Source organism: Pseudomonas fluorescens, from assembly GCF_005938625.1.
GTDB classification, from domain to species: Bacteria; Pseudomonadota; Gammaproteobacteria; order Pseudomonadales; family Pseudomonadaceae; genus Aquipseudomonas; species Aquipseudomonas fluorescens_BD.
The window spans coordinates 1-43126 of record NZ_VCNJ01000094.1 but is presented as its reverse complement, the minus strand read 5'-3'; the positions used below and the strand labels follow the sequence as shown (position 1 = coordinate 43126).

Below are 43126 nucleotides of genomic sequence, written 5' to 3'. Positions count from 1 at the left end.
GTCCCGTCCGCTGCGCCATATCTGCTCCAAGGACCACTGAACGCCTTGAAGCACCGAAAACAGCCATTGGTTGATTCGGAATCGATAGCAAAGACCCTGGTCGAAAGACCGGGGTTTTTTGTGTCCGAAATTTGGCTTTTCCGCTTTTTTCTTCTATCCCCTCCATCCTGTGCCCTACACAAATCCCTGTGGGAGCGAGCTTGCTCGCGAAGGCGTCGGCATATTCAAAATTTGCATCGGCTGGCACAACGCTTTCGCGAGCAAGCTCGCTCCCACATGGGCATGCCCAGTTATCTCTGCGGTCTAGATGCGTTACCACGTCGCATTGATTTTTTGATTCTTTAGTCAAATTTTTGTAACTGGTTGTTTGCTGCGAGCGCAGAAACCTTTAAAGTTAACCTTTCGGTCAGCTTTGAACTGTCAACACGCCCTTTTGTTTAGCCAAGAAGGGCTTCTGCAAGACTCGAGATTCCCCAGTAGATAACCAGAAGGGCGGACACATAACCGCCCAGAGGATGATCCATGTCCAACCGTGAAATATCCCGGCGCTCGTTCCTCCAGGGCGGGCTGGTGGCGGGTGTGAGCGTCACGCTCACGCCGCTCAGCAGTCAGGCGCTGGCTGCCTTGATGGAAAACACTGTCACCGTGCCGTCCGAGAAGTGGCTCGGCAACAACGGCAAGGCGCGTCAGCGTAACGACGCACTCTCCAAGGTCTGCGGCAGCAAAGTCTTCGCCCGCGACATCCGCTCCAAGGACATGCCGGGCTGGCCTGAACAGCAAGGCCACGCCATGTTGCTGAAAACCATCAAGGCTGACCGCATCTACGCCGGTTACGACCTGTCGTGGCTCGGTGCCGATTTGCAGCCGGACCGCATCGTCACCGCCGCGGATCTGGACAAGGACGGCATCGTCTTCCCGGAAGAGCACGCCCCGGATCCACTGCTGCCGGAAGGCAAGGTGCCGATGTTCATCGGTCACCCGGTGGCGATCCTGATCTGGAACGACTTCGAGCGTTTCCGTCAGGCGAAGAACAAACTCAAATTCAATGACAAAGCGATTCGTTACGGTGCCAAAGTGCCGTTCTACGAAGGCGACCCCTACGGCAGCTTCCGCTACGTGCGCGTCGGCGGCGCGACCTCGGCCGACGAAGACGAATTCGCCAGCCTCAAGGACTCGATCCTGTTCCCGATGCTGAAGAACCGTCGTCCGGTATGGAATTCCCAGCCGAACTTGCACGGCAACCTCACCGAGCGTGGCCTGTTCTACGCCGACCGCATGAAGAAAGAGATCGATACCCCGCCGGACAACTGGCTGGTGTTCGACGAGCGCTACAAAACCCCGTCGATCGAACCGGCCGCCATGGAACCGGATAACGGCAACGGCTGGTACGACCCGAAAACCAAGACCCTGCACTTCGTGGTAGCCACCCAGTGCCCACTGGAAGCTGCGACCGAGACCGCAAAAATGATCTCGCCGTCGCGCTTCGGCCTGGCCAACCTCAACATGCATCCGGGTTACACCGTGGGTTACGGTTCCAAAGACCACAACATCTTCGTCTACTACGCAGCCCTCGCCGCGTTGTACGGCGCCGGTGTGCCAGTGCGTTTGGCCAACGACCGCTACGAGCAGTTCCAGAGCGGCATCAAGCGTCACCCGTTCGACATTCGCTACCAACTGGCCGTGGACAAGAACGACTACAGCTTCAAGATTTTCCGCGCCGAAATGAGCGTCGACGGTGGTGGCCGCATCAACTACAGCCCGTCCGTAGCGGCAGTTGGCGCCACGGCGGCGCAGTCGATCTACTACATGCCGCAGAACGACCTGCAAGTCACCGCTTACCACTCGCGTGGTGTTGAGGCGGGTTCGATGCGCGGTTACGGCACCCTGCAAAGCATGGCGGCGACCGAGATGATGGTCGACGAAATCGCCAATCGCCTCGGTGTCGATGCCATCGACCTGCGCCGCAAGAACGCCCTGCGTTCGGGCATGAAAAATACCCAGGGCGCGATCCCGGCCGGTGCTTTGCGCCTGCATGAAATTCTCGACAAGGCCTCGGTACACGAAGTCTGGAAAAACCGCGACGCGATCAAAAAACAGCGCGAAGCCGCCGACCCGGACAACTGGTACGGCGTCGGTTTTGCCATCTGCCAGAAAGACTTCGGCACCGGTTCTGAAGCGCCGATGGCCAGCATCGAATTCACCGCTGACGGTCGCATTACTCTGCGCCACATCGGTATCGAAATCGGCACCGGCATGTCCACCTCGCAAGCCCTGGTGGTGGCCGATTTCCTCGGCAGCCCGGCGCACGAAGTGAAGACCGGCGAAACCGAATGGAAGGAAATGCAGCTGATCACCAGCGGCAACCCTTACATCATGAGCCAGGCCGAGCAGGACAACCTGCTGCGCAACCCACGTTGGGTTGGCAAACTGGCTTCGGCTTCGTCGGCGACCAACTCTGCCTACTATTTCAGCCACGCCACCCGTGAAGCGGCACGCGTGCTGTTCAACAACGGTTTGTGGCCGGCGGCCATGGAAATCTGGCGTCAGGGTCCTTACGGCGGTCAAGCCAACCCTTACGTTGTACGTCGCGAAGATGCGCACTGGGTTGACGGCAAACTCACCGCCAACGGCATGCAGCCGCTGAGCTTCGAAGAGCTGGCCAAACACGCTCACGAGCGTGGTCTGGTGACCGGTGCCACCGTTCACGCATTCAACCGCTGGAGCTGGGCTGAAGCTGAATACAGCATCGACGGTGTGCGCGAGCGTCTGCCGCTCGATGGTCTCGCCGTGAAATACGGTGACGGCGCGCCGAAAGCGAAGAAAGCGTTGATGACCACGTCTGGTTTCCACCTGTTGGATCGCCAGAACATCAATTACCCGGTTGTCCAGCTCAACAACGCCGCTGTGACTTACTACAGCCCGGTCGCCACGCTGGTCGAGCTGAAGGTCAACAAGGGGTCTGCCGAAGTCGAAGTGCTCAACCACCATTCGTGGGTGGAGTGCGGCCGCGTATTGGTCGAAGAATTGGTCAAGGGCCAGCTCGAAGGCGGTATCGCCATGGGCATCGGCCACGCCTTGATGGAAGAAATGCCGCTGTATGAAGGTGGACCGGGAGAGGGTGACTGGAACTTCAACCGTTACCGTCTGCCGATGGCGCGCCACGTTGCCGTGTGGAAGCAGACGTCGGAGATTCTCCCGGCACTGTCGCCAAGTGATCCGTCCAAAGGCATCGCCGAAGTGGTGATGATCCCGATTGTCGGTGCCATCGGTAACGCCGTGGCGCACGCCATCGGTAAACGTGTTCGCGATCTGCCTATCACTGCTACGCGCATCAAGGAGGCCCTCAATGGCTAACCGTCCGCTTCAACTGACCCTCAACGGTCAATCCGTCGGCCCGGTGGACATCCCTGATGACCTGCCGATGATCGACTACCTGCACGAATACAAAAACCTCACCGGCTCTCGTCTGGGCTGCGGTCAGGGTATCTGCCACGCCTGCGTGGTGATCGTCGATAACCCGGACGGCACCAGCGAAGAAGTGCGCACCTGCATCACTGGCGCGCATTACTTCGAAGGCAAGAAAGTCCGCACCATCGAAAGCCACGCCACGCGTGACGAAAACGGCCAGGTCACTGAGCTGAACCCGATCCAGCAGCGCTTCGTCGACGAGTTCGCTTTCCAGTGCAGCTACTGCGCCCCGGGTTTCGTTAATGCTGCGACCGTGCTGGTTGAAAAACTGCAGCGCCAGCCGACCGTGCAGAGCAAGCTCGAACAAGTCATCGAGGACAGCCTCGGCCACCACGTCTGCCGTTGCACCGGGTACGTGCGTTATTACAACGCCACCCGCAACGTGCTGACCGATCTCGGCCTGGTCAAGGAGGGTTAAGCATGAAGCTTTTTCTGACCCGCCTGACCCTGGCGGCCGGCCTCGCTGCGCCGATGGTGTTTGCCCACGCCGATGATCAGGTCAAGCGCGGCGAGTATCTCGCTCGCGCCGCTGACTGCATGGCCTGCCACACCGCACCGGGAGGCGCGCCGTTTGCTGGCGGCCTGCCGATCGTCTCGCCGTTCGGCACGATCTACGGCACTAACATCACGCCGAGCAAAGAGCACGGCATCGGTTTGTACAACGATGACGAGTTCTTCGCTGCGCTGACCGAGGGCAAGCGTCGTGATGGCGCGAGCCTCTATCCGGCGATGCCGTACACCTCGTATCACCTGATGCCGCGTGAAGATTCGGATGCGATCCATGCGTACCTGAAAACCATCGAGCCGATCGAGCGCGCAGCACCGGTCACCAGTCTGAGCTTCCCTTTCAACGTTCGTCCGGGCCTGATCGGCTGGAACATGATGTACGGCAAAGCGCTGAAACTGGAGCCGGCCGAAGGCAAAAGTGAAGCCTGGAAGCGCGGCCAGTACATGGTCGAAGTGCTTGGTCACTGCGGTGAATGCCACACGCCACGTGGTCTGCCGGGTGCGATGCAGTTGGATAAACGCCTCACCGGCGGCATCCTCAATGGTTATCTGGCGCCGAGCCTGCTGGCCACTGATCTGGCGGCTCGCGGCTGGAACGAGCAGGATCTGGGCACCTTCCTCAAGCACGGTATGAGTGCGCAGGGGACGATGTTCAACGAGATGTTCCCGGTGTTCCATAACAGCACCCAAGGCCTGAACGATAGCGATCTGGCAGCGATGGCGACGTTCCTGCTCGGCGACAAACCGCCAGCCGCCAAAGCCCTTGTCGAAGTGCCAGTAGAGAAACTCAGCGCCAGCGCCCAGCGCGGTCAGCAGGAATACCTGAACGTCTGCGCCGGTTGCCATGCGGTCGGTGGCGAGGGCAAGCCGCATATTGCGGTGGCCATGCGCGGCAACACCACGTTGCGTCTGGAAGACCCACGCAACCTGTTGCGGGTGATCGAGGATGGTATCGGCGAGCAGAAGTTCTCCGGTTTCGAGCACATGCAACCGATGCCGGGTTTCGCCGACAAGCTCAAGCCTGAGCAACTGACCGACCTGCTCAACTACTTGCGTCAAGGTTGGGGCGGTCAGTCGGCTGAACTGGCAGTGAGCGACGTACAGAAACTGCAAGCCGACGCACCGTCCATCGAGCACAAGGTGCACTGACATGCAGCATCTCGATCTACAAGTGGTTCGTCGGGCGCTGGAGTGGTCGGTGGCCGGGCAGCGCATCTGGCTCTGCACCGTGCTGACGACCTACGGTTCGGCACCGCGTGCGCCGGGTTCGCTGCTGGCAGTGAATGACAGCGGACAGTGGATCGGCTCGCTGTCGGGTGGCTGCGTCGAGGAGGATTTCCTTGAGCGCGTCGCCGAAGGTGCGTTTATCGATGCGGTCAACGTCGTGCGTTACGGCGAGGGCGATGATCCGCGCTCGCGGGTCAGTCTGCCCTGTGGCGGCATTCTCGATGTGCTGGTTGAGAAATTTGACGCTGACTGCGAGGTGCACGCGCATCTGCGTGAATTGGAGTCGGCGCTGCTCGGTCAGCGCCGCTTGATTCGCGAGGTCGATCTGGCCAGCGGTGCGCGTAGCCTGTTCGCTGATCGCGAGCAGGGTGCGCGGATCGAGCGTGAGATTGATAGGGTGCGCATTCGTGTCGGCGCGGCCCAGCGTTTGTTGCTCGCCGGGTATTCCAGTGTGGCGCAGGCATGTGCCGAGTTTGCCGTTGGATTGGGTTTTGAGGTGATTCTCTGCGATCCGCGTGACGAGGTGCTTGAAGGTGTGGTGCTGGATGGCGTGGAAATTCGTCGGCAATTGCCGTCGGTGTTCATTGCTGACGGTGGCTGTCATCGTGATACGGCGGTGGTGGCGCTGACGCATGATCCGCGCATCGATGATCTGGCGATGATGGAAGCGGTGCGTACCGAGGCGTTCTACATCGGCGTGATGGGCTCGCAGCAGACTTCGCAGAAGCGCTTTGAGCGGTTACGTCGGATTGGCGGCTTGGGCGAGGCTGAGTTGGCGCGGATTCATGCGCCGATCGGTCTTAACCTCGGCAGCAAGACGCCGGCGGAAATTGCCTTGGCAGTGTTGGCAGATATCTTGCGCATCCGCAGTGGGATTGCTCGGGATCAGCTCTGAGTTCTATGTTCAATAAAAAGGGCCGCATCAGCGGCCCTTTTTTACATCCCGAATTTATCGCGTAGCCCGTAATACCATGCGCCCAGTGCGGCAAACGGCGTGCGCAACAGTTGCCCGCCAGGGAACGGGTAGTGCGGCAAGTCGGCAAACGCATCGAAGCGCTCAGCCTGACCGCGCAATGCCTCAGCCAACACCTTGCCGGCCAGATGCGTGTAAGTCACACCATGGCCGCTGCAACCTTGCGAGTAATAGATGTTGTCGCCCAGGCGTCCGACCTGTGGCAGGCGCGACAGGGTCAGCAGGAAATTTCCGGTCCAGGCGTAGTCAATCTTTACATCCTTGAGCTGCGGGAATGCCTTGAGCATTTTCGGGCGGATGATCGCTTCAATGTTCGCCGGATCGCGTGCGCCATACACCACGCCACCGCCGAAGATCAGGCGCTTGTCGCCGGTCAGTCGGTAATAGTCGAGCAAGTAATTGCAGTCTTCAACGCAGTAATCCTGTGGCAGCAACGTTTTCGCCAGCTCATCACCCAGCGGCTCGGTGGTGATCACCTGCGTACCGCACGGCATTGATTTCGCTGCCAGCTCCGGCACCAGGTTGCCGAGGTAGGCATTGCCGGCGACGATAATGAACTTGGCCCTGACCTTGCCTTGCGGCGTATGCACCACCGGGTTGGCGCCGCGTTCGATGCGCACGGCGGGTGACTGTTCATAGATAGTACCGCCGAGGGATTCAATCGCAGCCGCTTCGCCGAGCGCGAGGTTCAGCGGATGGATGTGGCCGCCGCTCATGTCGAGCATGCCACCAATATACTGATCGCAGGCAACCACTTCGCGAATACGGCGTTGATCGAGCAATTCGAGTTGTGTATGGCCGAAGCGCTCCCAGAGGCGCTTCTGCGATTCCAGGTGGCCCATCTGCTTGGAGGTAAGGGCTGCGAACACGCCGCCGTCCTTCAGGTCGCACTGGATGTTGTACTTGGCCACACGCTCGCGAATGATCCGGCCGCCCTCGAACGCCATATGTCCGAGTAGATGCGCTTGCTTGGGGCCAACGCTGCGCTCGATCACGTCGATGTCGCGGCTATAACTGTTAACGATCTGTCCGCCATTGCGCCCTGAGGCGCCGAAACCAACCTTGGCCGCTTCCAGCACGGTGACGCGAAAACCGTTTTCCAGCAGAAACAGGGCAGAGGACAATCCGGTATACCCGGCGCCGATCACACAGACGTCCGTCTCCACATCATCCTGCAAGACAGGGCGGGGCGGTACGGCGTTGGCCGACGCAGCGTAATAAGACTCTGGGTAAAGGGTGTTCGCCATCCTGCAGCCTCTGTTTAATATATTTTACGAGTGCGTCGATCCTACCCGAGTTGAAAAACCTCCGCCAGCCGCCGGAAAATCTTCGTCGGAGCCCCGAAATTAAATATTTTGCATATTCATAGGGTTAGGTGAAAAAAAGGTGTTGACACCCCTCCGGAATTCCGTAGAATGCCGCCTCACAGCAGGCACGTAGCTCAGTTGGTTAGAGCACCACCTTGACATGGTGGGGGTCGTTGGTTCGAGTCCAATCGCGCCTACCAAACAAAATCCGCTCTGCTGGGCGGTCTAGAAGGGCTCACCGAAAGGTGGGCCCTTTTTTGTTGTCTGTCGTTTGGGCAAACTTTGGGAATACTTTGGGCAAACGACCACCGATCACACCTTCAGATCGGCGCTCACCCGCATGTACACCACGGCGTCATCGCCATGACCCGCCTGGTAGTGTTCAGTCATCTTGACGTCCGCGTGGCCCAGCAGCGCCTGGATGTATTCCTGCGGGAAGTTCTGCTGCTCATATTGCGATGCTGATATTGCGGGGGGGACTTTCCCCAAAGTGCGCAATTCACGCAATACGCACACGAATAACTGAGCCCGGCCAACGCCAGTTTTTTTTGCAAGAAGGGGCGGGGCTGGCAAAAAGTTGTGCTAGAACTAATAGCTCCCTGTGCGTGAGGTGTAGCTGATGAAAAAGGATGAGTCGGTAAAAAGCGGTGATACGGAAAAGCCAAAACCGCAACCCAAACCTAACTATCACAGTGACCCGTCTCAAGGTGGTGGTGCTGGCCCTTTTCCTCCGATAGAGCCTGCTCCTAACCCAGGCCAAGGGCGTCCGCCTGGAACCCGGTAATCTTCTGTAAATCGGAAAGCCGCGAGTAAACCAGAAAAAATACATATTAAGCAGCCCGACATTGATCGGGCTTTTCCGTATCTACCAAGGGAGTGAAGATATGGTTCGCGACAAAAACTTTGCGAAGAGCATTCTGCAGTTCGTTGAAATGCACGACCAGAGTCGTGGGGTGAATACAGATATGGCAAAGCTTGCCCTGATCAATTACCCCGCAATGGGAGATTCCTTCAACTATCATCTTGACCTTCTTGTCGGTGGCGGATATTTGAGACGTGAGTTCACTGCTGATCACGCGCAGAGCTTTCTTCTTCTGACTTGGACTGGACACGACCTGCTCGAAACTCTTTGACCTGATCGATCTGAAAGGCCTTTGAAGAGCGATCTTTTTGTTTTGAGGCCTCGCCATTGTGCGGGGCTTTTTTGCCTCGAATTTACCTGTAGCCAGGACAGCCCTTGATAAGGCCTGCGCATCGATAGCCGAGTAGTGCGACATGCGGAATCGACGCCGGCAGCCCGTGCACCCTGAGTTTCAATTCGTAGTACTAAGATGCTTCACGCTCAGCTCGCCAGCTTTGATTATGAAAGGTGATGCTATTATGATGGCCGTCATTCAAATCAGCGTTTTAGAGGGATCTTATGCAGTCGTTTTTGTCGAAGACTTTTGGCGGGCTGACAACCAGCTACTACATCCGTCAGCTTGTTTTTGGGTCGCTATTTGCGATTATGATTTTGTCGCTCGCTGCGCATAGCCCGACCGGACTGATGGCTAAGCCGGGGCTGATTTTTATGTCGATTGTCTGTACGCTGCTTTACCCCTATTCTCGATTTGTATACGAGAGTGCTGTGGGTTACGTGATGGGTGAGAATGTGTTCTTCGTGAACGCCATCCTTATGCTCATGGTGAAAGGCTTCACGATGGCCATGTGCTGGTCGTTCGCGATTTTCATTGCCCCTATTGGCCTCGCGTACCTCTACTGGCACAACAGTCGACAGATATCTTGAGTTGCGTAAGCCCAGCCATCGCGCTGGGCTTTTTGTTGAGGCATTGAAATCTTTGGTTGGGATTCACCTTTCACACGATTGGAACAAGCAATGACTGAAGTAGTCGTAAAACAATTAGATGAATCACAGGCCTATCTAGCCAAAGGGTTGGTGCCGATCACGCCAGATTTTTGGGTCGTGTACCACGACGGAATTATCGTTTGCGTCTCCTCAAAGAGGAATGCTTTTGCTCTTAAGGCGTATATCGAGGAAAAAGCGCTTCTTTGTAAGTTCCTCAACGCAATCCAGCTGGCTTACGTTGCTAGTCTTAAGGGGAAAAACCTAGCTAATTGCGCTAGTGAAGAATACAAAAAATGGCTTGAAGATCAGTGGGGCACTCCACCACCACCAGGTGATAGCTCTCTTCACCCCTAGATTGAGCTCCGGGCATGACGGTCCTGCACTGATGCAGGGCTTTCATCCTTGGAAAACAGTATTGCGGAAAGCTTGGACGTCGATAGCCGGATAGTGCGACGTACGGAATCAACGCCGCAGCCCGCGCACCCTGACCTCACAATGCTGCAGGGTTGTGCGAGCCTTGATCAACTGGTTTGGCTTCCTGGGTGTGGAGACGATCCGGAACATTGCGATCGGGTGACTGATTTCAAGTTGCCGAGCCACAAAGCTGAATAAGCCGCGGCCGGCTTTCATGGCAATAACTAGTGGGAAGTATCCACAAGGTACATTGCTTCCACCTTGTGGCCAGTATTGGGATCCACGGCATCCAAACGGTCAAAAAGACCAGTGCTAAGCAACTGATTGGTTACCTCGACGGTCGCCTGTTTAGTATTAGGCGTGCGCGCATAACGGCGCGCAACCAGTAATCCAGGGAGTAGGGCTTAACTTGGTGATCTGCCGCAGGTGAACGCGGCACTGGCGCTGCTTCTACAAAGCATCGGGATGCTGGGCAAGCCAACAAGCGAAGAAAACTACGTGGATGACAATGGAAGAGGCGATCCAGCGGAAGCTTTTCGAGTACCAGGTGGCGAACCAGTGCATCGCAGGAGGTCCGGCCAAAAAGGCAAGCATGTAGATAATTGTGTCGGCAATTGGGGGCATTTGATGGCTCTCGGTTATTAATTTGCCCTACCCATTATTCACATGCGGATTTCTCGTGCCACCCAAAGTGGGTGCACTTTCTTCACTTCTCAGACGATTGATGTGTTCAACACCGCCAGCAATGGCGCGATCAACATCTCGGCGGAAGGTTTCACCGGCGACTTTCTCCGATAGTCGTTTTTCCCGACCTTGGCCGCTGCCCAGTGCCGCGTTGATCGCTACGCCGCCAACGGTGCCGCGCCGATCACCGACCTGACCGAGCTGAAGAACTCTTCGGTCAAAATCGCCGGCGTCTTCGGTCCGATCCGCTACGAGCCTGTACAGATGAGCTAGTTACAGCGTCCGACTGTTCAGGGCATCGAGGTAGCTTCTCGCGCCTTCGCTGAAGTCCTGCTCAAGGATGAACTGAACACTGCGATCGCGGCGTAGGTGGCAGCGATTAATCGATCTCCGGACATTTGAAATTCCATGAGTAGACCTTCATGGTTTTTACATCTTCGCCCACGGTTCCTACGCCAAGACAGGTTCTGTTTTTGGTGTAGTTGAAACTGCAGTGTTGAATTCCCATGGTGCAGGATTCAATTTCTACGAAGCCGTTTCTCCTCATGATGTTTTCTACGCCGAATTCCCCTGGGTAGGTCGGGTTCGGCTTCCAGCCATCATGCAAAAGGGCTTTCCTGGCGCTTTGAAACGACATTCCCTCTGTTATGGGAATCTCGGCTGCACTCGCACTTGCACAACACAGCAAGCCTATGAGGGTAGAAAAACTCACAGGATGCTTGTGAGGGATGTTCTTTGTGGATTTATCGTTGAGAACGTTATAGCGCGGGATGCTGATCCACTGGGAGTCGTAGTTCATTGTTTGCGGTCCTTGCTGATTCACATTGCAAATTTTTCCGTCGGGCGATTGAGGAATCGCCGTTCGTCGCGAGCGCCCTTTGAAAAAGTGTGGATATTGAACAGGTTACGAGTGTTACTAACCAGCCGGTTATCAAAAAAACGTTGTTACTGTTCGTGGGATTAAGTAACATTCGTCCCGCGTTCACCACCACGGTTTATGCATTTTTAAATCCCAAGCTTCCATCAGCTGCTTGGGATTTTTTTTGCCTGTGATTTGGCTTTTGCCGCTTCGAATTATCCTTCACGACTTCCCCAAGTGCCCGGCGACTGCCTCGCAGGCAAATCTCCACTTTTTCTACTACTACTGACTGGCCGATTTTCAACTCTTCTGATGGGGGTGTATCGATGCTGGTCCACTGGTCTCTTGCAGCTATTCATCTACTCGCTTTTGCCATCGGCTTCTGGGCGGTGCTGACGCGTGGGGCGGCGTTCAGTCGTCTGGCAGCCGGGACGGGAGAGCCCGGGCGAGTTTTGCTGGCTGACAATATTTGGGGGATTTCTGCACTGGTCCTGCTGGTCACCGGCGTAATACGTGCCTTTGGCGGCTATGAAAAGGGTGCTGACTATTATCTTCATCAGCCACTGTTCCATTTGAAAATCACGCTGTTCGTGCTGATTCTGCTTATTGAACTCGCACCGATGATTACCTTGGTCAAATGGCGTATTGCAAAAGGACGGGGTAAGGCGCTCGATGTCGGGCGTGCGAAGCATTACGCACGATTCTGTCATGTCGAGGCATTGTTGCTGGTGCTGATGGTGATCGCGGCCACAGGCATGGCGCGCGGCGTGACATTTGGTTAGGAAGGCAAATTCTCTGCGCTCTATCGGAAATGTCCGACAGCCAGTCCAGGGGATGGCAGGTAGTATCGGGTGACAAGGTGTGAAGTTAAAGCAAGGTTCTCGTGTCAGGCGCCGTGCCCGAAGATGGGGAGCGGATGCAAAACGGCGCGTGAATCTCTAGCCAGTCATTCCACGAGGTAAAACGGACTGGCTACTGACTGCGATTTGGCTCAGGGAGTTTGTGGCTTGTCCGGGGCGGTCAGGCCAGCCTGAATGCGCTGGTAAATCTCTTCACGGTGCACGGCAACGTTTTTCGGAGCGTTGATACCAATGCGAACCTGTTGGCCGCTTACGCCCAGAATGGTGATAGTGATGTCATCACCGATGTTTATGCTTTCACCGACTTTGCGGGTGAGTATCAGCATGGTCTTCTCCTTGATTGCTTTGTAGGGCACCTGATTCAGACAGTGCAGAGGTCGGTGGTACGTATAGATTAGTGCGAAGTCTCACGGTTTGGGTGCCTCTTTCTGACGCGCAGATGCGGCATTAATTCCCAGGGCGTAACTATACAGAGGCTGCAGGCATCAATCTCGTTGTTTTGTGCCCATTTTGCGGGGCTCGCGAAGTATTTATGAATGATAAGATCGCGGCTTTGAGAATTTCGAGGAAAGCGTTGTGCGCAAATTGGTTTGGGTAGTCGCGGCACTGGTATTGGCAGGCTGTGGTGAAGGCAAGAATGCAGATGCACCAAAACCACAATCGGTTGCAGTGACTGCGCCGGCGGCGGCCGCTGCACCACAATGGGATCTCGAAGTGCGCGGTGAAACGCCACAGGCTGTCAGCGACCTGAGTGGCTGGTTGATCGAGCACGCCTTTGTACCTACGGTGATCAAGGACAGCAGCGGCAAAACGCGAATTCTGATTGGACCGTTCAACTCCCAGGCTGAAGCGGAAGCTCGCAAAGTCCAAGTGGATGCAGCGCTGGTGAAGGCCAAGAAACAAAACGTTGAATCGGTGTTGGTCGAGCATCCGCTCACGCCGTAAACGTTCCGGTCGGCGGAATTTCCTAAAGGCTATCTAGCGCGACTCGTTCCTATTGAAGTCGCTGATGATTTCCTGAGGGAGTTCCCCATGGCCTCCGCCAATCCTTACAAATTGTTCGATGTGACCTTGCATCGAAAAACTCAGTTGAGCCCGCACATGATGCGGATCACGCTCGTCGGTCCTCCAGTCCGCGAAATGGCGACCTGGGCGCCGGATCAGCGGGTGAAGCTGTTTTTTCCTGCGGTCAATGGCTCGCACGCGAAGCTCTCTCAAGAGGAGGGTTGGTACGCCCGATTTCGCGCGATGCTGGCAGACCGACGTCCCGCCATGCGCACCTACACCATTCGGCATCTACGCGCAGAGCAAGGCGAAGTCGATATTGATTTTGTTCTGCACGGTGAGACCGGGCCGGCGTCGCGTTGGGCGCTGCATTCACAGCCAGGTGATTCGATGCAGATCCTTGCGCCCGATCGCCATTTCTCGGCGAAGGAGGCCGGCGGTTTTGAATGGAAGCCGCCACAGGCACTCAAGCAACTTTTGCTCGTTGCAGATGCGACGGCGCTGCCAGCAGCCATGGGCATTCTTGATGAGTTGGCGATGCTCGCCGAGCCACCACAAGTTCAGGCATTTTTTGAAGTGGACAGTGCTCAGGACATGCTCGACGTTCCTGACTGGCCAGGGTTGTCGGTACGTTGGTTGATCCGGGATCCTGCGAGCGAAACAATCGCGGGAGCGCTGATGGTGGAAGCGGTGAGGGCGGCGACTCTACCCATCCATGCATATTCAGCGGGTCAAGCGATTGAATTGGCTGACGTCGACATAGAAAAGGACATTCTCTGGGAAATCGCCGATACCGCCACTGAAGGTTTTTACGGCTGGATTGCCGGAGAGTCGGCGGCGGTGATGAGTTTGCGCAGATACCTGATCAAAGAGTGTGGCATACCTCGTGAGTCACTTAACTTGATGGGCTACTGGCGACACAACAAGTCCGCCAACTAAGCACCAATAAAAAGGCCTCGAACATAGCGTTCGAGGCCTTTTTTCGGGCTGCAATCAACCGCAGGCTTTCATATTCACCGGGCCGACAAATTCATTGCCGCGTCCCATCACGCACGCCACGCTCTGATTGCGCTGACGCTCCCAGTCCTGCACCGGGTAAGTCTTGTCCCACGCCTCGTACAATTGCCGATCCTGTTTCGACAGACGCAAGCCGTATTGCTTGCTCATGTAGAAGTAAGTCCGGGCGATCATGCCGCGAATCGACGGACGCGGCATGACCTTCTTTGCCTTGAAGTCGACCTGAGTCAGGCACGAGCCATACTGCCCGGATTGCACCGGCAGCCAGCCGTAGCTGAAGTTGCTGCGGTCTCCGTTGACCTCGCCAATACTCGGCACCAGGTTGTGCAAGTCGGCTTCAGCTTTCTGATAGCTGGGGTCGTAACGCGTGCAGTTTTTACGTCCACCTTCCTGCCAGCACTGACGCTGATGGCCGAACTGCCAGGCCGGCACGATGTGTTCCCATTCAATGCGTGACGCACGCTTGGCATTCTTGCGCGGTACGTAGCCGCAAGCCTTCAGGTCAACCTTGTTGCCGGTGTACTTGCACCCGCAATAAAACTCTGTGGACTGCGGCGCATACAGCTTCCAGGCGACCTTCTTGGCTTCGGTAAAGGTGCGGGGTGCGCCAGCCTGGGCACCCATGGCGATGAACAAAAGCAGCAAAGCAAAACAGCGGACACTCATTGAATCAATCTTCCTTCGGCACAACCCAAAAAATCTGCACACCACCGTCGTCGCGATAGGCGAGGGTGACGTTGTCGTTCTCGTCGATTTCCTCAAGCAAGCGTTCCCACTCGTCCATCGGCTCGTCCGGCAGACGGAAGATCAGTGCGGCTTTGGCTTTTTGGGCAGTAGGGGAATTGATGATTTTCTGAACGCGCATGCCCATGCGTTCGTAAGCGTCAGGAGCATCAGGGGAGGTGGCCACGAGGTTATCCTTATTAAGCTGTACGTGCATACAGTATTTAACTGTAAGCATTTTCGCAACTGCTTAAAATTCAAGAAAATCCTCTGACAGCGGTTTTCCGATTTTGGTGTAGGCCGTGTCGAATTTTTTGTGGGAAAAGTGCGAGAGCGTTGTAAGCGATGCACCACCCGCCCATTGGGCGAGTAGTGCGCAGGGTGCGCGATCGAGAGTTGATCGGGCGAAGGCGAATCAGTATTCCCAGAACATCCGTTGCAGCTCTTTGCTGTCGTTGGTTTTGGTCAGGGCGACCATCGCCAGGATGCGGGCTTTCTGCGGGTTCAGGTCGTGAGCAACAACCCAGTCGTACTTGTCGTCCGGCTGTTCGGCGTTACGCAGAACGAAGCCGCCAGCGTTGACGTGGGACGAACGAATGATTTGCACACCATCCTTGCGCAGCGCTTGCAGGGCTGGAACCACGCGGGAGGAGACCGAGCCATTACCGGTACCGGCATGGATGATGGCCTTGGCACCGGATTGGGCGAGAGCCTTGTAGGCAGTATCGCTAACGTTGCCGTAGGAATAAGCGATTTCTACATCGGGAAGGCTCTTGATGTTTTTGATGTCGAATTCCGAATCCATGGTGTGACGCTTGGCTGGCAAGCGGAACCAGTAGGATTTGCCTTCTACCACCATGCCCAGTGGACCCCAGGCACTTTTGAACGCCTCGGTCTTGATGTTGATCATTTTGCTGACGTCGCGACCGGACTGGATTTCATCGTTCATGGTCACCAGTACGCCTTTGCCGTGTGCTTCTTTGCTGCTGGCCACGGCCACTGCGTTGTACAGGTTGAGCATGCCATCGGCGGACATGGCAGTACCTGGGCGCATCGACCCGACGACGATGATCGGTTTGTCGGTTTTTTCCACCAGGTTGAGGAAGTAGGCTGTTTCTTCCAGGGTGTCGGTGCCGTGGGTGATGACGATGCCGTCGACGTCTTTGCTGTCGGCCAGTTCGGCGACACGACGACCCAGTTGCAGCAGGTTTTCGTTGGTGATGCTTTCCGAAGCGATCTGCATGACTTGTTCGCCACGCACATTGGCCAGTTTGTTCAGCTCGGGAATGCCGGCAATCAGTTGCTCGATACCCACTTTCGCAGCCTGGTAGGTGGCGCTGTTGGCGGCGCTCGCGCCAGCACCGGCGATGGTGCCGCCGGTGGCAAGTACTACGACGTTAGCGAGCTTGGTCTGGGTTTCGACTTCTTTTGCCTGAAGGGCGCTGGGCAGGAGCAGGAGGAGGGCCAAAGCGCCCGGAACCAAAGTGTTGAAAGCAGATTTCATTATTTTTCTCTCTAGTAGTGAGACGGTGCTGATGCAGGTTCATCTAGATGCACCCCAAGCCGATCTGGATGCCCGGAGTGCTGTGAAGGGAGCAGGATCTGTACCAGCCGTACTTTGCGTCAGAGAAATGTTTAACCTGATGATTTACATCAAGATTTTATGAGGTGGCGAATCGCGGGGAGAGTTGTTTATCCGGGTTTCCGAACAACGGACGCTTTCGCGTTCGGCTCTCCGAAAAGGACTACTGCTTTTGTCGAGTGATTCGAGTGGCCGGTTTCTGCTTTTGTGCTAAAGAAACCTTCGCGGGGGCCGATGGTTGTTCAAGGAAACAGAATCTAGGGAGTTCACATGTCACTGACGGTCGGTTTATCTAATCCTGCGGCAGTCACCATCGGCGGCAAAACCGCAGCGACTATCAATGCATTGAGCGAGGCGGGAGCGGAGGCTTCCACCGAGGCGCTGGGCAGTGAGAAAGAATCGAACAATCAGGTCAGGACCGGTGGTGCTGCCGCGCCAGAAGACAGCAAGGCTGAAAGCGGCGACAACCTGAGTGTCACGGTCAAGATGTTGCTCAAGCGAATGCAGGAACTGCAGAAGCAACTTCAGGAGCAGCAACAACAACTGGCGGCCGCACAAGCCAAGACCTATCCGACGCCTGAGGCGAAATCGCAAGCGGTGATGTCCATTCAGGGGCAAATCGCGCAAACCAGCGCTGCGATGGCAGAAGTGGCCGGTGCACTGGTCAAGGAAATGACGAAGAATTCCACCAGCGGTAATCTGGTCAGCACCACGGCATAAGCAGCGAAGGGGCGAGTCCGACGATTCGCCCTACAACCAATGACGATTTCTGATTGTTGACAAATGTCGGCGGGATTCGCATAGTTCGGTCTACGCAAACGTTTGCGCGGCTCTCCCGGCATTGTATGGCCCGGAAGAGAGCGATGTAGCTTACGCCAGCGCAAACGTTGCTCACAATAATCATAAGATCGGAGTGAACCCATGAAGCTGCCATTCGCTGGACGTCTTCTTGCTGTCGCTATGCTGGCTGCCACAGCCGCCGCACTACCTGTCTCCTCGGCATTCGCCGAATCCGCCGAAAAACCTAAAGTCGCGCTGGTCATGAAGTCTCTGGCCAACGAATTCTTCCTGACCATGGAAGATGGCGCCAAGGCCTACCAGAAAGAACACTCCGCCGATTTCGACCTGATCTCCAACGGCATCAAGGATGAAACCGATACTGCTGGCCAGACCCGCATCGTCGAGCAAATGATCCTGGCCAAGGTCAATGCACTGGTGATCGCGCCTTCCGATTCCAAGGCCATGGTGCCGGTGATCAAGAAAGCCGTCGATGCCGGCATCACCGTTATCAACATCGACAACCAGCTCGATCCGGCCATCGTCAAAAGCAAAAACATCAGCGTGCCCTTCGTAGGCCCGGACAACCGCAAAGGTGCGCGTCTGGTCGGTGAATATCTGGCCAAGCAGCTCAAGGCCGGTGACGAAGTCGGCATCATTGAAGGCGTGTCCACCACCACCAATGCCCAGCAGCGCACCGCTGGCTTCAAGGATGCGATGGACGCTGCGCAGATCAAGATCGTTTCCCTGCAATCCGGTGATTGGGAAATCGACAAGGGCAACAAGGTTGCTGCGTCGATCCTTAGCGAATACCCGGACGTCAAAGCATTGCTGGCCGGCAACGACAGCATGGCTGTAGGTGCTGTCTCCGCTGTGCGCGCCGCGGGCAAGGCCGGTCAGGTCCAAGTGGTTGGTTATGACAACATCAATGCCATCAAGCCAATGTTGAAGGACGGTCGGGTGTTGGCCACGGCTGACCAGTTCGCTGCCAAGCAAGCTGTTTTCGGCATCGAAACCGCGCTGAAAATCATCAAGGGCGAGAAAGTCGACAGCGGTGCCAACGGCGTGATCGAAACACCGGTCGAGCTGGTCACCAAGTAAGTCTTCTGGCGACACAACGGCGCTCGTCCGTCCGGGCGAGCGCATGGAGAGTTTTTATGTCAGTTTCCGCCCCGAACGCTGTCCTCTCGGTCAGCGGTATCGGTAAGACCTATGCGCAGCCGGTGCTCAGCGGCATCGATCTGACGCTGATGCGCGGTGAAGTGCTGGCGCTGACCGGCGAGAATGGCGCCGGCAAAAGCACCCTGTCGAAAATCATCGGCGGACTGGTCACCCCGACCACCGGCCAGATGCAATTCCACGGCAAGGACTATCGACCGGGCAGTCGCACCCAGGCTGAAGACCTCGGTGTGCGCATGGTCATGCAAGAACTCAATCTGTTGCCGACCCTGTCGGTCGCGGAGAACCTGTTTCTCGACAATCTGCCGAGCAATGGTGGCTGGATCAGTCGCAAGCAGTTGCGCAAAGCCGCGATCGAAGCCATGGCGCAGGTCGGTCTCGACGCAATTGATCCGGATACGCTGGTCGGCGAGTTGGGCATCGGCCACCAGCAAATGGTTGAAATCGCCCGCAACCTGATTGGCGACTGCCATGTGCTGATCCTCGACGAGCCGACTGCGATGCTTACCGCGCGTGAAGTCGAAATGCTCTTTGAGCAGATCACCCGCTTGCAGGCGCGCGGCGTTTCGATCATCTACATTTCCCACCGTCTCGAAGAGCTGGCCCGCGTAGCGCAGCGCATCGCTGTCCTGCGTGATGGCAATCTGGTCTGTGTCGAGCCGATGGCCAATTACAACAGCGAGCAACTGGTTACGCTGATGGTCGGTCGTGAACTGGGCGAGCATATCGACATGGGCCCGCGCAAGATCGGTGCCCCGGCGCTGACGATCAAAGGCCTGACCCGTTCCGACAAAGTTCGCGATGTCTCCTTCGAAGTGCGTGCCGGCGAGATTTTCGGGATTTCCGGATTGATCGGGGCAGGGCGCACGGAATTACTGCGCCTGATCTTCGGTGCAGACGCCGCCGACTGCGGCACCATCGCCCTCGGCTCGCCAGCCAAAGTGGTCAGCGTACGCTCGCCGGTCGATGCGGTGCGTAATGGCATCGCGTTGATTACTGAAGATCGCAAAGGTGAAGGCCTGCTGCTCAGTCAGTCGATCAGCGCCAACATCGCGCTCGGCAACATGCCGGAAATTTCCAGTGGCGGTGTAGTCAACAACGGCGACGAAATCGCTTTGGCGCAGCGTCAGATCGACGCCATGCGCATCCGCAGTTCAAGTCCGACACAACTGGTTTCAGAGTTGTCCGGTGGCAACCAGCAGAAGGTCGTGATCGGCCGTTGGCTGGAGCGTGACTGTTCGGTGCTGCTGTTCGACGAACCGACCCGTGGCATCGACGTCGGTGCCAAGTTCGACATTTATGCCCTGCTCGGCGAGCTGACGCGCCAAGGCAAAGCGCTGGTGGTGGTGTCCAGTGACCTGCGTGAGCTGATGCTGATCTGCGACCGGATCGGCGTGTTGTCGGCGGGGCGCTTGATCGACACCTTCGAGCGCGACAGCTGGACCCAGGATGACTTGCTTGCCGCCGCGTTCGCCGGCTACCAAAAACGTGATGCGTTGCTCAATGAAGCAGCGCCTAGGGATCTCCCATGAAAACTGCATCTCCTGCCGGCAAACGTGGTGGCAACTTCTATGGCCTGGGCACTTATCTGGGCCTGGCCGGTGCCTTGCTGGCGATGATTGCGCTGTTCTCGGTCTTGAGCAGCCACTTTCTGTCCTATAACACCTTCAGCACGCTGGCCAACCAGATTCCAGATCTGATGGTGCTGGCAGTCGGCATGACCTTTGTATTGATCATCGGCGGCATCGACCTCTCGGTGGGCTCGGTGCTCGCATTGGCCGCTTCGACGGTCAGCGTCGCCATTCTCGGTTGGGGCTGGGGTGTGTTGCCGTCAGCGTTGCTCGGCATGGCTGTGGCGGCACTGGCTGGTACAGTCACTGGTTCGATTACGGTGGCCTGGCGGATTCCATCGTTCATCGTCTCCCTGGGTGTGTTGGAGATGGCTCGGGGTCTGGCGTATCAGATGACCGGATCGCGCACCGCGTATATCGGTGACTCGTTCGCCTGGCTGTCGAACCCGGTTGCATTCGGTATCTCGCCGTCGTTCATCATTGCCTTGCTGGTGATCATCATTGCCCAGGCCGTTTTGACCCGCACCGTGTTCGGTCGCTACCTGATCGGCATCGGCACCAACGAAGAGGCGGTGCGTCTGGCCGGGATCAATCCGAAGCCCTACAAGATTCTGGTGTTCAGTCTGATGGGCCTGCTGGCCGGTATCGCCGCGCTGTTTCAGATTTCCCGTCTGGAAGCCGCTGACCCGAACGCCGGTTCCGGTCTGGAGCTGCAAGTGATCGCCGCGGTGGTGATTGGCGGCACCAGTCTGATGGGCGGACGCGGTTCGGTGATCAGCACGTTCTTTGGCGTATTGATCATCTCGGTACTGGCGGCGGGTCTGGCGCAGATCGGCGCGACCGAGCCGACCAAACGCATCATCACCGGTGCGGTAATTGTGATTGCGGTGGTGCTTGATACTTATCGCAGTCAACGCGCCAGTCGCCGGGGCTAAGACATGGCAACGATCAAGGACGTGGCAGCCCTCGCGGGGATTTCCTACACGACGGTGTCACATGTGGTGAACAACACCCGGCCGGTCAGTCAGGAAGTGCGGTTGAAAGTCGAGGCAGCGATCAAGAGCCTCGACTATGTGCCAAGCGCGGTGGCGCGCTCGCTGAAGGCCAAGACCACTGCAACCATCGGCCTGCTAGTGCCGAACAGTCTCAACCCGTACTTTGCGGAATTGGCGCGGGGCATCGAGGATTATTGCGAGCGTAACGGCTACTGCGTAATCCTCTGCAACTCCGACGATAATCCCGACAAGCAGCGCAGCTATTTGCGCGTATTGCTGGAGAAGCGCATCGACGGTTTGATCGTCGCCTCCGCTGGCGGTGACAGCGGCCTGGCGCAGGGACTGGCGGGGGTAAAGACGCCGATGGTCATCGTCGACCGGGGTCTTGACGGTGTTGATGCCGATCTTGTGCGCATCGACCATGAATACGGCGCTTACCTCGCAACCCGGCACTTGCTGGAATTGGGTCACCGCGACATTGCCACCATTGGCGGTCCGGCGAGTACCAGTGTGGCGCAGATGCGTCAGGCCGGATATTGCCGGGCGCTGAAAGAAGCGGGCATTGAAGTGCGACAAGCGCGCATGCTGGAAAGTGATTTCACCAGTACCGGCGGCTACAACGCGGCAGCGATTTTGCTGGAGAGCAATCCGCCAAGCGCGATCTTCGCCGGAAACGACATGATCGGTATCGGTGTTTTACGCGCGGCGGCGGAGCGAAATGTTCGCGTGCCGAGCGAATTGTCGGTGATCGGTTTCGACGATATCCAAATGAGTCGTTACGTGTATCCGGCACTCACCACTGTGGGGCAATCGATCCTGCAGTTGGGCGAGATGGCCGCCGAAGTGCTGTTGCGAAGGATTGCTACGCCGACTCTCGGCACTGATCAGCGGATCGTGACCCCGAGTATTGTCTTGCGCGAATCGACCGCACCGTTGTCCGGCGTGTTCACCGAATACCGCTGAAACCGAATTGACGAGTAATGATGTATGCCAGCAAATGTAGTGGTAATAGGCAGCCTGAACATGGATCTGGTGACTCGCGCGCCGCGGCTTCCCGTAGGCGGTGAAACGCTGATCGGTCATTCGTTTGCCACGGTTTCCGGTGGCAAGGGCGCCAATCAGGCGGTGGCCGCAGCGCGTTTGGGCGCACAGGTGGCAATGGTCGGCTGCGTTGGCGATGACGACTATGGCGTGCAATTGCGTAACGCTTTGTTGGCCGAGCAGATCGATTGTCAGGCAGTGAGTACAGTCAATGACTCCAGCGGCGTGGCGCTGATTGTGGTCGATGACAACAGTCAGAACGCCATTGTTATCGTCGCCGGCGCCAACGGCGCAATGACCCCCGCAGTGATCGACCGTTTCGATGCGGTTCTGCAAGCCGCAGACGTGATCATCTGCCAGCTCGAAATTCCCGATGCCACGGTCGGGCATGCGCTCAAGCGTGCGCGAGCACTGGGTAAAACCGTCATCCTCAATCCGGCACCGGCCAGTCGTCCACTGCCGGCAGACTGGTTTGCCGCGATCGATTATCTGATTCCCAACGAGAGCGAAGCCACCGCGTTGAGCGGATTGCCGGTGGACTCGCTGGAAACCGCAGGGCGTGCGGCCAGCCAACTGATTGCCATGGGGGCAGGCAAAGTCATCATCACCCTGGGCGCTCAAGGTTCGCTGTTCGCCAATGGCCAAAACTTTGAGCATTTTCCGGCACCGAAAGTGAAGGCTGTCGACACTACCGCCGCCGGAGACACCTTTGTCGGTGGCTTTGCGGCGGCGCTAGCCAATGGCAAGTCCGAGGCTGAAGCGATTCGCTACGGGCAGATCGCCGCCGCGCTGTCGGTAACTCGTGCCGGCGCGCAGCCGTCCATTCCAACCCAATCCGACGTACAGGCCTTTAAACCCGCATGAAAAAGACTCCTCTGCTCAACGTCGCCTTGTCGCGGCTGATCGCGTCACTGGGCCATGGCGACATGGTGGTTATTGGTGATGCCGGGCTGCCAGTGCCGCCGGGCGTCGAGCTGATTGATCTGGCGCTGACCCATGGCGTCCCGGATTTCGTCAGCACCCTGAAGGTCGTGCTCAGTGAGATGCAGGTGGAAAGCCATGCGTTAGCCAAAGAAATCTTCGACAAGCAACCGACTGCGCTGATTGCGCTGGATGAGTTGAATGAAGAGGGCGTTTTGGGGCGTCGCGATCTGCTCAGTCATGAGCAATTCAAGGTGCTCAGCCGACAGGCGCGGGCGATTGTTCGTACAGGCGAATGCCAGCCGTACTGCAATATCGTGCTGGTCGCTGGAGTCACCTTTTAACTTTTGATTTCACAAGCACAAGGAATGCGCCATGCAACGCTATGCTCAGAAACTGCACCAACTGCTCCGGAGCCTGCTGCTTTTGTCCGTTATCTCTGCCACCGGCGCTCACGCGGCGGAAAAAATCGACCTGATCATCGACACCGACCCGGGTGCCGATGACGTGGTCGCTTTGCTGTTCGCGCTGGCCTCGCCGGACGAACTCAACATTCGCGCGCTGACCACCGTGGCCGGCAATGTGCGCCTCGACAAGACTTCGCGTAATGCACGCTTGGCTCGCGAGTGGGCAGGGCGCGAAGACATACCGGTTTACGCTGGTGCGCCTAAGCCGCTGATGCGTACGCCGATCTACGCCGAGAACATCCATGGCAAGGAAGGCCTGTCGGGTGTCACCGTGCACGAACCGAAAAAGGGGCTGGCTGAAGGCAATGCCGTCAACTACCTGATCGAAACGCTGAAAAAAGCCAAGCCGCACAGCATCACGATCGCCATGCTCGGGCCGCAGACCAACCTGGCATTGGCGCTGATCCAGGAGCCTGAAATTGTTCAGGGCATCAAGGAGGTGGTGATCATGGGTGGTGCGCACTTCAACGGTGGCAATATCACTCCGGTGGCCGAATTCAACCTGTTCGCTGACCCGCAAGCGGCCGAAGTGGTCCTGAAAAGCGGCGTGAAACTGACCTACCTGCCACTGGACGTGACCCACAAGATTCTCACCAGTGATGCGCGCCTGAAGCAGATCGCGGCGCTGAACAACAACGCGAGCAAGATTGTCGGCGACATCCTCAATGAGTACATCAAAGGCGACATGGAACACTACGGTATTCCGGGTGGCCCGGTGCATGACGCTACCGTTGTGGCCTATCTGCTCAAGCCGGAACTGTTCACCGGTCGTTCGGTGAATGTCGTGGTGGATAGCCGTGAAGGCCCGACTTTCGGTCAGACCATCGTCGATTGGTACGATGGCCTGAAGGCGCCTAAAAACGCTTTCTGGGTTGAAAATGGCGACGCGCAAGGCTTCTTTGACTTGCTGACCGAGCGTCTGAAACGCTTGAAGTAAATCATTCGCCCGCAGGTGCCAGCCTGCGGGTTTTTACACCCTCTCAGTGTGTTCGTCCTGTTCGGTCGGGTAGCGCTCGAAAATCTGCTTGATGAATTGCTGAGCCGCCTCCGTGCCCAGCTCCTTGACCAATAGATCGATACCAATCAGCGCCAGCTCTTCGGTGGTTCCCGGGCTGTAGGAGCTATGTCCGTCTGCCCATTTGGCATTAATGGCGGCGTCGATGCTGATGGTGGTCATTGAGAGCGCTCGAAAAGTCGAAAAGTCGGAAAGTCTGAGTTTCGAGTTAACCATTTTGTCGGGCGTTTGGCACTCCGACTTAGGCATGAACAGAGCGCTATGCGACACTTGGTCTTTTAAGGCTTTCGAAGGATCGTGTTGTGCAGATCGATTTGAACACTCCTGACGGACTCACGCTCGACGCAGTGCGCCAGTTGCTCGCTTCGGCCAGCGATGACGAACACACGCAACTGCGCGTGACCAAAGGTGGTATCGCTTACATTTCCTCCGGCGTTACCGGTGGGCAGGATATCGACGGCTTGCTGTTTCGCCTGGAAACCTGGGCCAAGGGCTCGGGCTACGTGGGCAATGTCGCGGCCAGTGACGAGGTGTGGGTGATGCAGATTTTCAATGCGCTGAAGGACAACTGGCCAAATCCACCGTATGACTACATCGACGTTTACTGAGCGCCATTAATATTCAGTCACGATTGATTGATGAAGTGACGCATGCCCCTCAGGCACACTCGGCGTTTTTCCGATCGTGGGGCAGGGTGATGGCCTTGGCTGTGAAACCAAAAGCCGGAATGGCGGTCGCACGATTTCAGCTTAACCATTTTGAAAACAAGGAGGCTTCATGCCTTTGAAGTTCGCGACACTGGGTGCACTTATGGCCGCTGCCATGTTGGCCGGTTGCAGCACGACCTCCAGCGAGTCGGCAAAGGAATCTGCGGCGACCGAAGCCGGTCACAGCCGCTGTGAAGCAACGGCGGCGGAGTTCGCCATCGGTAAGAAAGCTTCGCCGGAACTGCTGGAGCAGGCGCGTGCCAAGGCAGGGGCGCAGAATGCCCGTTTCCTCAAGCCGAACGACATGATCACGCTCGAGTACCGCTCCGACCGCTTGAATCTGAACACCGACAACAACCTGGTGGTCACTCGCGTCAACTGCGGCTGATTGCACAACGCTTTTGTTGCAGGCATAAAAAACCCCGTCACATGGACGGGGTTTTTTTAGTGCGCGCAGAAATTACTCTGGGCGAACCTGTGCAGCTTGCATACCCTTTTGGCCTTTCTCAGCCACGAAAGAGACGGTCTGGCCTTCTTTCAGGCTTTTGAAACCGTCGGATTCGATAGCTTTGAAGTGTACGAACAGGTCGTCACCGCCACCTTGAGGAGTGATGAAGCCGAAGCCTTTTTCATCGTTGAACCACTTAACGGTGCCGGTTTGGCGATTAGACATGGTGTATCTCCAAGAAACATATATTTTTCAGTACTGTGCTGCTCAGGCCAACTGGGCACACCCGGGTATCATAGTCGAAATGTTCGCTTTGGTAGCCCCCCGGACGTGCTGTTTGCCAATCAGTCGTGTTTTCTTTACTGCTGATTTCGGCTGAAAGCCCCGGTTTACAAGGCTTTGCGCGGAACGTAAAGACAATAAAAAAACCTGTAAAACCTGCATAAATCGTCTGAAAAGGCTCAAATTCAGCCCTTTTCAGGGGCGCTGAGCCGAATCAGAACGCTTTTTTTCTCACTTTTTCGCCGGGGTATTTGCCTTGCATTTGGCAATCTGACCGAGCGCTTTCTGTTGCAGTTCAGGGGTGGCCTTATTGTCCATCAGCGCCTGAATGTCGGCTGCAGGATAAGACTTGATGGCATCAGCGCCACAAGCGCAATGCGATTTGGCTGCAGCAGCGCCGATTTGCGGAGTCGCCGCCTGGGTGCACTGGGCCATGTACTTCTCGCGCTCGCCCTTCGGCCAGTCGGCGTGGGCACTCAGCGGCAGCAGCATAACGATAGGGGCGACGACGGCGAACAGGGTATTCAGACGCATGCGAGGATGCTCCTTGTGGGTCAATGTCTTGTTATCTGAGGGCTGAAGGGGCCATCAAGTTCAGCACTCTGGCATAAAAACAGACGATTTGCCTTCTGATCAAACAGAGGCATAAGTGACCGCTCATCTGTGCTAGGATGCCGGGCTCATGCGTTCTCAGGCTCCGGATGACCTTCAGTCCCGGCAGCGGTCAACGTGCGAATATTTCGATTTGAATCCCAGTCACTCTGGTTCGGTTTTCCGGTTGGCCGCAAGGCTCCTGCCGCTGTAAGGCAGGCGTTCGTCATTGAATGGCCTGGATCGGATCTTGTACTGGCTCATCCCAACCCACGTGACCTTTGGTAGGGGTCACCACTAGGAGAGGAGGCGCCATGCCAACTATTACTCTTCCCGACGGCAGTCAACGTTCATTCGATCACCCGGTTTCCGTAGCCGAGGTCGCCGCATCCATTGGTGCCGGTCTGGCCAAAGCCACCCTGGCCGGCAAGGTCAATGGGCAACTGGTCGACGCCAGCGACATCATCAGCAGCGACGCGACCCTGCAAATCATCACGCCAAAGGATGAAGAGGGGCTGGAGATCATTCGCCACTCTTGCGCTCACCTGGTTGGCCACGCGGTCAAGCAGCTGTACCCGACTGCGAAAATGGTCATCGGGCCGGTCATCGACGAAGGCTTCTATTACGACATCGCCTTCGAGCGTCCTTTTACTCCGGACGACATGGCCGCTATCGAACAGCGCATGCAGCAGCTGATCGAAAAAGATTACGACGTGATCAAGAAAGTCACTCCGCGCGCCGAAGTGATCGAAGTGTTCAAGGCCCGTGGCGAAGATTACAAGCTGCGCCTGGTCGAGGACATGCCGAACGAACAGGCCATGGGTCTGTATTATCACGAAGAATACGTCGACATGTGCCGCGGTCCGCACGTGCCGAACACGCGCTTCCTGAAATCCTTCAAGCTGACCAAGCTGTCTGGCGCCTACTGGCGCGGCGACGCCAAGAACGAGCAATTGCAGCGCGTTTACGGCACCGCTTGGGCAGACAAGAAGCAACTGGCGGCTTACATCCAGCGCATCGAAGAAGCTGAAAAGCGCGATCACCGCAAGATCGGCAAGCGTCTGGGCCTGTTCCATACCCAGGAAGAATCCCCGGGCATGGTGTTCTGGCACCCGAACGGCTGGACTCTGTACCAGGTGCTCGAACAGTACATGCGCAAGATCCAGCGCGACAACGGCTACCTTGAGATCAAAACCCCTCAAGTCGTTGACCGCAGCCTGTGGGAGAAATCCGGGCACTGGGCCAACTATGCCGACAACATGTTCACCACTCAGTCGGAAAACCGCGACTACGCCATCAAGCCGATGAACTGCCCGTGCCACGTGCAGGTATTCAACCAGGGCCTGAAGAGCTACCGCGAGCTGCCGATGCGTCTGGCCGAGTTCGGTGCCTGCCACCGTAACGAGCCGTCGGGTGCGCTGCACGGCATCATGCGCGTGCGTGCGTTCACTCAGGACGACGCCCACATCTTCTGCACTGAAGAGCAGATGCAGGCTGAATCCGCTGCATTCATCAAGCTGACCATGGACGTTTACCGCGACTTCGGCTTTACCGATGTCGAGATGAAGCTGTCCACTCGTCCGGAAAAACGCGTCGGTTCCGACGAGCTGTGGGATCGCGCTGAAGCTGCATTGGCTGCAGCCCTTGATTCTGCGGGCCTGCCGTACGATCTGCAGCCGGGCGAAGGTGCGTTCTACGGTCCGAAGATCGAGTTCTCGCTGAAAGACTGCCTCGGCCGCGTCTGGCAATGTGGTACTCTGCAGCTCGATTTTAACCTGCCTGTCCGTTTGGGCGCTGAATACGTCTCTGAAGACAACAGCCGCAAACACCCAGTGATGTTGCACCGTGCGATCCTCGGTTCCTTCGAGCGTTTCGTCGGGATTCTGATCGAGCACTACGAAGGTGCGTTCCCTGCGTGGCTCGCGCCAACCCAGGCGGTGATCATGAATATCACTGATAAACAGGCAGATTTTGTTGCAGAAGTTGAAAAAACTCTCAACGAAAGCGGATTTCGTGCCAAGTCCGACTTGAGAAATGAAAAGATCGGCTTTAAAATCCGCGAGCATACTTTGCTCAAGGTTCCCTATCTTTTGGTTATCGGAGATAAGGAAGTCGAGATGCAGACTGTCGCTGTGCGTACTCGTGAAGGTGCTGACCTGGGCTCGATGCCCGTCGCCCAGTTCGCTGAGTTTCTCGCGCAAGCGGTTTCCCGGCGTGGTCGCCCAGATTCGGAGTAATTATTATTAAGCGTGAAATGAGACAAGATAAACGAGCTGCACCGAAAGCCCCGATCAACGAGAATATCTCGGCACGCGAGGTTCGGTTAATTGGCGCTGATGGCGAGCAGATTGGCATCGTCTCGATTGATGAAGCGCTTCGTATTGCTGAAGAAGCAAAGCTTGATCTGGTGGAAATCTCCGCAGACGCAATCCCACCGGTTTGCCGTGTGATGGATTACGGCAAATCGATCTTCGAAAAGAAGAAGCAGGTTGCCGCGGCGAAGAAGAACCAGAAGCAGATTCAGGTAAAAGAAATCAAGTTTCGTCCAGGGACGGAGGAAGGGGATTACCAGGTAAAACTGCGCAACCTGGTACGTTTCCTGAGTGATGGGGACAGGGCCAAGGTATCCTTGCGATTCCGCGGCCGTGAGATGGCCCACCAGGAGCTGGGGATGGAACTCCTCAAGCGGGTTGAAGCTGACCTGCTCGAGTACGGTTCGGTCGAACAGCATCCTAAGATGGAAGGACGCCAACTGATCATGGTCATCGCCCCGAAAAAGAAGAAGTAATCAACAGGGCACGGCAGGCCTTCTGATTATGTTTATCAACTGAATGCGGAGTATCCGAACATGCCAAAAATGAAAACCAAAAGTGGTGCTGCTAAGCGGTTTCTGAAAACTGCTAACGGTATCAAGCACAAGCACGCTTTCAAGAGCCACATCCTGACTAAAATGTCGACCAAGCGTAAGCGTCAACTGCGCGGTAGCAGCTTGCTGCATCCGTCTGACGTGGCAAAAGTCGAGCGCATGCTGCGCCTTCGTTAATTTTAGTCAAGAATAGAGGAAGTAACTCATGGCTCGTGTAAAGCGTGGCGTCATTGCCCGTAAGCGTCACAAAAAAATTCTGAAACTTGCTAAAGGCTACTACGGCGCACGCTCGCGCGTATTCCGTGTTGCCAAGCAAGCGGTAATCAAGGCAGGCCAATACGCCTACCGTGACCGTCGTCAGAAAAAACGTCAGTTCCGCGCTCTGTGGATCGCTCGTATCAACGCTGGTGCTCGTGTTAACGGTCTGTCCTACAGCCGTTTCATCGCTGGCCTGAAAAAAGCGTCCATCGAGATCGACCGTAAGGTTCTGGCTGATCTGGCAGTGAACGAAAAAGCGGTGTTTGCTGCGATTGTCGAGAAAGCTAAAGCCACCTTGGCTTAAGTACCCCCGACAATCACCCGGTCTCACTTCCGTGGGGCCAGGTGGTAAACGTCTTAAATAGGGGAAGAGCCTTCAAGCTCTTCCCCTATTTTGTATCTGGAGTCTGTACATGGAAAACCTGGATGCGCTGGTCTCTCAAGCACTAGAGGCTGTGCAAAGCGCTGAAGATATCAATGCCCTGGAGCAAATCCGGGTTCAATACCTTGGCAAAAAGGGTGAATTGACTCAGGTGATGAAGACCCTGGGGAATTTGCCGGCAGAAGAGCGTCCGCAAGTCGGCGCCCTGATCAACGTTGCCAAGGAACGTGTCACAGGCGTTCTCAATGCGCGCATGGCTCTGTTTGAAGAAGCCGAACTGGCTGCCAAACTGTCTGCCGAATCCATTGACGTGACGTTGCCGGGCCGTGGCCAGACCTCCGGTGGTCTGCATCCGGTGACCCGGACTCTGGAACGTGTCGAGCAGTTCTTCACCCGCATCGGCTACGGCATTGCCGAAGGCCCTGAGGTCGAAGACGACTATCACAACTTCGAAGCGCTCAACATCCCAGGCCATCACCCGGCCCGGTCGATGCATGACACCTTCTATTTCAATGCCAACATGCTGCTGCGCACCCATACCTCGCCGGTACAGGTCCGCACCATGGAATCGAAACAGCCGCCGATCCGCATCGTCTGCCCAGGCCGTGTGTACCGCAGCGACTCCGATATCACCCACTCGCCGATGTTCCACCAGGTCGAAGGCCTGCTGGTTGATCGCGACATCAATTTTGCCGATCTCAAAGGCACCATCGAAGAATTCCTGCGGGTGTTCTTCGAGAAAGAGCTGGCCGTACGTTTCCGTCCTTCGTACTTCCCGTTCACCGAGCCATCCGCTGAAGTCGATATGGAATGCGTGATGTGCAGCGGTAAAGGCTGCCGCGTCTGCAAGCAGACCGGCTGGCTGGAAGTGATGGGCTGCGGCATGGTTCATCCGAACGTGCTGCGCATGTCGGGCATCGATCCGGAAGAGTTCTCCGGTTTTGCCTTCGGCATGGGCGTCGAGCGTCTGGCCATGCTCCGTTACGGCGTGAACGACTTGCGTCTGTTCTTCGACAACGACTTGCGGTTCCTCGCGCAATTTCGCTAGTCGTAACGAATTCTTAGGAGAGCAGGATGAAATTCAGTGAACAATGGCTGCGTGGCTGGGTTAGCCCGCAGGTAAATCGCGACGAGCTGGTTGCTCGTCTGTCGATGGCTGGCCTGGAGGTCGATAGCGTGACCCCGGCCGCCGGTGTTTTCAGTGGTGTTGTGGTGGGCGAGGTGCTGAGCACCGAGCAGCACCCTGATGCTGACAAGTTGCGCGTGTGCCAGGTCAGCAATGGCGCGGAAACCTTCCAGGTCGTATGCGGTGCGCCAAACGTGCGTCCGGGTCTGAAGATTCCGTTCGCCATGATCGGTGCTGAGCTGCCGGGCGACTTCAAAATCAAGAAAGCCAAGCTGCGCGGCGTTGAGTCTAACGGCATGCTCTGCTCGCAAGCCGAACTGCAGGTCGGTGAAGGCAACGACGGTCTGATGGAACTGCCGGCCGATGCGCCGGTGGGCGAAGATTTTCGTGTGTATCTGGATCTGGAAGACGCCAGCATCGAGGTCGACCTGACCCCGAACCGCGGCGACTGCCTGTCCCTGGCTGGTCTGGCCCGTGAAGTCGGCGCGCTGTACGACGCGCCGGTGACCCGTCCGGTGGTCATGACCATTCCTGCCGTGCACGACGAAGTGCGTTCGGTAGATGTGCTGGCGCCTGCCGCGTGCCCACGTTACCTGGGCCGCGTTATCCGTAACGTTGATCTGTCCAAGCCAACGCCGCTGTGGATGGTTGAGCGTCTGCGTCGCGCCGACGTGCGCAGCATCGACGCTGCCGTCGACATCACCAACTACGTGATGCTCGAACTGGGTCAGCCACTGCACGCTTTCGATCTCGCCGAAATCAATGGCGGCATTCGTGTGCGCATGGCGGAAGAGGGCGAGAAGCTGGTGCTGCTCGACGGTCAGGAAGTCAGCCTGCGTAGCGATACGTTGGTGATCGCCGACCACACCCGCGCGCTGGCGATTGCCGGTGTCATGGGTGGCGAGCACAGCGGTGTCTCCGCGACCACTCGCGATGTATTCCTGGAAAGTGCGTTTTTCGACCAGATCGCTGTGGCGGGCAAGGCTCGTTCCTATGGCCTGCACACCGATGCGTCGCACCGTTACGAGCGTGGCGTTGACTGGCAACTGGCCCGTGAGGCCATGGAGCGCGCCACTGGCCTGCTGCTGGAAATCACTGGCGGCGAAGCTGGCCCGATCATCGAGACCGTCAGCGAGCAGCATCTGCCGTCGATCGCGCCGATCACCCTGCGTTCCCAGCGCATCACCCAGATGCTCGGTATGGAAATGGATTCCGCTCAGGTTGAGCGTTTGCTCGGCGGCCTGGGTCTCGGTATTTCCGCCGACGGTGAAGGCCAGTGGCGCGTAGAAGTGCCAAGCCATCGCTTCGACATCAGCCTGGAAGTCGATCTGATCGAAGAGCTGGCCCGTCTGTACGGCTACAACCGTCTGCCGGTTCGTTACCCGCAAGCGCGTCTGGCGCCGCAAGCCAAGGCTGAAGCGCGTAGCGATCTGCCGGAGCTGCGTCGTCTGCTGGTGGCGCGTGGTTACCAGGAAGCGATCACTTACAGCTTCATCGATCCGCGTCAGTTCGAACTGTTCAACCCGGGCGTCGAGCCGCTGTTGCTGGCCAATCCGATCTCCAATGACATGGCTGCCATGCGCTCGTCGCTGTGGCCAGGTCTGGTCAAAGCGCTGCAGCACAACCTCAACCGTCAGCAGGATCGCGTGCGTCTGTTCGAAAGCGGTCTGCGCTTCGTTGGTCAGTTGGAAGGCCTGAAGCAAGAGCCGATGCTGTCCGGCGTGGTTTGCGGTAGCCGTCTGCCGGAAGGCTGGGCGCAAGGTCGCGACACCGTCGATTTCTTCGACGTCAAAGCTGACGTTGAGGCTGTGCTGGGCTTTGCCGGTGCACTGGATTCGTTCACTTTCGCTCCGGGCAAACACCCGGCGCTGCACCCGGGTCAAACCGCGCGCATCGAGCGCGAAGGGCGTGAAGTCGGTTTCATCGGCGCTATTCACCCGGAATTGTCGAAGGCACTGGGTCTGGACCGTCCAGTCTTCGTTTTCGAGCTGGTTCTGGCGGAAGTGGCACTCGGTAAAATGCCGAAATTCCACGAGTTGTCGCGCTTTCCTGAAGTGCGTCGTGACCTTGCACTGATTGCGCACAAAGACGTCGCGTCCGCAGCCGTACTGGACGTAATCCGTGAAAATGCAGGCGAATGGCTCACAGATCTCAGGCTGTTTGACGTGTATCAGGGTAAAGGTATTGATCCTGATAGAAAAAGCCTTGCAGTTGGCTTGACCTGGCAGCATCCATCGCGCACTCTTAATGACGATGAGGTGAATTCGACGACGCAAAATATCCTCACCTCGCTCGAACAAAGGTTGAACGCCACGTTAAGGAAGTGACGTATGGGGGCTTTGACGAAAGCTGAGATGGCGGAACGTCTGTATGAAGAGCTGGGCCTGAACAAGCGGGAAGCCAAGGAATTGGTCGAACTGTTTTTCGAGGAAATCAGGCACGCTCTTGAAGACAACGAGCAGGTCAAATTGTCCGGTTTCGGCAATTTCGACCTTCGGGACAAACGCCAGCGGCCTGGCCGCAACCCGAAAACGGGGGAAGAAATCCCGATCACGGCTCGCCGTGTGGTCACCTTTCGTCCAGGGCAGAAGTTGAAGGCCCGAGTTGAGGCTTATGCTGGAACCAAGTCATAACGACGAACTACCCGTCATCCCGGGCAAACGCTACTTCACCATCGGTGAAGTCAGCGAGCTGTGTGCCGTAAAGCCACACGTGCTGCGCTACTGGGAGCAGGAGTTTCCTCAACTCAACCCCGTCAAACGCCGCGGAAACCGCCGGTATTATCAGCGCCAGGACGTGCTGATGATCCGGCAGATCCGCGCGCTCCTTTACGATCAGGGTTTCACCATCGGCGGCGCACGCTTGCGTTTGTCCGGCGATGAAGCCAAAGACGACACGACCCAATACAAACAGATGATTCGGCAGATGATTGCCGAATTGGAAGATGTGCTGGTGGTTCTCAAGAAATAAAAAGCTGCGTTTGAATACTTCCAGTTTTCAAAAGCTTGCGCTATATTCTTGAGCGTTCTTCGAGGTGAAGAACGGATGCAAAACCAGTCGGGGCGTAGCGCAGTCCGGTAGCGCACTAGCATGGGGTGCTAGGGGTCGAGTGTTCGAATCACTCCGTCCCGACCATAATTCCTGATTTAAATCAGACACTTAAGCCGATCACCTAGATCGGCTTTTTTGTGCCTGCACAAAACTACCCGGTAATTTCGTCGAGAAGGCCTAGATTCACTCCGGCCCGACGATCTTTGCTGGCATTCAGCAAGTGTGAAACACCATTAAAAATCAGAAATCGCCTCTGCACGAGAATTGATGCCTTCCTCGACATCTGATTCCTCACGTCTACGCGTAGTAGAGGTTCAGCGCAATCAGCTCAAACACAGCCACAAATACGCAGAACGCAACGAATCCTCGGGTAAACACCCGGCGAGGCTTTTCATAGCCTTGATAGTTACTGAAGGCGCTGCAAAGATTTCCCAGAAAATCAATAAAGTCCATCAGATCTGCATCCTCGCCTGCATGCTTCACGCATCTTGCCAATTCCAGTCTGGTTGATATTTCTCATTGTCCTTACGATGGGCCTCGGTAGTCGGCGTAGAGCTCTACTCCACCCACGTGGGTGGCCCTTTGTAGAGGGAAAGTCATCTGCAACCCCGTTCACGCAGCTCAGTATCAATAAGTAATAAGGACGTTAAGTGTTTCAAAAACTGATGTTACTGGTGTTGATCGCCAGCTCAAGCGGCTGTGCAGCAACGGCCATGCGGATGGATTATGACAAGCATCGATGCCCCTACATCGGTGTTCGGCTCGACTGGTGGTTGGTCGGTACATCCAAAGGCAAGTTGATTCCCTTTTTACTGATCGACGCGCCATTTTCATTGGTGGTCGATACAGTATTCTTCCCCTTTGAATATCAATACACCTGCAATTTATGACTTACGGGTAGTGCAACCTAGAGCGGTATAAAACTCCCGTAGAAAAGCCTTGGCATGTGCCAAGGCTTTTTCGTTTCTGATGCCACCGCCGATAAAACTCAGGACGATCCGACCCTGCCGTCCCGAACCTGCATCAATGCAAACCCCAGAAGATTCAGGCCTTTCCACAGATTCGGATCGTTCACATCTGGGTGATCTTGCGCGAGTCCAATTCCCCAAATGCCATCAACCGGGCTCGCTTCGACAATGACCCGAGATCCAGTGCGCATCAGGAATTCGTTCAGTTCCGGATTTTGGGGAAACTTGGCTTGGTTTGCCCGGACGACGATGTCGTATCGGTGTTGCAGCCAGAGTGGGTCGTTGAACCCGCGCACCTTGCGGCCGAGGGCTTTGGCGGCGTTCGGGGTCGGGGCCAGCAGTACTTGTGCACGAATTTCCTGATCGTCGAACAATGCTGCCTTCTCGGCCATCATGAAGTGTTCGGCTGTCGGGTAGCGTTGCCCCTCGACAACGAATTCGGCTTCGTACCACTGGCTGAAGCACGAAGCCGTGACGGCGTCTTTACTTCGCTGGTGTCCCCAGAAAAAGGTGAAATCCAGAGGCTCTCCAGCGTTGAAGCGAGCGCGTAGATCTTCGAGAAGTTTAGAGTCGTGCAATGAGATTTCCTCGGTAACTGACGTTCGACGTTACAGTTGCTGTGCGTGTCAGGGCAATACGCAATATTGCCCTGACACTAATCCAGTGGACCCAATACCTGGCGGTAGTGTTCTTCGCCTTGAGGCGTCTGCCGGGTCAGGCGGATTTCCAGGCCTTGGGGGTTTTCTTTGCGGTTGCCGCTGAGCTGGCGCCAGCCCATCTCGGGTTCCCAGACGCGTACTTGCAGGTCGCTGATGCTGTCGAGCACCGCCACTGCCTGTTTCGGCGCAGGCAGCGGGTAGCGATCACGTGGCGTGGCGGCGGCGCGGTACAGGGTTTGATCTTTCAACCACCAGCGCACGCGCTGCAAGCCGTTCTGCGAGGTGGCTGCACTGCGGATCACGTCAAGACGAAAGCGCTGGTCGTCGGCGCTGCGCACGCTGATTGCCGCTGGCTGCCCGGATCGTTGGTCATCGTTGTCATTCAACTGTGGTTCGCGCAATTCGATGCTGGCGCGCAAGGCGATATCTCGTTCCAGTTGATGCAGCGTGCGCAGCAGTGCTTCGGTGTGTTCGGTGCTCGCCTGCAGGTGCGTGTCGGCGCGGGTCACGCTGTCCAGACCGCGCCAGGCAATCAGGCTGACGATCGCCATGAGCAGGATCGCGACCATCACTTCGATCAGGGTAAAACCCTCTTGCCGGCTATTCATGGCTGGTTGGCCAAGGTCAATTTGCCCGTGGCTGTGCGTTGCACGGTGAGCGTGTTCTGGCCGTCCGAGAGTTGCAGTTGCAAGGGCGAATCGAACCACTCGGCGTTCAGTATCAGCGGCTGCCTGGGTGTCACTCGCACCTTCATTGACGGCGTTTCCCAATGACGCGGACGCAGTTGCGGATCGGCGAGGAAGTGATCGAAGCCGGGGCCTTGTTCATTGCGACGGCTGAAACGAAAGCCGTTTTTGTCCGCCAGCCAAGTGATCGGGCGTCCATCGGCCAGGGCTTCGGCATGGGCGATTTGCAGCAACTGGATCAAGCGATTGGCGTCTTTGCGCAGCAGTTGCGCCGGGTCAGGCTTGATACTCAGGCTGACGGCGGCGCTGGCAATGCCGATGATGATCAACACCACCATCAATTCGATGAGGGTGAAGCCCGTTTGTCTGTCCTTGGTCATACCGCAACGTTCCTTCGTCGTGAGTCCATCCTGGCGGATTCGAACCATCAATCCCGATAGAAAAGCGAATGTTGTCCTGTAGACTGCGACGCAGGACAACAGGGAGGTTGGGTCTTGGCATTTACTTTTCGCTTATCCGCAACGCAGCTTGTGCAATCGGCGGCGCTGATCGCTGCACTGGCAGGGGGACTGTTCTGGTCTGCGCTGTTGCTGACGCCGGCACAATCCCACGTTCCGGCAGTGGACCCCCAAGTGCTGCCGACGCGCGCCGACACAGCGGCTTTGCAGTGGTTTTCCAACCAGCCGGCACCGTTGAATATCAAAGTTTCCGGAGTGCTGGCAGGGGCGCACGCTGCGGTGGCAATTCTAAGTCTCAACGACGGTCCGCCGCGCAGTTTTCTGGTGGGTGATCGCTTGGCCCTGGGTGTGCGCGTGATCGCCATTGAACAGGATGCGGTGGTCATTGAGCGTGGCGCAGAACAGAGCCGATTAAAAGTCAGCACGCTGCCAGACCCCCCGTCGCTGCCTCGGTTGACTCGACCCTAAGCAGGGTCATTGGCGCTTTTCCTGCGGCCGGCCGAGTAACGTTTCGAGTCGCGCCAGGGGGGGCGCCTGACGTTCGCGATCCGAAACCAGCAGCGTCACGCGCATCAGTCGTCCGTCGGTGCTCGGCGTCACGCGTTGATCACAGCGCAGTTGCAGGCGACCTTGATCACACTCGAAGGTTTTCAGTCCCGGGGCAAAGTCTTCTTCCAGACGCAGTTCGGCGAGCCGGGTCTGCGCCGCCAGCAAAGCGATCGAGCGATCGCGCAACAGGCCATTGCTCTGAGTCATCAGCCCCGCAACGCGAACGGCCGCAGACATGGCCACGGCGATGATTGCCAAGGCCACCAGAACCTCGATGAGGGTGAAACCTCGCTCCTTGCGCAACGCTTCCATGCTTGTCTCTGCGGTTGAAACCGGCCCGCAGAATAACACCCGTCCTTTGGCGAATGTGCAGAAAAACAGTGCGTTAATGATTGTTGTACGATGACTGGCTTTTGTTACACTGCGCGCCGAATGTAATCATGCCAAGGAAGGTTGAAATGGATTTCGCGCGCGTCAAATCTCAGTCCGCAGGCCGTCGAGGCCAGCAGGGTTTTACCCTGATCGAAATCATGGTGGTGGTTGTCATCCTCGGCATTCTGGCTGCGATGGTCGTGCCCAAGGTGCTCGACCGACCTGATCAGGCCCGAGCCACTGCGGCGAAACAAGACATCGCCGGTCTGATGCAGGCGCTCAAACTTTACCGCCTCGACCACGGCACTTATCCGACCCTGAATCAGGGCTTGAAAGTGCTGGTGGAGCGCCCGGCGGATGCGAAAAACAGCAACTGGCGCTCTTATCTGGAGCGCTTGCCCAACGACCCGTGGGGTCGTCCTTACAACTATCTGAATCCTGGCGCGAACGGTGAGATCGACATCTTCTCCCTCGGCGCAGACGGCCAACCCGACGGCGACGGCGTCAATGCCGATATTGGTTCCTGGCAGCTCTGAGAGCGGCATGAAATCATCCTCGCCACAGGCGCAGAAACAGCGCGGCATGGCCATTATCAGCGCCTTGCTGATTGCCGCCGTGGTTGCGGTGATCGCCGCTGGCATGCTCACCCGGCAGAGCGTCTCTACCCGTTCTCTTGAAGCGGAACAGTCCCGAGTGCAGGGCGCTGCCGCACTGTTGGCGGGGTTGGAGCTCAGTCGGCAACTGCTCAGGGACACGCGTCAACAGGACGCGCTGACCCGGCTCGACCAACCCTGGGCGCAGCCTGTCAAAAGCCATTTGTTGAATGCGCCGGGGGGCGGTTTCGAGGGGCGCATCGAGGATCAGCAGGGCAAGTTCAATCTGCGCAATTTACTCAGCAATGAGCGCGTCGATGGCGGACAGTTGCGCAGCTTCGAACGGCTCTGCGAAATGATCGGAATCGATGCTGCCCTCAGCCAGCGCATCAGCCAGCGCGTCATTGCCTCCTACCCGAGAATGCCCGACCTGCAAGCCGCCGGGCAGAGTATGGCGCAGACGGGTTTCGACGGCGTCCGTGCGACGTCACCGAGTGCGCGTCGAAGGCCCTTGCCGGCCACTCAGCCGATGTTGCGCAGCCTTGATGATTTACGTGGCCTCGAAGGCATGAACGAGGATCTGCTTGGTCGCTTGAATCAGTATGTCAGCCTGATTCCGGCCAAGACCTGGGTCAACGGTAATACTGCCAGCGCCGAGGTATTGGTGGCGGTGGTACCGGGTTTATCGCTCGCGCAGGCCAGGGCCGTGGTGGGAGAGCGCGATCGTGGCCAGTGGTTCATCAATCGCGGGGACTTCGTCAACCGTCTGCACTTGCCGCATCTGACCGTCGACGGACTGAACGTCGGCATCAGCAGCGATTGGTTTCTGCTGCGCGGACACGCGCGTCGTGACCAGCGCCGCGTCAGCTTGGATGCGTTGCTGCATCGGCCTGCCGACGACATGCCGAAAGTGGTCTGGTCGAGGCTCGGCGTATGACTCGTCTGCGCGTCGCCTTGCCGCCGCTGGCGGGTTTCACCTCAGACTCTGAGGTTGAATTTGCGCGCCTGGATCGGCACGACCAGGTCAGTCAGACCGGTGTCAGTACGCTGTTGCTGATTGAACAGGAGTGGCCGTTACAGCCCGTCGAATTTTTTCTGCATCCGGCGGACAGCGTACTGACCAGTTTGCAGTTGCCACCGCTGACGCCGGTGAAGATCGATGCGGCGGTGAAGTGTGCCGCGCAGGCGCTGATTCTGGGTGGCACTGAACAAATGTACGTTGCACACAGTGCTCGTGAGGTCTCAGGACAAGTGTCGCTGACCTGGCTCGCGCAGGCATCTCTGGATCGTTTCGGGCAGTTATTGGCTCAGCACCGATTGAAGCTGCGAGGCCTTTACCCGGCGCCTTACGCTTTGCCGGTGCCAGCGCAGGGGCAGGTCAGCGCCTGCGTGTTGGACGGGCAATTGTTGCTGCGCTTCAGCCGCACGCAGGCTTCGGTAGAACCGTTGGCGCAGGCGCGTCTGGATGAACTCGTCACCAGTGGTCGCGGCTTGCAGTGGATCGGCGCGGATGCTCCTGCAACAGTCGTCGAACCACGACCTGCGGAGCAGCGCTGGTGCGGCGTTGCGCCCGGATGGGGGTTGCATGCAGGCATCGGCAAGGCTGCCGGCCCCGCTCGCGGTTGGGGCAAGGCTGTCTTCTGTGGTGCTTTGGCGATTGCGATCTGGGTGTCGGGGCTGAATCTTTACGCGGCCCGTGAAGTGACCCAAGGCGAGCAGCTCAAGGCGCAAATGAGCCAGCGGGTGAAGCAGGCTTTTCCAGAGTTACCGGTGATTCTCAATCCGTTGCAGCAGGCTCGCCAGCAACTGGCGGCTCGGCACAATGGGGTGGCGGCCGACGCGAATCATGGGTTCGCCTACCTGGTGCAACACGCCGCGAGCGCGCTGCCGTTTATGGCGGGCAGCGTCCAGCGCATGACCTTTGAGCAGGGACGTTTGCAGTTGGAGTTGGCCGCCGACACTGCGCAGGCATCCGCCGACGGCGCATTGCCGGGAGCGCTGACGCAGGCCGGGTTGGTCGCCAGACGCGAAGACAACGTGTGGATTTTCACCCCGCAGGTTGAGCCGGCAGCGATTGAGGACGATGCCGTCATGGACAGCGACGATGAATAATTTACTGACGATCTATCGGGCTCGCTGGCTGCTGCTGCGAGCACAGATTCATCGGCATTGGGCGCCGCTGAGCTTGCGCGAAAAACGCCTGGTCGCGGGCACCGCATTGATGTTGGGGGGCGTGCTGGTCTGGCTGCTGCTCGTCCAGCCACCGCTGAAAAAAATTCAACATTGGCAAACCGAAACGCCGAAGTTGCGTGGCCAGGCCGAAGCGCTGGATCTGTTGTTGCGCGAGGTGGCGACAGCGCCCATTGGGCAAAACTTTGAGCGGTCATTGCAGCAATCTCTCGATGGCGGCGGGCTGCTTGGTCACTACCAATTGCAGGCAGTTGGCACCGCTTGGCAGTTGACGTTCGAGGATGCGCCCGCTGATGCCGTCATCAGTTGGCTGTTAATCCACCCCGTGCAGTTTTCACTTGAAGTGGTCGAGGCTCGTTTGCAGCGTGCAAGTGAGGTCAAGGTCGATGATACGGCAGGCACTCTGTCGGGAACCGTTCGCATGGATCAGGCGCTGGGCGCTAAGGAAGCTTCATGAAGTGGTCAGGTTCCAATTATGTACGTACGGCCGCGCCGGTTCTGTTGTTGGCACTGAGCGCATGCAGCAACACCACCCCGTCACAGAATCAACCGCCGTTGCTGGTCGACAGTGAACTGGGCCGGCCGCTGGCGAACACCCAGCGTAGCGGCGACGCGGTGCTCGACCGCGAGCGTGCACAGGCACAGGCGCGACCTGTGCCGAAGCAATTGCACAACATCTCCAAAAGTTCGCGTAGCGGGGCGGCGTCTTCGGGAATTGCGTTGCCGAGTAATCCTTTGGGCGATCAACCGGTGACGCTGAATTTTGTCGACGCGGATATTCAAGCGGTGGTGCGCGCGTTGTCGCGTTCGACCGGGCAGCAGTTTCTCGTCGATCCTCGGGTGAAGGGCACGTTGACGCTGGTTTCCGAAGGTCAGGTGCCGGCGCGGCAGGCGTACGACATGTTGTTGGCGGCGTTGCGCATGCAGGGTTTCAGTGTGGTTGATGTTGGCGGTGTCGCGCAGGTAGTGCCGGAGGCCGATGCGAAGCTGCTGGGTGGGCCGATTTACAGTGCTGACAAACCGGCCGGTAACGGCATGCTCACACGGACGTTTCGCCTGCAATACGAGAACGCGGTGAACCTGATTCCGGTGCTGCGGCCGATCGTTTCGCCGAACAATCCGATCAACGCCTACCCGGGCAATAACACCATCGTTATCACCGATTACGCCGAGAACCTGACCCGCGTTGCGCAGTTGATTGCGAGCATTGATTCGCCGAGCGCGATCGACACGGATGTGGTGCAGATCCAGAACGGCATTGCCGCTGACATCGCGCCGATGGTCGCGGATTTGCTCGATGCGCCGGGTAATGATCCGACGCAGAAAATCGCGGTGATTGGCGATCCACGTTCCAACACCATCATCATTCGCGCCGGCAGTCCGGAGCGTACCGAGCTGGCGCGCAATCTGATTTACAAACTGGATAACGCGCAGAGCAATCCGAGCAATCTGCATGTGGTTTATCTGCGTAATGCGCAGGCGGCGAAACTGGCGCAGGCGCTGCGCGGTTTGCTCACCGGCGAGAGTGACAGTGGCACCAGCGACAGTGCGCGCTCGGTGCTCAGTGCCATGGGCGCAAGTACTGGCGGTAGCACTGGGCAGAACGGCCAGAGTGGTACGCAAAGCGGCAGCACATCGACCACTAACAGCAGCGGCAGCACGGGCGGCAGTTACGCGCAGGGCAGCACTGGCAGCACAACCGGCAGCGGCGGTGCGCAAAACAGCGAGCAGAACGTCGCCTTCAGTGCCGGCGGCGTGACCATTCAGGCTGACGCCACCACCAACACCTTGCTGATTTCTGCGCCAGAACCGCTGTACCGCAACCTGCGTGAGGTGATCGATCTGCTCGACCAACGTCGTGCGCAAGTGGTGATCGAAAGCCTGATCGTCGAAGTGGGCGAGGACGATGCCAGTGAATTTGGTGTGCAGTGGCAGACCGGCAACCTCGGCGGTAAAGGCGTGATCGGTGGCGCGAATCTGGGCGGTTCGGGGATCAACACCAACGGCAAGACCAGCATCGACGTGCTGCCGCAAGGTTTGAACCTGGGCTACGTCAACGGCACCGTGGATATCCCCGGCATCGGCAAGATTCTTGACCTGAAAGTGCTGGCCCGGGCGTTGAAGAGCAAGGGCGGCACCAACGTGCTGTCGACGCCGAACCTGCTGACCCTGGACAACGAAGCGGCGAGTATTTTTGTTGGCCAGACCATTCCGTTTGTCAGCGGCAGTTATGTCACGGGCGGTGGCGGCACCAGCAACAACCCGTTCCAGACCGTGACCCGAGAAGAGGTCGGTTTGAAGCTCAATGTGCGCCCGCAGATTTCCGAGGGTGGCACGGTGAAGCTTGATATCTATCAGGAAGTCAGCAGCATTGATGAGCGGGCTTCGGCCAGTGCCAATTCTGCGGGGATTGTCACCAACAAACGGGCGATCGATACCAGCATCCTGCTGGATGACGGGCAGATCATGGTGCTCGGCGGCTTGCTGCAGGACGGTTACAGC

General features: G+C 57.4%; 51 protein-coding genes, 2 tRNA genes and 1 pseudogene. 38 read left to right on the top strand and 16 right to left on the bottom strand.

Going from position 1 to position 43126, the window contains the following annotated elements:
• A partial coding sequence (locus FGA82_RS32345) for a hypothetical protein (protein ID WP_212760559.1) occupies window positions 1-247 on the bottom strand: 247 nt, incomplete at its 3' end.
• A 275-nt stretch (window positions 248-522) separates the two neighbouring features.
• On the opposite strand from FGA82_RS32345, the gene FGA82_RS30505 reads away from it, so the two are divergent.
• From FGA82_RS30505 to FGA82_RS30490, 4 genes are read left to right on the top strand one after another with little or no spacing between them, the layout of a single operon-like run.
• On the top strand, window positions 523-3354 hold the full coding sequence (locus tag FGA82_RS30505; protein WP_141129970.1) for a xanthine dehydrogenase family protein molybdopterin-binding subunit: 2832 nt from the start codon (window positions 523-525) through the stop codon (window positions 3352-3354).
• A complete protein-coding gene (locus tag FGA82_RS30500) occupies window positions 3347-3886 on the top strand; it encodes a (2Fe-2S)-binding protein (RefSeq protein WP_141129969.1) in 540 nt (179 codons plus the stop codon). The genes FGA82_RS30505 and FGA82_RS30500 overlap by 8 nt, the downstream gene beginning before the upstream one ends.
• Window positions 3887-3888: 2 nt before the next feature.
• The gene (locus tag FGA82_RS30495) at window positions 3889-5124 is read left to right on the top strand and encodes a c-type cytochrome (RefSeq protein WP_141129968.1); all 1236 of its coding nucleotides are present in this window, start codon (window positions 3889-3891) and stop codon (window positions 5122-5124) included.
• A 1-nt stretch (window position 5125) separates the two neighbouring features.
• Window positions 5126-6097, top strand: a complete 972-nt coding sequence (locus FGA82_RS30490; protein ID WP_141129967.1) for an XdhC family protein — start codon at window positions 5126-5128, stop codon at window positions 6095-6097.
• Between the two features lie 41 nt (window positions 6098-6138).
• Here the strand turns inward: FGA82_RS30490 and FGA82_RS30485 are convergent, their stop codons facing one another.
• Entirely contained in the window at window positions 6139-7422 is a 1284-nt protein-coding gene (locus tag FGA82_RS30485) for an NAD(P)/FAD-dependent oxidoreductase (RefSeq protein WP_141129966.1), read from the bottom strand.
• A gap of 183 nt (window positions 7423-7605) precedes the next feature.
• Between FGA82_RS30485 and FGA82_RS30480 the strand changes: the two genes are divergently transcribed.
• Window positions 7606-7682, top strand: a tRNA-Val gene (locus tag FGA82_RS30480).
• 112 nt (window positions 7683-7794) lie between these two features.
• On the opposite strand, the gene FGA82_RS30475 is transcribed toward FGA82_RS30480, so the two are convergent.
• Window positions 7795-7989, bottom strand: a complete 195-nt coding sequence (locus FGA82_RS30475; protein WP_249384306.1) for a hypothetical protein — start codon at window positions 7987-7989, stop codon at window positions 7795-7797.
• Window positions 7990-8366: 377 nt separating this feature from the next.
• Here FGA82_RS30475 and FGA82_RS30470 point away from each other — a divergent pair, with 377 nt between their 5' ends.
• From FGA82_RS30470 to FGA82_RS30455, 4 genes and pseudogenes are all read left to right on the top strand, one after another.
• Complete coding sequence (locus tag FGA82_RS30470) at window positions 8367-8615, top strand: DUF2513 domain-containing protein (protein WP_141129965.1); 249 nt, start codon at window positions 8367-8369, stop codon at window positions 8613-8615.
• Between the two features lie 287 nt (window positions 8616-8902).
• Window positions 8903-9268: a hypothetical protein gene (locus tag FGA82_RS30465; RefSeq protein WP_141129964.1), complete on the top strand. Its 366-nt coding sequence runs from the start codon at window positions 8903-8905 to the stop codon at window positions 9266-9268.
• Window positions 9269-9358: 90 nt separating this feature from the next.
• The gene (locus FGA82_RS30460) at window positions 9359-9682 is read left to right on the top strand and encodes a hypothetical protein (RefSeq protein WP_141129963.1); all 324 of its coding nucleotides are present in this window, start codon (window positions 9359-9361) and stop codon (window positions 9680-9682) included.
• Window positions 9683-10408: 726 nt separating this feature from the next.
• Window positions 10409-10792: pseudogene (locus tag FGA82_RS30455) on the top strand (major capsid protein); the annotation flags it as partial.
• A gap of 13 nt (window positions 10793-10805) precedes the next feature.
• Here the strand turns inward: FGA82_RS30455 and FGA82_RS32650 are convergent.
• Window positions 10806-11225: a hypothetical protein gene (locus FGA82_RS32650; RefSeq protein ID WP_249384305.1), complete on the bottom strand. Its 420-nt coding sequence runs from the start codon at window positions 11223-11225 to the stop codon at window positions 10806-10808.
• A 386-nt stretch (window positions 11226-11611) separates the two neighbouring features.
• On the opposite strand from FGA82_RS32650, the gene FGA82_RS30445 reads away from it, so the two are divergent.
• Window positions 11612-12067, top strand: a complete 456-nt coding sequence (locus FGA82_RS30445; RefSeq protein WP_141129962.1) for a DUF2214 family protein — start codon at window positions 11612-11614, stop codon at window positions 12065-12067.
• 209 nt (window positions 12068-12276) lie between these two features.
• Here the strand turns inward: FGA82_RS30445 and csrA are convergent, their stop codons facing one another.
• Window positions 12277-12471: a carbon storage regulator CsrA gene (gene csrA, locus FGA82_RS30440; protein ID WP_003179932.1), complete on the bottom strand. Its 195-nt coding sequence runs from the start codon at window positions 12469-12471 to the stop codon at window positions 12277-12279.
• A gap of 250 nt (window positions 12472-12721) precedes the next feature.
• Between csrA and FGA82_RS30435 the strand changes: the two genes are divergently transcribed.
• Both FGA82_RS30435 and FGA82_RS30430 read left to right on the top strand, forming a co-directional pair.
• Window positions 12722-13090 (top strand): SPOR domain-containing protein, encoded by a 369-nt coding sequence (locus tag FGA82_RS30435; RefSeq protein ID WP_141129961.1) that lies wholly within the window; start codon window positions 12722-12724, stop codon window positions 13088-13090.
• 87 nt (window positions 13091-13177) lie between these two features.
• Window positions 13178-14089: a siderophore-interacting protein gene (locus tag FGA82_RS30430; RefSeq protein ID WP_141129960.1), complete on the top strand. Its 912-nt coding sequence runs from the start codon at window positions 13178-13180 to the stop codon at window positions 14087-14089.
• 54 nt (window positions 14090-14143) lie between these two features.
• Here the strand turns inward: FGA82_RS30430 and FGA82_RS30425 are convergent, their stop codons facing one another.
• The 3 genes from FGA82_RS30425 to FGA82_RS30415 form a co-directional block, all read right to left on the bottom strand.
• Window positions 14144-14833 carry an endonuclease gene (locus FGA82_RS30425; protein ID WP_034152754.1) on the bottom strand — a complete coding sequence of 230 codons (690 nt, stop codon included), beginning with the start codon at window positions 14831-14833 and terminating at the stop codon, window positions 14144-14146.
• Window positions 14834-14837: 4 nt separating this feature from the next.
• The gene (locus tag FGA82_RS30420) at window positions 14838-15107 is read right to left on the bottom strand and encodes a DUF1654 domain-containing protein (protein ID WP_166219800.1); all 270 of its coding nucleotides are present in this window, start codon (window positions 15105-15107) and stop codon (window positions 14838-14840) included.
• 198 nt (window positions 15108-15305) lie between these two features.
• Window positions 15306-16394 carry an asparaginase gene (locus tag FGA82_RS30415; RefSeq protein WP_141129958.1) on the bottom strand — a complete coding sequence of 363 codons (1089 nt, stop codon included), beginning with the start codon at window positions 16392-16394 and terminating at the stop codon, window positions 15306-15308.
• A 348-nt stretch (window positions 16395-16742) separates the two neighbouring features.
• Here FGA82_RS30415 and FGA82_RS30410 point away from each other — a divergent pair, with 348 nt between their 5' ends.
• The 8 genes from FGA82_RS30410 to FGA82_RS30375 all read left to right on the top strand — a co-directional run bounded on the left by FGA82_RS30410 (window position 16743) and on the right by FGA82_RS30375 (window position 24360).
• Window positions 16743-17192 carry a hypothetical protein gene (locus FGA82_RS30410; protein ID WP_141129956.1) on the top strand — a complete coding sequence of 150 codons (450 nt, stop codon included), beginning with the start codon at window positions 16743-16745 and terminating at the stop codon, window positions 17190-17192.
• Between the two features lie 201 nt (window positions 17193-17393).
• A complete protein-coding gene (locus tag FGA82_RS30405; RefSeq protein ID WP_016984936.1) occupies window positions 17394-18350 on the top strand; it encodes a sugar ABC transporter substrate-binding protein in 957 nt (318 codons plus the stop codon).
• A 56-nt stretch (window positions 18351-18406) separates the two neighbouring features.
• A complete protein-coding gene (locus FGA82_RS30400) occupies window positions 18407-19960 on the top strand; it encodes a sugar ABC transporter ATP-binding protein (protein ID WP_141129954.1) in 1554 nt (517 codons plus the stop codon).
• Complete coding sequence (locus FGA82_RS30395; protein ID WP_141129952.1) at window positions 19957-20934, top strand: ABC transporter permease; 978 nt, start codon at window positions 19957-19959, stop codon at window positions 20932-20934. Before FGA82_RS30400 ends, FGA82_RS30395 begins: the two co-directional genes overlap by 4 nt.
• Before the next feature lie 3 nt (window positions 20935-20937).
• A complete protein-coding gene (locus FGA82_RS30390) occupies window positions 20938-21957 on the top strand; it encodes a LacI family DNA-binding transcriptional regulator (RefSeq protein WP_141129950.1) in 1020 nt (339 codons plus the stop codon).
• A gap of 24 nt (window positions 21958-21981) precedes the next feature.
• A complete protein-coding gene (gene rbsK / locus FGA82_RS30385; protein WP_141129949.1) occupies window positions 21982-22899 on the top strand; it encodes a ribokinase in 918 nt (305 codons plus the stop codon).
• Window positions 22896-23300 carry a D-ribose pyranase gene (gene rbsD, locus FGA82_RS30380; RefSeq protein ID WP_141129947.1) on the top strand — a complete coding sequence of 135 codons (405 nt, stop codon included), beginning with the start codon at window positions 22896-22898 and terminating at the stop codon, window positions 23298-23300. The genes rbsK and rbsD overlap by 4 nt, the downstream gene beginning before the upstream one ends.
• A gap of 31 nt (window positions 23301-23331) precedes the next feature.
• Window positions 23332-24360: a nucleoside hydrolase gene (locus tag FGA82_RS30375; RefSeq protein ID WP_141129946.1), complete on the top strand. Its 1029-nt coding sequence runs from the start codon at window positions 23332-23334 to the stop codon at window positions 24358-24360.
• A 33-nt stretch (window positions 24361-24393) separates the two neighbouring features.
• Here FGA82_RS30375 and FGA82_RS30370 read toward each other — a convergent pair whose 3' ends face one another.
• The gene (locus FGA82_RS30370; protein ID WP_141129944.1) at window positions 24394-24600 is read right to left on the bottom strand and encodes a hypothetical protein; all 207 of its coding nucleotides are present in this window, start codon (window positions 24598-24600) and stop codon (window positions 24394-24396) included.
• A gap of 140 nt (window positions 24601-24740) precedes the next feature.
• On the opposite strand from FGA82_RS30370, the gene FGA82_RS30365 reads away from it, so the two are divergent.
• Together FGA82_RS30365 and FGA82_RS30360 are read left to right on the top strand one after the other, a co-directional pair.
• Window positions 24741-25046: a hypothetical protein gene (locus FGA82_RS30365; protein ID WP_007913485.1), complete on the top strand. Its 306-nt coding sequence runs from the start codon at window positions 24741-24743 to the stop codon at window positions 25044-25046.
• Window positions 25047-25215: 169 nt separating this feature from the next.
• Entirely contained in the window at window positions 25216-25533 is a 318-nt protein-coding gene (locus FGA82_RS30360) for an I78 family peptidase inhibitor (protein ID WP_141129943.1), read from the top strand.
• Window positions 25534-25605: 72 nt separating this feature from the next.
• Here the strand turns inward: FGA82_RS30360 and FGA82_RS30355 are convergent, their stop codons facing one another.
• Entirely contained in the window at window positions 25606-25818 is a 213-nt protein-coding gene (locus tag FGA82_RS30355; RefSeq protein WP_003179963.1) for a cold-shock protein, read from the bottom strand.
• A 288-nt stretch (window positions 25819-26106) separates the two neighbouring features.
• Entirely contained in the window at window positions 26107-26409 is a 303-nt protein-coding gene (locus FGA82_RS30350; protein WP_093432157.1) for a hypothetical protein, read from the bottom strand.
• A 371-nt stretch (window positions 26410-26780) separates the two neighbouring features.
• Here FGA82_RS30350 and thrS point away from each other — a divergent pair, with 371 nt between their 5' ends.
• The 9 genes from thrS to FGA82_RS30305 all read left to right on the top strand — a co-directional run bounded on the left by thrS (window position 26781) and on the right by FGA82_RS30305 (window position 34233).
• The gene (thrS, locus tag FGA82_RS30345) at window positions 26781-28703 is read left to right on the top strand and encodes a threonine--tRNA ligase (protein WP_007913488.1); all 1923 of its coding nucleotides are present in this window, start codon (window positions 26781-26783) and stop codon (window positions 28701-28703) included.
• Window positions 28703-29254: a translation initiation factor IF-3 gene (gene infC, locus FGA82_RS30340; protein ID WP_171057393.1), complete on the top strand. Its 552-nt coding sequence runs from the start codon at window positions 28703-28705 to the stop codon at window positions 29252-29254. Before thrS ends, infC begins: the two co-directional genes overlap by 1 nt.
• A gap of 60 nt (window positions 29255-29314) precedes the next feature.
• On the top strand, window positions 29315-29509 hold the full coding sequence (gene rpmI, locus FGA82_RS30335; RefSeq protein ID WP_002553160.1) for a 50S ribosomal protein L35: 195 nt from the start codon (window positions 29315-29317) through the stop codon (window positions 29507-29509).
• A gap of 28 nt (window positions 29510-29537) precedes the next feature.
• Complete coding sequence (gene rplT / locus FGA82_RS30330; protein WP_007913489.1) at window positions 29538-29894, top strand: 50S ribosomal protein L20; 357 nt, start codon at window positions 29538-29540, stop codon at window positions 29892-29894.
• Between the two features lie 109 nt (window positions 29895-30003).
• Entirely contained in the window at window positions 30004-31020 is a 1017-nt protein-coding gene (gene pheS, locus FGA82_RS30325; protein ID WP_003226365.1) for a phenylalanine--tRNA ligase subunit alpha, read from the top strand.
• A 26-nt stretch (window positions 31021-31046) separates the two neighbouring features.
• Window positions 31047-33425, top strand: a complete 2379-nt coding sequence (gene pheT, locus FGA82_RS30320) for a phenylalanine--tRNA ligase subunit beta (RefSeq protein WP_141129942.1) — start codon at window positions 31047-31049, stop codon at window positions 33423-33425.
• Window positions 33426-33428: 3 nt separating this feature from the next.
• Window positions 33429-33731 carry an integration host factor subunit alpha gene (gene ihfA, locus FGA82_RS30315; protein ID WP_002553164.1) on the top strand — a complete coding sequence of 101 codons (303 nt, stop codon included), beginning with the start codon at window positions 33429-33431 and terminating at the stop codon, window positions 33729-33731.
• Complete coding sequence (locus FGA82_RS30310) at window positions 33712-34068, top strand: MerR family transcriptional regulator (RefSeq protein ID WP_003179985.1); 357 nt, start codon at window positions 33712-33714, stop codon at window positions 34066-34068. Before ihfA ends, FGA82_RS30310 begins: the two co-directional genes overlap by 20 nt.
• An 88-nt stretch (window positions 34069-34156) precedes the next feature.
• Window positions 34157-34233, top strand: a tRNA-Pro gene (locus tag FGA82_RS30305).
• 213 nt (window positions 34234-34446) lie between these two features.
• Here the strand turns inward: FGA82_RS30305 and FGA82_RS30300 are convergent.
• Complete coding sequence (locus FGA82_RS30300) at window positions 34447-34602, bottom strand: hypothetical protein (protein ID WP_249384304.1); 156 nt, start codon at window positions 34600-34602, stop codon at window positions 34447-34449.
• 197 nt (window positions 34603-34799) lie between these two features.
• Between FGA82_RS30300 and FGA82_RS30295 the strand changes: the two genes are divergently transcribed.
• Window positions 34800-35039, top strand: a complete 240-nt coding sequence (locus FGA82_RS30295; RefSeq protein ID WP_141129940.1) for a YceK/YidQ family lipoprotein — start codon at window positions 34800-34802, stop codon at window positions 35037-35039.
• A 98-nt stretch (window positions 35040-35137) separates the two neighbouring features.
• Here the strand turns inward: FGA82_RS30295 and FGA82_RS30290 are convergent, their stop codons facing one another.
• The 3 genes from FGA82_RS30290 to FGA82_RS30280 all read right to left on the bottom strand — a co-directional run bounded on the left by FGA82_RS30290 (window position 35138) and on the right by FGA82_RS30280 (window position 36842).
• Window positions 35138-35695: an NADAR family protein gene (locus FGA82_RS30290; protein ID WP_141129938.1), complete on the bottom strand. Its 558-nt coding sequence runs from the start codon at window positions 35693-35695 to the stop codon at window positions 35138-35140.
• A 77-nt stretch (window positions 35696-35772) separates the two neighbouring features.
• Window positions 35773-36384 (bottom strand): type II secretion system protein GspJ, encoded by a 612-nt coding sequence (locus FGA82_RS30285; protein ID WP_141129937.1) that lies wholly within the window; start codon window positions 36382-36384, stop codon window positions 35773-35775.
• Window positions 36381-36842, bottom strand: coding sequence for a GspH/FimT family pseudopilin (locus tag FGA82_RS30280; RefSeq protein WP_141129935.1), 462 nt, complete (start codon window positions 36840-36842; stop codon window positions 36381-36383). The genes FGA82_RS30285 and FGA82_RS30280 overlap by 4 nt, the downstream gene beginning before the upstream one ends.
• A gap of 114 nt (window positions 36843-36956) precedes the next feature.
• On the opposite strand from FGA82_RS30280, the gene FGA82_RS30275 reads away from it, so the two are divergent.
• Window positions 36957-37388, top strand: coding sequence for a type II secretion system protein N (locus FGA82_RS30275; protein WP_141129934.1), 432 nt, complete (start codon window positions 36957-36959; stop codon window positions 37386-37388).
• Between the two features lie 6 nt (window positions 37389-37394).
• Here the strand turns inward: FGA82_RS30275 and gspI are convergent, their stop codons facing one another.
• A complete protein-coding gene (gspI, locus tag FGA82_RS30270) occupies window positions 37395-37781 on the bottom strand; it encodes a type II secretion system minor pseudopilin GspI (RefSeq protein WP_034152659.1) in 387 nt (128 codons plus the stop codon).
• Between the two features lie 146 nt (window positions 37782-37927).
• Here gspI and gspG point away from each other — a divergent pair, with 146 nt between their 5' ends.
• From gspG to gspD, 5 genes are all read left to right on the top strand, one after another.
• Window positions 37928-38377: a type II secretion system major pseudopilin GspG gene (gspG, locus tag FGA82_RS30265; RefSeq protein WP_016984958.1), complete on the top strand. Its 450-nt coding sequence runs from the start codon at window positions 37928-37930 to the stop codon at window positions 38375-38377.
• A 7-nt stretch (window positions 38378-38384) separates the two neighbouring features.
• Window positions 38385-39371 (top strand): type II secretion system minor pseudopilin GspK, encoded by a 987-nt coding sequence (gene gspK, locus FGA82_RS30260; RefSeq protein ID WP_141129933.1) that lies wholly within the window; start codon window positions 38385-38387, stop codon window positions 39369-39371.
• On the top strand, window positions 39368-40546 hold the full coding sequence (gene gspL / locus FGA82_RS30255) for a type II secretion system protein GspL (RefSeq protein ID WP_141129931.1): 1179 nt from the start codon (window positions 39368-39370) through the stop codon (window positions 40544-40546). The genes gspK and gspL overlap by 4 nt, the downstream gene beginning before the upstream one ends.
• Entirely contained in the window at window positions 40539-41081 is a 543-nt protein-coding gene (gene gspM, locus FGA82_RS30250; protein ID WP_141129930.1) for a type II secretion system protein GspM, read from the top strand. The genes gspL and gspM overlap by 8 nt, the downstream gene beginning before the upstream one ends.
• A partial coding sequence (gspD, locus tag FGA82_RS30245; RefSeq protein WP_141129929.1) for a type II secretion system secretin GspD occupies window positions 41078-43126 on the top strand: 2049 nt, incomplete at its 3' end. The genes gspM and gspD, both read left to right, overlap by 4 nt.

What these genes read in the sequence shown, in the direction of transcription:
- FGA82_RS30505 (WP_141129970.1), top strand. Translation starts at nt 523, where the DNA reads ATGTCCAACCGTGAAATATCCCGGCGCTCGTTCCTCCAGGGCGGGCTG.
- FGA82_RS30500 (WP_141129969.1), top strand. Translation starts at nt 3,347, where the DNA reads ATGGCTAACCGTCCGCTTCAACTGACCCTCAACGGTCAATCCGTCGGC.
- FGA82_RS30495 (WP_141129968.1), top strand. Translation starts at nt 3,889, where the DNA reads ATGAAGCTTTTTCTGACCCGCCTGACCCTGGCGGCCGGCCTCGCTGCG.
- FGA82_RS30490 (WP_141129967.1), top strand. Translation starts at nt 5,126, where the DNA reads ATGCAGCATCTCGATCTACAAGTGGTTCGTCGGGCGCTGGAGTGGTCG.
- FGA82_RS30485 (WP_141129966.1), bottom strand. Translation starts at nt 7,422, where the DNA reads ATGGCGAACACCCTTTACCCAGAGTCTTATTACGCTGCGTCGGCCAAC.
- FGA82_RS30470 (WP_141129965.1), top strand. Translation starts at nt 8,367, where the DNA reads ATGGTTCGCGACAAAAACTTTGCGAAGAGCATTCTGCAGTTCGTTGAA.
- FGA82_RS30465 (WP_141129964.1), top strand. Translation starts at nt 8,903, where the DNA reads ATGCAGTCGTTTTTGTCGAAGACTTTTGGCGGGCTGACAACCAGCTAC.
- FGA82_RS30460 (WP_141129963.1), top strand. Translation starts at nt 9,359, where the DNA reads ATGACTGAAGTAGTCGTAAAACAATTAGATGAATCACAGGCCTATCTA.
- FGA82_RS32650 (WP_249384305.1), bottom strand. Translation starts at nt 11,225, where the DNA reads ATGAACTACGACTCCCAGTGGATCAGCATCCCGCGCTATAACGTTCTC.
- FGA82_RS30445 (WP_141129962.1), top strand. Translation starts at nt 11,612, where the DNA reads ATGCTGGTCCACTGGTCTCTTGCAGCTATTCATCTACTCGCTTTTGCC.
- csrA (WP_003179932.1), bottom strand. Translation starts at nt 12,471, where the DNA reads ATGCTGATACTCACCCGCAAAGTCGGTGAAAGCATAAACATCGGTGAT.
- FGA82_RS30430 (WP_141129960.1), top strand. Translation starts at nt 13,178, where the DNA reads ATGGCCTCCGCCAATCCTTACAAATTGTTCGATGTGACCTTGCATCGA.
- FGA82_RS30425 (WP_034152754.1), bottom strand. Translation starts at nt 14,833, where the DNA reads ATGAGTGTCCGCTGTTTTGCTTTGCTGCTTTTGTTCATCGCCATGGGT.
- FGA82_RS30420 (WP_166219800.1), bottom strand. Translation starts at nt 15,107, where the DNA reads ATGCACGTACAGCTTAATAAGGATAACCTCGTGGCCACCTCCCCTGAT.
- FGA82_RS30415 (WP_141129958.1), bottom strand. Translation starts at nt 16,394, where the DNA reads ATGAAATCTGCTTTCAACACTTTGGTTCCGGGCGCTTTGGCCCTCCTC.
- FGA82_RS30410 (WP_141129956.1), top strand. Translation starts at nt 16,743, where the DNA reads ATGTCACTGACGGTCGGTTTATCTAATCCTGCGGCAGTCACCATCGGC.
- FGA82_RS30405 (WP_016984936.1), top strand. Translation starts at nt 17,394, where the DNA reads ATGAAGCTGCCATTCGCTGGACGTCTTCTTGCTGTCGCTATGCTGGCT.
- FGA82_RS30400 (WP_141129954.1), top strand. Translation starts at nt 18,407, where the DNA reads ATGTCAGTTTCCGCCCCGAACGCTGTCCTCTCGGTCAGCGGTATCGGT.
- FGA82_RS30395 (WP_141129952.1), top strand. Translation starts at nt 19,957, where the DNA reads ATGAAAACTGCATCTCCTGCCGGCAAACGTGGTGGCAACTTCTATGGC.
- FGA82_RS30390 (WP_141129950.1), top strand. Translation starts at nt 20,938, where the DNA reads ATGGCAACGATCAAGGACGTGGCAGCCCTCGCGGGGATTTCCTACACG.
- rbsK (WP_141129949.1), top strand. Translation starts at nt 21,982, where the DNA reads ATGCCAGCAAATGTAGTGGTAATAGGCAGCCTGAACATGGATCTGGTG.
- rbsD (WP_141129947.1), top strand. Translation starts at nt 22,896, where the DNA reads ATGAAAAAGACTCCTCTGCTCAACGTCGCCTTGTCGCGGCTGATCGCG.
- FGA82_RS30375 (WP_141129946.1), top strand. Translation starts at nt 23,332, where the DNA reads ATGCAACGCTATGCTCAGAAACTGCACCAACTGCTCCGGAGCCTGCTG.
- FGA82_RS30370 (WP_141129944.1), bottom strand. Translation starts at nt 24,600, where the DNA reads ATGACCACCATCAGCATCGACGCCGCCATTAATGCCAAATGGGCAGAC.
- FGA82_RS30360 (WP_141129943.1), top strand. Translation starts at nt 25,216, where the DNA reads ATGCCTTTGAAGTTCGCGACACTGGGTGCACTTATGGCCGCTGCCATG.
- FGA82_RS30355 (WP_003179963.1), bottom strand. Translation starts at nt 25,818, where the DNA reads ATGTCTAATCGCCAAACCGGCACCGTTAAGTGGTTCAACGATGAAAAA.
- FGA82_RS30350 (WP_093432157.1), bottom strand. Translation starts at nt 26,409, where the DNA reads ATGCGTCTGAATACCCTGTTCGCCGTCGTCGCCCCTATCGTTATGCTG.
- thrS (WP_007913488.1), top strand. Translation starts at nt 26,781, where the DNA reads ATGCCAACTATTACTCTTCCCGACGGCAGTCAACGTTCATTCGATCAC.
- rpmI (WP_002553160.1), top strand. Translation starts at nt 29,315, where the DNA reads ATGCCAAAAATGAAAACCAAAAGTGGTGCTGCTAAGCGGTTTCTGAAA.
- rplT (WP_007913489.1), top strand. Translation starts at nt 29,538, where the DNA reads ATGGCTCGTGTAAAGCGTGGCGTCATTGCCCGTAAGCGTCACAAAAAA.
- pheS (WP_003226365.1), top strand. Translation starts at nt 30,004, where the DNA reads ATGGAAAACCTGGATGCGCTGGTCTCTCAAGCACTAGAGGCTGTGCAA.
- pheT (WP_141129942.1), top strand. Translation starts at nt 31,047, where the DNA reads ATGAAATTCAGTGAACAATGGCTGCGTGGCTGGGTTAGCCCGCAGGTA.
- ihfA (WP_002553164.1), top strand. Translation starts at nt 33,429, where the DNA reads ATGGGGGCTTTGACGAAAGCTGAGATGGCGGAACGTCTGTATGAAGAG.
- FGA82_RS30310 (WP_003179985.1), top strand. Translation starts at nt 33,712, where the DNA reads ATGCTGGAACCAAGTCATAACGACGAACTACCCGTCATCCCGGGCAAA.
- FGA82_RS30300 (WP_249384304.1), bottom strand. Translation starts at nt 34,602, where the DNA reads ATGGACTTTATTGATTTTCTGGGAAATCTTTGCAGCGCCTTCAGTAAC.
- FGA82_RS30285 (WP_141129937.1), bottom strand. Translation starts at nt 36,384, where the DNA reads ATGAATAGCCGGCAAGAGGGTTTTACCCTGATCGAAGTGATGGTCGCG.
- FGA82_RS30280 (WP_141129935.1), bottom strand. Translation starts at nt 36,842, where the DNA reads ATGACCAAGGACAGACAAACGGGCTTCACCCTCATCGAATTGATGGTG.
- gspI (WP_034152659.1), bottom strand. Translation starts at nt 37,781, where the DNA reads ATGGAAGCGTTGCGCAAGGAGCGAGGTTTCACCCTCATCGAGGTTCTG.
- gspG (WP_016984958.1), top strand. Translation starts at nt 37,928, where the DNA reads ATGGATTTCGCGCGCGTCAAATCTCAGTCCGCAGGCCGTCGAGGCCAG.
- gspK (WP_141129933.1), top strand. Translation starts at nt 38,385, where the DNA reads ATGAAATCATCCTCGCCACAGGCGCAGAAACAGCGCGGCATGGCCATT.
- gspL (WP_141129931.1), top strand. Translation starts at nt 39,368, where the DNA reads ATGACTCGTCTGCGCGTCGCCTTGCCGCCGCTGGCGGGTTTCACCTCA.
- gspM (WP_141129930.1), top strand. Translation starts at nt 40,539, where the DNA reads ATGAATAATTTACTGACGATCTATCGGGCTCGCTGGCTGCTGCTGCGA.